Here is a 54,338-nt window from a genome sequence, read left to right as displayed (position 1 = left end):
CAACCAACTGGGCTGACTCACGTCTGAATTCAGGACTAAAATTTTTTCTTTTCATTGGTGCACCTGTGTTGTTCTGAGGTGAGCATATCACCTCTGTTCAGGTGGCCAAATTCAGTGTGCCACTACATCCGGATAAATGGGTAAATGATACAGGCGATAGAGAGGAAGCTATCTACCGCAGAATTAATAAATGGTCTATACGTGATCTAAAAGTAGAGTTTGATAAAGTTATGAAAAATAACACGAACAATTAATGTTTTTATGGTTTTGATATTTTGATGCCTGTCAGGGGAACTGCTATACGATCAGTCTTGATGAGTTTTGAAATTATATCGCTATGGAAATACCCCACATAACGCTATTGAAAAATAAAACATTATTAATATAACTATTATTATGTTGACTGCAGTGATTGTGTCTACAAGAGAAGCAGAATGATGGAGAAATAGACTCAAATTTATAGGGTTGACGTAGCCTTGGTGGTAGCCGAAAATAATTATGTAAATGGGCCTCCATTTTGCAATAAGGCCCATTTACGTCAAGGGTAAATTATATATCCCATAATCGCGCAGATTAACCGATAATCATTAACGTAGAAGATTTCCGGATTCTCAGTGCTTTGCTCACCGATAAAGAAGACTTGAGCTCTCTCTTTAGATTTTTTATTTACTGCTTCTTTTGCTTCTTCCTGTACAGTTTCGAGCTCATTAAAAAGCATAGTTCTTTTAGCTTTTGACCAGTCTCCCCACTCAATGTGTAGTTTATAGCTACGCGAGGGCTTAAACTTACCAGATTCGTCTTTTGTCCATTCTCCCGAGAGCGGAATGACAATCCGGTTTTCGTCTTGCTCAAATTTCTGCCACAACAACTGCGAATAAAAAACTCGGCGCTCAGGGTAGGGTTGAACCGGATCTTTTAGTTTTTTAAACACGGTCATGTAAGTATCGGCATCAATACCTGGGATATTTAGTGACATACCACGGTCATACGGGAAGCGAATAAATGCCCTACAAATCTGGCGAATAGCGTTAACCGGGCGGCGGGATTGCCGCGCTGGAGCATTTCCTTCGCTGGATGCTGACGATGTAGAACGTGTTGGATTGGGTTTGTTCTCGCGACCAGTAGTGCCAGGATCAACAACGGGTCGTTTTTCAATCAGTTTTAACCCTGCGGGCATCAAACCCGGTGCGCTGTCCAGCATGTGGCGGACGCTTTTCTTCTGTCCTAGTTTAACCACTGTGCTTTCAGCATCAGCATCACAGTTAATATGCACTTTGCCCGGCATTTTATTAAACGACGGTCTTTTCTTGCTACCTTTTTGCCAGGCGGAAGGATACATCTCAATTCCGCATCCCCAACATACGTAACCGTTCGTATCTACAACATCAAGTAACCAAAGATCTTCTGCCTCAATAATCTCACTGGTATATTTATCACGTGCAGATTCCATGATTTCTCCTTTAAACAGAATTCCTCTGAAGGCGGCTACTAGCCTTCATTCAAACCGTTGTTCCAATGCCTCATCTTCCAATCGCTCACGTTCTTTTTCCTTTTCAACCCAGTTAGTCAGTTTTTCATACACAGCTCTAGCCGACTTAGAAATGTCTGCACGCTCGTGCGTGACCAACAGGCCTATCGCTTCAACCCTGGGTTGCATCACGTTCGCACGACTACCGGACCATGATGAAGGTGCTACGTGTTCGGCAAAGATCTCAAGGACGGCTCTTGGCTCGGGTGAGGCTTCTAGAAATCTCAGTGCATCATCCTGCAAGCAAATAGGACTTTGCTCACCGTCTTTTGACCATAGATTAATACCTGAAGCGACTGAAGCCCAAACATGAGGATCTTTAGTGGTACCGCACCATTCAATCAAAATATCTACATCGATTTTCGCAATAGGAGACAGATGTGAATCATCATGATTGATGAAATGCAGCCGCCTCTGTTGTTGATCTTCCGTACCATCAAAAATGCGACTGAGAAATTCTTTTGGCATCCATGCAGCGGTGATACCGATAGCGTCTTCGAAAGAATAAATGTAGCCATAATGCTCATCGACAACAGCGAAGATTGAATTTAGCCATTCTAACTTTTCAGCCTCGTTGCCATCGAAGTGCAATGTGGCATCGATAACACGTTCCATTGCATAATCTATATACCCGCCGGAATCGTTGTGATCTCTTCGGAACCTCTGGATTGCAGCGGATAGTCCGATCGTTCGTAGCGCAAGACCTAGTGTATCCGCAGCATCTCCTTTATCAGCTAGTTTCATACTCAGGGCTTCCAATACTACGTCATCACCATTCGGTTTACTCAGCAGCTTTTGAGCAAGCTCGAGAACCCTGCTTTCTGGCAAATTAGAGAATTGCTCACCCCACAGAATTGCCCCATACATATGGGGCCGTATGTCAGAGTCATCCAGAAGCGACATGCAGCGATCCAGATCGATTTCAGTAAACTCCTGCCAAGGATGCAGGTTGACTAATTCGAATCGAAGTTCGGAATGTTGTGCGCACTGATCGAGCAGTTCCTGCGCTAAAGCTGAATCGATAGAATTAGTCTCTTCAATGAAACCTCGAATGACCGAAACATCACTTTGAGATTTGTGTTGTAGATCCAATTGAATGACTAGTTGCTGCCAATAAATTCGTAGGTCAGGAGCCCCGTTAGCTAAGCCTTTACCAAATTCGACGCGATAGGGCATTCCATCCTGCAAAAAAAGATTAGGGCACAACTCATCAAGTCCATGGGGAGATACTGCAAATTCGTGTCCCAACTTGAAAGCTTTGGCACCAAGTATTTTCCTGATTTCACTGAATTTGTTAGGTCCTTGGTGCTCATAATCAGCATCTAGCGCCCAAAAATCGCGCCCCTTACTGAGTACATAAGCCATGACTGCCGGAACCAAGTCATTAGGCTCTAATTCTCGTTCCAATGTCACAAGTATTTCCGGCAATGGTTCTACGTCTTCGTTATCTTTTCTTTTTGTATGGAAAAAGTAAATTGTTGAGCGGACAGCTTTCCACCCTTCACCCCAAGGGCGATGGGCATGTAACTTGCGAGCCGCATCAATTAATTTTGACCTTATTCCTCCATGACGCCAAATCCAGCGAAATTTATCAGCCAAGATCCGCCTAGCATCGTCTTCAAGCCCGGGAACTCCTGAGGTTCCTAACCTCACCAAAATATCGATGAAGGTGATTAGCCACGCAACAAGTTCATCGTTACCGGGCCGAAATCCATAATCTCTTGGCCGAGCACCAAACTCATTAATCCCGAATCCTGTCCACGGTGGTCCGCCGAGAGCAGTTTCAAGCATTTCGAGCCCCAGCACTCTACGTCCGGCCATACTTGAACCAATGCATTCATTAATGATCGCAACACGTTGATCTAAAGAGGCATGAGTACCGGATAGATACGGTTGGAAAAACCTCTTTATCTTATTTCGAGCCGAATCATAATTATTGCTCGCGCTTTCCTGGTCTGCGATACAGATTAAGAGCTTAATGCATCGTTCAAAGTATTTCGATTCATATGCAAGTAACTGCAACAATTTGATAACTGCTGTTCGTTGTGGGTTGTAGCGTGATTGAATATGCTCAAAATTAGACGTAACAAGCATTTCTTCAATCCGCTCAAGCAAAGCTCCAGGGGCAACTGGAGCGACATAATTAAGTATTCGTGTCGATACATCATCCAAGTTTACTATCTGCCCAAGCAGCCCTTCAGGGTGCAACCAAGCTTTAACGATCTCTTTTGCCACAGCATGGTTGTGTAGCAGTCCCAACCTGTGTGCGAACGACATCAATAAACGTGGCCGCTCCGGAGCTTCAAAGGTCGCCCTAAGTTGATCAACCGGAATACTATTAAGTGCAGATGCTGCCAGCTTGTTAGCAATGGCATGGGGAAGGATGGCTCTCCAGTGGGATCTTTTCTGAACGACGTGACGTTCCATTAACTTCGTAGCAGCTTTGAATAACTGGATTTTGGGATACCCAGAGAGCGCACCCAATATTTCTAGTTCATCGGTAGCGGCATCTGGACTGGATATCGAGAACGAATACACCAGTGACAATATTTCAGCCTGCTCCCGTAAATGGTCGTCGGGATGATTACGTTGTTCAAACAAGCGATTAAACAACTGCGCATCTGAAAGTAGGGCTAAACTCTCACCTTCCTCCACTCTCTCTGCTATAGCCAAAGCAACTCTTGCATTACCATCTGCAAACTCAGCAATCCGACGGGCATTATTCTGACCAATAGAAGGGAAACGACGGATAAGAAGTTGCTCTGCCACTTCCGGACCGTCTGTCTCAATGTGGATAACCTCAGTTGTCTGTGGTTTGTCATCCCTGATGTCGTACTCGATCGTGATGAGACTTACTTCTTTTCCTGCGGCTGATACCTTGCTTGCAAGCGAAGCATGGAGTTCTGATGGGCAATTATCAAGGATCATAATTGCTCGTCGGTCCTCAGCGATCAACTTATCAAGCATTGCTGTAGCAGACGGGACTGGCTCAGAGCCAGTATCAACATAAATAGCTACTGTCCGGTCAAGCGCATCTGTTCCAACTGTTTCATCAAAGAGCGCCTGAACGATCCGAGTCTTCCCGACACCAGACAACCCTGTAATACGAACCGCCTTATTTGTCGAACGGATAAGTGCTCGCATTGGGCTAATTGCTTCATCAATTTTGAGTTTTTGTCCCTTTCCCGACGGTAAAGTAATGGTTACGCCTGGGACTGAGATTAAAGTGTCTGTAACACCTTGTGGCGGATTGCTCCAAGCTCCGTAGGGTTGCCAGCCGGAATACCCTTGCCCAAGCTTCCCTTTTACCCACAGCATGACTGATGGATATTGGCGCAACCATTGAATGAGTTTGGAACGGTCGTAGAAATCAAGATGAAGACTGCTTTCGTTAGGATCGTCTTTTACTGCGTCCCTCATGGCTTTGAGACGATCCGCTTTTCCTGACGGCGAGCAATCATCACTCAAGCTGACAATGATGTAGCTGCCTTGCTTTTTGGCTTGTTCAGAGATGATGGGAGAAAGTGCTTTGCCGGTACCCATTTCCTTCTCAATCAGAGCCTTTGGCATTCTATGTTTCTTTGCCTGAAAAACCGTATCAGGCCTTACAAGAAAGCCTGCCTTCAGTTGATCAACTGGAACTTTAACTTGGATATCAATTCCACCGTCAGGCGCTGTAATTGAACCAGACCAATTTACACATGCTGGGCTATGGCCGTGCATTGCCACTTCAGCTTCTGCTAGCCGAGCGATCAGCTCTTCTAGCTGAGTATCGGAAAGCCGAAGTAATTCGTCCTTTTCAATGTCAAAGATTGCCACATCCTAACCCTATTAAAGATACTGCGACTATATAAAAAGTTACCCTTATTCTAACCAATGACAGAAGGAATGTCCCTTAAACCGTTGCAGTTACAACCATTCTCATCAGATAGTTGACCCTGGTCCAAAATCAGTACCAGTGCTAAATCAGAGATCTTCATCTTTCTGGAGACTTCGGATAAATTCCGCCGGAGTCATGTCATTTAATGATGAATGGGTTCTCTCATGATTATATTCCCTGCGCCAGTTGTCGAGTTTGTCCTGTGCATCTTCCAGTGACAAAAACCAGTGAATATTCAGGCATTCGTCTCGCAGACTACCGTTAAATGACTCAATAAACGGGTTATCTGTCGGCTTGCCGGGTCGGGAGAAGTCCATCGTGACACCGTGTTCATACGCCCATTTATCCAGACTTTTCGAGATAAACTCACTGCCGTTATCCGTCTGAATACGTACCGGCAGGCGCTTATCCAGCACCCGCAGCGCTTCCATTACACTGACCACATCCTCACCCTTCAGTGATTTTGCGGCATGGATCGCCAGACATTCCCGACTAAAATTATCCACTACAGTCAGCGCCCGGAAGCGCCGTCCGTTAGACAGACTATCCGACACGAAATCCATACTCCAGCACTGATCGATGTGTGTCAGGGGCGGACGCTGCTGACGGTGTGCCGCACTGATATGTCTGCGGGGACGTTTCCTGCGCAGATTCAGGCCTTCCAGACAGTAAATCCGGTGTGTTTTCTTATAGTTTATCAGCCAGCCTTCCCGTTGCAGCAGGACATGAATGCGCGGACAGCCGTAACGTATTCGTGTTTCCGCAATTTCCCTGATGCGCAGGGTTATTGCCCGATCATCACGCCGACTCTGCCAGTGGTAGACAGTTCTGCTCAGTATCAGCAACCCGCATCCCCGACGGACGCTGATGCGATAAGCCTCACGCAGAAAATGTACTGCCTGGCGCTTCTGAGCCGGCCTCAGAACTTTTGCTTCAGCCCTCCTGCAGCATCTCCTTGTCCAGACTCAGATCGGCCACCAGTTTCTTCAGCCGCTGATTTTCATCTTCCAGTTGCCGCAGACGCCGCAATTCTGTCACACCCAGACCGGAAAATTTCTTCTTCCAGTTGTAAAAGGTGGCCTCAGAAATGCCCATCTTTCTGCAGACTTCTCCGACACGAGTGCCGGTTTCGGCCTGTTTCAGCGCAAATGCGATCTGTTCTTCGGTATAACGGGTCTTTTTCATGGCGATGTGCCTCTCTGTGAGATGGAAGAAAGACCGGAGACTTCAGTTTAGACTGGTACTATTTTCAGGGAGAAGATCATAGTTAAGATTTTCTGACTCAGCACTGTGATGTTGATCATACCCACTTTGCGTCAAACTATTAGTATGTAAGAAGCACATTGCTGGCCTGATTAAGAAATGGATTGATATGTGAGGTAATGTCATTTAGGAGCTTAAAACTATTTTTAATCCCCTTTGCTTTACAACTCTATTTATTATTTCATTTTCTTATACCAATGTTTATTGGTATGGTGGTTTAATTTAATTCATTATTGTTTTTTTGTTTGAAGTATATTGAAATGATATGATTAATTTCTACTTCATGCTGAGAATAATTTAATTGGGCGGGTTTGGTTCGATATAATGAATATCTTTTTCAAAGAAATAATTCATATGGTATAATGCAGTAAAATTATATTGAGGTAAGAGGGTGCTATGAGTGGAACTTTTGATTTCTTAGCTGGTTCTTTGGCTCTTGAGAATAAACCTTTCCATATGCAGGTTGCAGAGCTAATAAAAAATAAGTTTCGTCATTGTGAGGGATATATTGGCTATAAGCTTGCAACTTTGGGACGGGCATCGGACTCCGATGTTCCAGATTTTATCATTATTACAAAAGAACATGGCATAATTTTAGTTGACATGGTTGAAAGTAAGGTTTCTCGTGCGGATGAGGTGCAGGGGAATGAGGTTTGGCATTATGAGCATGGAGGTTCGAGTGTAGCAAGGAATTTTATTGTCGAGTTGTATGAGGAGGAGGTAAAAAGTAGATTAAAAAACGATGCAAATTTTTACAACAGAAGAAAAAAAACATGCACAGTTCCGATCACTAGCGCTGTTATTTTTTGTAAAAATAATAATAGTGAGATAGACAATTTCTATCAAGAGTATGCTGATTATGAAAGTTCAGCTATTGAATATGGCGAGATTGATAATTGGTTAGATAGCGTTGAAGAAGGGTTCAATTGCGATTCTAAAGTTCTGGGGCGAATTTTTTCATTGTTAGAGGGGACGTTTATATATGAAAATAAAAAGATTCTCGATGAAGAACCGCCCCTTAACACTGTGAATGATTATATCAAAAAATCTCTAAATATAACATTTAATCAAGATCACTCTCAACGTATTGCTTCAATGCAACTAACCCCGGGCCCTCAGAGAATTCGTGGCTTGGCCGGAACAGGTAAGACGATAGTTCTTTCATTAAAAGCTGCGATAACGCACAAAAAATTTCCAGATTATAAAATATTATATTTATTTAATACACAAAGTTTATATCAAAATGTGCAGAGTTCAATCGCCAGATACTATACTTTAGAAGCCAAAAAAGCGCCAGATTTTGAATCGAATCTAAATGTCTTCCATGCATGGGGTGGTAGGCAGAAACCGGGACTGTATTCACATATTTGCCAACAGTATGGATTAACTCCACTAACATTAGGAGATGTGCGTGGAGCAAGTGATGCTTTAGCTGTCATATATGCAGAACTTCTCAAAAAAATTGGTAGTGATATAAAGCCTGAATATGATCTTATTTTAATAGATGAAGCCCAAGATTTTCCTAAAGAGTTGTTTGAAGTGGTATTTAAACTAGCAAAGGGCAAACCTCATGAAAAAAGGATCGTGTGGGCGTATGATGAATTCCAGTCATTGAAAGACACTCAGATTAAAGGTCCATCTGAGCTATTTGGTTTGGCCAAAGATGGCACCCCAAATATGAGTGATGATATTTTAGACGGATTCTATCCTGGTGACATAAAAAAAGATATTGTTTTATCCAATTGCTATAGGACTCCTCGTCCTGCTCTTATGACTGCTCACGGAGTAGCATTAGGACTTTATACTAATAAGCCGAATGAAATGTTTTATAACCATGATGAATGGAAAGCTATTGGCTATAAAGTTTTAAATCCTCAGACAAAAATCATTGCAAAAGGCAATGATGTTCAAATCGAGAGACCTAATGAAAATAGTCTAAATCTGTTGGAAGGAATTATGACAGAGCAGGGTAAGAGGGCCCTTAATCTTATCCAGACTAAGGTGGAAAATGATAGGGAAAGTCAATATGAATATATTGCAAGTAACATCAAGCGTTTAATTGATGAAGAAAATGTCTCGCCTGAAGAAATAGTCATAATTAATTTGAAGTCCTCTAGTAACAAAGATGAGATGCTACGTATTCAATTCATCTTAAATAATTACGGTATTCATTCTGTAATTCCCGGCTACGTTGAAAGCTCAGATGTCTTTAAGCCCAAGGGGTTCGTTACAATCACGACCCCTTTCAGGGCTAAAGGGAATGAAGCTAATATTGTATTTATTTTAAATAGCCAGTTAGTTGTTAATGATTTTTCATTAAGGATGCGTAATGCATTTTTTGTGGCAGTAACTCGAACAAGAGGATGGTGTTATATTGTTGGTTATGGAGAAAAAATGCAAATGCTTGTGGACGAAATTTCAGGAATCAAAAGAGATTTCCCTATATTCAATTTCATTTGCCCAGACCCAGATGATGTCAAAGCACGAAAAAGTTATCTCCACAAATCAGACTCTGAGATCAATGAGATGCAAAGAGTACTGGATTTAGTTAATAATAACGAAGAGTTAAGACGACTGCTACAGGAGCAGCTCATTGATAAGAAAGGAGATTAAAATTGAATTTCTCATTAGTGCAGCAAAGCTTAAACCATGTCGAAGCACTTTTAAAACCTGTAACTCAACAAAAATTAATAGAGCTCAAAGAAAGAGAGAAGGTCATAAGTTGGACAAATAGGAAGCCAGGAATTTACAATGAAGTCTATTACCCTATTGAATATCAATGTGTAATTGATGCAAGGCAGTACTCATTATTGCTTAGAGATGGCGATTTTTTTCAATTTTTTTATGAGTTTGATGCGAAAACTGGCAATCTGAAAAAAGCTAAGTTGGCTTTCTATCCCTCACCAATTGATTGTAGAAATTCGTTGGATGATCTCAATGAAGCCGCTGATTTTGCTTTTGACCATAATGAAGAACTCTATAATCATCTTGATAATTGGATTGCGCTATTGGAAATAAAAAACTATTTTCCAGCAAATACGTCTCAAGTTAGATTTGATTATGATAGTGCGGTTACTACACATGAGAAAGCACATCTGCAGTTTAGTAGTGTAAATAAACTTAGACTTCCGGCTGACTTTTTTCCTTTGCCATATGCATTTGTATTAATGGTTTCTGATCTTATTAATGGATGCTCAAAGATAGACGCTAGACATATAAGCTTTACTAAGAGAAACAGCCTAAAATCGAACGTTTCTAATAGAATTATAACCTTGAAATCACAGTGAAATAACAAGCCTCTTTTATAAAGATATAAGAGGCTTGTTATTATTTGGCTGAATCTGATCACTGTCGAGAATTGATTGATTTTTGTGATTATTTATTTCATTCTGAGTTCATTGCCGATTTCATATGTATGTATTTTGTATCGTCTTATCTTGGCTCATTAAGTCTAGCATCACACAATGCTTTTCATGAAATCATCTTACCTATTAACCATATTATCACCGGTTAAACATTTTTCGCATTTTCAGCTGGTAGCTCTATGTGTATAAACGCTATTAATCTCATACTCGTTGGTTTAATATTAACTTTGAACTTCTGGAGTTCAGAATCACCAATCCTAATATTACTACTAAATGGCTTCGCCTAATAACGCGACACCCGCCGTTTACTGACTGGTGGCTTAACCTGCAAGGGCTGGCTGAAAGTGGAGCACTATTCCACGCAGCTATTTAGTCACCCAACTAGCTTCATTCCTTTCATCCCACCTTCAATCATGCTTCCACGATCCGCAGCCATCACAAAATCAGCCCACCACTGCATCATTGGCCGTCGCTGCTCAAGGTAATCGCTGCGGTTATAAGCGCGGCGAACCTCATTCTTATCCACGTGGGCCAATGCCGCTTCAATAACGTCAGGTGGAAAACCCTGTTCGTTAAGGGCTGTACTGGCGATAGAACGCAAACCGTGTGAAACGAGCACACCTCCAAAACCTGCACGTTTTAGCGACGCGTTAACGGTCTGGCTATTCATTGGCTGGTTGGGTTTGATACGGCTAGGGAATATAAATTCTCGGTTGCCGCTTAACGGCTTCATCATTTCCAGAACAGCCATTGCCTCATCTGATAAAGGAACGGTATGGTCACGGTTCATTTTCATTCGTGATGCGGGAATTTTCCATTCTCGCGCTTCCAGATCAACTTCATCCCAGTGAGCTTCAGCCGCTTCGGCAGGACGGGTGATAGTAAGAAGTTGCCACATGAATAGGCATCGTGTTGGTAGGATAATGTTGGCAGTACGCATGGTTTGCATGAGTTGCGGTAGCTGGTCTGGACGGATACTTGGCATGTTCTTTTTCTGAGGCTTCTCAAAGGCTTTGCCAATATTGACGCTAGGAACCGCATCAATTAGGCCAGTATTTTGAGCATAAACCATGACCTCATTGATTCGTTGGCACAGGCGACGGACGGTTTCCAGCGCTCCTCTGGCCTGAACCGGTTGAACGGCCTGAACCAGTGTATGAGCTTTAATATCTGTAATACTGATATCGCCAATCGCCGGTAAAACATCTCTCTCCAGCGAGCGCCAGATATCTTCTGCATAGTCCTCGGTCACACTGGCTTTCTTCACATTCCACCAACGTTCAGCAACGAGCTGGAAAGTATTGGTTTTAGCTTCAAGCGAACTGAGCAGCTGTTCTTGTTGATGCTCCTGAGGATCGATCTGTTTCGCCAGAAGAGAACGAGACTCTGCGCGATAGTTTCGGGCATCGGCAAGGGTAACTGAGGGGTAGGGGCCAATACTCTTCTTTGCACGTTTCTTGGTGACAGGGCGAATGTAGCGAAACTGCCAGATTTTACTGCCGCTTGATTTGATGAGTAGCTCAAGGCCATCGCCATCATAGAGAACGTAGTCCGCTTCCTTGGGCTTGGCGGATTCGATTTCTTTGACGGATAAAGGTTTGGTTTGTCTTGCCATTGCAGGGTTTCCATAGTTTTAGGCACCTCAAAAACAATAATGCTTTATGAGGTGCCTAACAAGGTGCCTAAAAGGTTCGGATTTAATTAGTTTACTTCAGACTTCCCGGGACAAATTGCAGGCACAAAAAAGCCCGCAGGGCTTGCGCCATGCGGGCTATTTAGACTTTATCGGATGACTCTGGTAATCATCGATTGAAGATTTTGGTGGAGCTGGGGGGATTTGAACCCCCGTCCGAAATTCCTACATCCTCGGTACTACATGCTTAGTCAGTCTTTACATTCGCCGGGCAGCTGCGGACAGACACGCCACTACCAGACTAGCCTGATTAGTTTTAGCGATTTCACCCCAGGCAGGATGTCCACGCGATCTCTTTTGGTTTTGACCTCTCTTGATCCCCGTCTTAAGAGCGGAAGCTAGGGAGAGAGGGCTCTTAGCAGGTTATTAAGCTGCTAAAGCGTAGTTTTCGTCGTTTGCGACTATTTTTTTGCGGCTTTTTACGAGGCAAACCGCCCCTCGGCATGCACCTTGGGTTTCGCAAATCCCGTCGAATCCAGAATCAGCCCCAATGTGTTCCAGTCAGTATAACAGACCTGCCAGGCTAAATACCACCGCTATAACCCGCGTAAACGCTCACTTATCGCTCACGCAGCGCCTCTTTCGCGCGGTTGAACGGTTTAATCAGGTAATCCATGACGGTTTTCTCGCCGGTTTTGATGTCGACGCTGGCGACCATCCCCGGTGATATCGAAAATTTGTGGCCGCGTTTGTTTACCAGATAGTCCTGATGGGTGCGGATAAATACCCGGTAATACACGATTTCTGGTTTTACTTTGTCCTGGATGGTGTCCGGCGAGATGGTCTCCACTGTGCCTTCGATGCCGCCGTAAATGGCGTAATCGTAGGCGGTGATTTTGACCAGCGCCCGCTGTCCGGGGTGGATAAACGCGATGTCGCGCGGCGAAAGTCGGGCTTCGATCAGCAGGTGATCGTCTACGGGGACTATCTCCATCATTTCACCGTTCGGCGGGATAACGCCGCCGATCGTCGTCACCTGGATATTTTTTACGATCCCACGCATCGGCGATCGCACCGTCATGCGGGTCACAGAATCTTCGCGCCCTTTGATGATCGACGAGAGCATATCCACTTCGGCATTGGCTTTCGACAACGCCTCGCGCGCCTGCACGTAATACTGCGAGCGCAGGTCGGTGATTTTCAGGCCGAGATCGCTTTTTTCCCGCTGCAACCGCAGCACTTCCACATGGCTTGCGGCACCGCTCCGTTCAAGGCGCTGGGTGATCGCCAGTTCTTTGTTGACGGAATTTAAGGCGTCCTGCAAATCCGCCTGAGAATCGGTGAGCTGCGCGCGGCGGGATTTATACAGCCGCGTTTCGGAGGCGATAAGGTCCGGCCAGGCTTTCAGTGAGTCGGGAAACTTGAGCGGCAGGTCATTCACTTCCGCATTCAGACGCACGCTGGAGGCCAGCGATGCGCGGTAGCGGGCGGCACTTTCGCCAACGTTAGATTCCGATCGCGTCGGGTCCAGCCGCGCCACCACCTGGCCCGCCTGTACTTTGTCGCCTTCGTGAACCATCAGTTCGGTGAGGATCCCGCCGTCGAGCGACTGTAAAACCTGTTCACGCGAGCTGGGGATCACCTTCCCGGTGCCGGTAGAGACTTCATCCAGTTGGCCAAACCACGCCCATACGGCGAGGATCAGAAACAGTACGGCGGAGAGCAGGACGATTTTACTGGCGCCGGAAAACTCGTTCTCCCGACGAATATCCAGATCGTCCATGGCGATGTCACGCTGATTGGTTTTCATTGTTCCACCCCCGTCCGCTGGCCGCCGCCGGAACCGGCGAACGGTTGTTGTTCATCGCCTGCGCTTTTGGCGCGTCCATCACCAGCTGGCCTTCTTTAAGCACCACTACGCGTTCCACCAGTTCCAGCATCGGCACGCGGTGAGTTGCGACAATCAGCGTCCGGTTGCCAAGCCAGTTACCCAGCCGCTGGATAAACTCGCGTTCGGTGTGTTCATCCAGCGACGCGCTTGGCTCGTCGAGCAGGACGATATTCGGCGAGCGCAGCAGCATACGCGCCAGCAAAATCGCCTGACGCTGACCGCCGGAAAGTCCGTTGCCGCCTTCCATTATCGGATGGTCCAGCCCCTTCGGCAGACGCTTAACGAAGCTGTCGGCGCCGCAAATTTCCAGCACTTCAAACACCGCTTCATCGCTGGCGTGCGGTGCGCCGAGGGTCAGGTTTTCGCGCAGCGTGCCGAAAAAAAGCCGCGCGTTCTGGCTGAGAAAACCGATGTTGCGCCGCAGGTCGGCCATGTCGATTTGCGAGATGCTGAGATTGTCAAGCCGCAGATCGCCGTTGACGATATCGACGCCGCCCGCCAGCGCTTGCAGCAGCGTGGATTTGCCCGCGCCGTTGCGCCCAAGCAGGGCCACGCGCTCGCCCGGCAGAATTTCGAGGCGTGAAATGCGCAGCGGCACGCGCTGATCTTCGTGGTGATAGCGGAAATGCGCGTTCTCAAACACGTAGTGACCGTGGAAAATCTCCTGATGCACCAGCGTTTCGTCGCGCTGCGTTTCAGTCGGCAGCTGCATGATGCTGTCGAGCCCGGTTTTCGCGGCTTTTACCTGCTGCCAGCGGGCCAGCACGCCGCACAGCCCGGCCATGGGCGCAATCATGCGCGAGGCCAGCATCGATGCGGCAACCACCGAACCGGTGGTCAGCGTGCCTTCAATCACCAGCGGCGCGCCGAATAAAATCACCGCCGCGTAGACCAGGCTTTGCACCGACATTCCCCAGCCAATCAGCCCCTGGGTCACTTTACGGGTGCGCAGCCCGGATTCACCGGTGATGCGGATGTAGCTGTTCCACTGCTGCAAAAAACGGTTCTCCGCCTGCATCAGTTTGATGTCTTCCAGCCCTTGCACGCTTTCCACCAGAACCGCGTTGCGCAGGGTCGATTCGTGCGCTGACTGGTTGGCGAGAACGGCGAGTTTTTTCTGTAGCAGCAGGCCGGGCAGCACCATCAATACCGCGGCAATCGGAGCAATCCATGACAGCTGCGGGGCGATTATCCCGAGCACAATGACGAACAGGAAAAAGAACGGCAGATCGACCAGTGTCGAGAGCGTGGATGAGGTGATCATTTCGCGGATCTGCTCCAGCTCGCGCAGCTGGGAAATGAAACTGCCGGTGGAGCGGGGCACCGCGCTGTTACGCAGCCGCAGAGCGTGGCTGAATACCCGGTCGGAAATTCGCATGTCGGCGCGTTTGCCGAGCACGTCCATGATGTGCGTGCGCGCTTCACGCAGCAGAAAACCAAAGATCACGGAAATCAGTACCCCGGTCGCCAGCACGTACAGCGTCGGGTAAGACTGCGCCGGGATCACCCGGTCATACACCTGCATCGAAAAGACGATCCCGGCGAGTGACAGCACGTTAACCAGAAACGCGGCGATCATCACCGGGATGTACGGGCGAAGATCCTGCAACACTAACCCTTTCATCCAGTCGGGGCTGAAGCGGGATACGTAGGCGTCGACGCGGCTGTCCTTGAGCGCCGACAGCGGGCGCAGGGCGGCGACGTATTTCACCGAGGATAACAATTTGCTGGCGACCACGCGGTTGCTTTCCCCGTCGTGGTCAATCATGAACACGTCGACCGCATCCTCGCCGTTGAAGTGCTCTATTACCGCCAGTTGACCGTCTTCAAGTTCCGCCACCACCGGCAGTCGCCATTGGCTGAACGCGTGTTCGTTGAGGGTGAGCTGATGGAACGACAGCCCAGCCTGACGCGAGAGCTGCGTCAGGGCAGGGGTGTGCGTTTTGCCTTTAAACCACGGGGCGTTGGACTGAATCGCACCAGGCGAACAAACCACCCGATAGTGGGCCGCTACGTGACCGATAGCCAGCGCCCAGTTGCTGAGGGCGCGGTCGCTTATGAGTTCTTCAACAGGAGGAGCGGCACGGGTCATGGCTGGATCTCCACGGACTGGATGCTGCGATTATTTAAGCCAAAAGCCTGGCGTATCGTGCCGGTGTTGTAGAGGCAGTCAAGCTGAAGCTGATGGAGTTGGCTTTGCGTTTGCAGCTCTGCAAAGCGTGCCTGATAAACTTCCTGTTCGGCGTTGAGCACATCCAATAATGGGCGAGAACCGAGGTCGAGATACTGCTGCTGATAGAGTTCGCGGGTGCGTTCGCTGAGCTGCTGTTGGCGGCCCAGAATTTGTAATGCGCTGGCAAGATTGAGCGACTGGCTGCGCGCTTCCAGCAGTTTCTGGCGCACGTCGAGCCGCGTGCGCTGAATGGTTGATTGCGCAGACTGGACCGCATGGCTGGCGGCATCACGTCGCGCCGTGAGGCCTCCGCCCTGATAAATCGGCATTTCGACTTTGACCCACGTCGAATACTGCGTTTTATCGAGCACTTCACTGCTGGGGTATTTGTCGTTGAGGTAATGCTGGACGGACGGCTCCAGCGAAATGGTCGGTGTCATTTGCGCATTGGCGTAATCCAGGTTTGCCTGCGCCGCGCTGGCCTGTGCCCAGGCCGCCAGCACCGACGGCACCAGGCGGTCTTCCGGTTTGGCCATCATGCAGCTTTGTTTAAGCTTGACCGGAAATTCCGTGCTGATCCCGTTAAGCGTATTCCAGCCGAGCATGGTCATTAACGTGGCCTGCGCACTGTCGAGATTGGCCTGATACTGCACCATTTGCGAACGCGCCGATTCGATACGGGCGTTGGTTTGCACCACGTCCGAAAGGGAGGTGGCCCCTTCGTCGTTGCGCTGTTGCGTAAGTTTGCCGATGCTGTTGAGCGCATCGAGTTGTTCTTTGGCGGCGTCGACCATTTGCTGCCAGGACTGCACCTGCACCATCGCTAACGCGGTATCGTGCGCCACGGTATCAATGCTCACCAGCACGTTGGCCTGTTCCTGCGCGGCCCCGGCCGTTTCGGCCCGGACCTGGCTCGAGACTTTGCCAAAGTCGTACAGCATCTGCGACAGAGACAGCACCAGCGACGGGCTGTAGCCGTTGTTGGTGTAGGTGTTGCTGTAACCATTGTTCATGCCCGCGGTCACCTGCGGGTAATATTTCGATTTGGCGACGTTAATCTGCTCGTTTTGCGTCAGCAGTTTCCCGATAGCCTCCCGAATAGCCGGGTGCCAGTTTACGGCGCGACTCACGGCGTGGCCCAACGTCAGCGTGCCGGGTGCGGCGGTACTCAGGGGAAGTTCAGCGGCGGAGCCATCGAGCGAAGGCAAACCCTGCTCGTTGGCCAGTCCTTCAGAACTGATGGATTGTGGCTCATCCTCGGCATACACCTGAATGGAACAGAGGTGGAATGCCAGCAATAATGCGACAGGCGCTCTTCTTCCCATATTGTATCCCTTTCAAAAATCACAGCATGTTTCTGTTATTGCCCCGGAAGCCGTGACCGCCGGGGCTGTTGTCGTCTAGCCGGTAATAATGTGGTTCTGCTGCATTAGCTCCGCGAGTGTGGTGTGAACACCGTCCAGGGTAATTAATGGGGTGGAGTTATAGGTGGAACCTGTGCCGTCACGGTCGACAGAAATCACCGTGTTAGCGCCGTTGGTGTTGACCTGCACGTAGTTCCCGAGCGTAGACGCCTGGTGATCCCAGCCGGTCAACAGTTCGCGCAGATCGATTTTGTCGCCCTGAGCGAGGTTGAAGTTGGTCCATTCGTCGCTACCGTTGCCCCCGGTCGCGCTGGCGCCGTTCAGCAGGTGGTAAATCAACGTATCGCCGTAGGCCGAGCCGGTCAGGACGTCATGCTGATCGGTGCTGGCCATCTGCGGATTCATGTTGATGGTCAGGGTTGCGGTATCGGTGTGACCATTTTTATCATTCAGGGTGTAAGTGAAGGTCTCCTTGCTGGTCATCGACGACAGCGCCACGCCGTTGTTCAGGGTGTAGGTGTAGGAACCATCAAGATTAAATTGCAATGCGCCGTACTTACCCAACACCGTAGCCGTGCTGGCACTGGCCGCCGGATCCAGCGTGGCGGTGCTACTGCCCGCGCCGGTAATACTCAGGGTGGTATGCACGCTCGCCAACTGATCGGCGGCCCCGGCGGCCTCGCTGCCGTCAAAGATATTGCCGTGCACCGAACTGCTGCCGCTGGTTTCAAAGATATCCAGATGTGAGGTGGTGCCGGTCAGGGTCGGGGTGATGGTGACGTTCCCGACCGCCAGCCCGCCGAGGTTACCGGTGAAGGAGATGGTGTAATGTCCTGCATCCAGCTCCAGCCCGGTGAGCGGCACGGTCACGCTCGCGGCGAGCAGGCCGAGCGAGTTGATCGGGGTAGTGCCGGATGCCAGCGTATTGCCGTTCTCAACGATCGACCAGGTGACGCTCAGCGCCCCGAGTGAGACCAGCGACGTAACATTGAAGGTCAGCGAGGCGTTCAGTAGCGCGTCATGGCCGGTGATATCAAAGCTGCCGCTGCCGGATCCTTTATTACCCAGGGTGGTGATGGTTGCCGACCCGAGCGATCCGTTGCTGTAGCCAATCGAATCCTGCACCGCAGTCACCGCCATCACGGCGCTGGAATCGTTCACTGCATCCAGCGCGTGCGGCGTTGGCGTGATGTTCAGCGACGCGCGGTCGGTATCGCCATTCGCCGCTTTCACGGTGTAGACGAAGCTGTCCGGCGTTTTGATGCTATCGGCCCCGACGCCGCTTTTCAGCGCGTAGCTGTAATTCCCTTTGGCATCAATGGTCAGCGTGCCGTACTGCCCGTTGATGGTGGTGGTGCCGGTGGCCGACACCGCCACGCCATTGACTTCGGTCAGCAGCGCCCCGGCAGGCAGCACATCGTTGCTCAGCACGTTCCCGGAGGTGCTGGCGGCGAGGCTGTCCACGGCATAGGTATGATCCTGCAATATGTTGAGGGTGTAACCGGTTAGCGCCGTGACGCCGCTGGCGGTATTCAACAAGAACACGTATTCGCCGCCCGGCAGCGTCAGGGTCAGCTGGCTCGACTGCCCGCCCAGCAGCGGCGCGTTCAGCCAGCCTCGTTGCACCTGATACTGTTCGTACTGCTGCGTCAGGTCGTTGAAGCGGTAGATGTACAGGTCAAAGGTCGATGCCAGCGCCACGCCGCCGACCGACGATTGCAGCGTCATGGTGCGGGTGCTGCCGTCTTCCACATCAAATCGGATCGGGTTGCTCATGTTGGCGAGCACGTCGAGGTTCAGCACGTTGCCCAAACCGACGCCCACTACCGTAAAGCCCGACTGCGACGACGCACCGTTGTTGATCGCTTCCACGTTGGTGTTGAACACCAGCGCGGCGCTGTCATCGGCAGTGACCACCGAACTGGCTGCCGGAACCGGGCCGAGCGTCACGACCAACTGTGCCGAATCGCTGACGCCGTTGTGGGTGATGGTGTAGGTGAAACTCTCCTTGTGCCCTAACACTGCCGCAGAGGTGTTCGTCAGGGTGTAGGTGTAACTCCCGTCCTGGTTGATGTGCAGCGTGCCGTACAGCCCGACGATATTCGCCCCGCCCGCGCCGACCGTGGTTACGACACCGTTGGCGTCGGTAACCTGCGTGACCATGGTACCGGTTGGGGCGACATCCAGCCCACCGGTGGTATCGCGGTCGGTGATGACATTGCCCGACTCTGTGGTTGGGCCGCTAACCGATCCGGCGCTGGTTTTATGCACGTCCACATCAAGACTGGTGTAAGACCCGGTCGCAAGCAGGCTCGAGTTGTAGGTCAGGACGCGATATTGCCCGCCAGTAAGGCCAGTCAGACTCAGCGTTACACCGCTGCCGGTGAGGGTCAGCAGGTTGGCGAAGTCTGGATTACTGGTGTTGATGAAGGTGGTCCACGAGCCGCTGGCGGTATCGAACCGCTGCACCACGATTTGCTGGGTGGAGAGCAGCGACAGCACGATCCCGGTGGCGGCGGCATCGATGATGACATCGCCGGAACCGCCGTCGGCGATGTTGAAGGTCACTTGCGCGGTGTCATTCCCCAATACCGATGCCACGTTCCCCAACGCGCCGACCAGCAGCAGGCCGTAGTCGGTCAGGTGCTCATTGGTGGTGGTTGCCGTGGAGGTCAGCGCCAGGTTAGTGATGTTATCCCCCGCCGACAGCGGCAGGTTTGGCGCGTTGACTGAGCTCTGACCGGAGGTGTTCCCCGCGACATCGGTGGCGGTGGCGGTTAGATGCTGGCCTTCAATCTGGCGAACCGGCAGGTTGAGGGTCCAGTTGCCATCGCTGCCCGCGGTGGCGGTCAGCGTGCCTGCATTATTCGGCAGGGTGATGGTGATGGTGCTGTTGGCTTCCGCCGTCCCGCTGAGGGTGCTGCCGTCTGCGCTGATGTTGATGCCCGGCGCCGATGGCGCAGTGGTATCAATGTTAATGCTGGTGGTTGACGAGGCCCCCCCCGTGCCGTTGGCGTTGGTTGCCGTGGCTGTAAAGGCGTGGCTGCCCTCGGTCATGTTGGCGGTTGGCGTGAAGCTCCAGGCGCCGCTGCCATTGGCGGTGGTGGTGCCGAGCAGGGTGCCGTTGTTGTAGATATTGACCGTCGCATTGGCCTGCGCCGTCCCGTTGAGGGTTGGCCGTGCGTCATTAGTCAATTGACCGTTGGCAATCACACCGGTGTAGCTGGCGACATCGTCCACCACGCTGGTGATGGTCGGCGCATCCGGCACGCGGGTATCTGGTGCGGTGAATGGCGTGGAGATCCCCACGTTACCCGCTCTATCCTGCGCAAAAGCCAGTAGCGCTTGACCACTGGTTTGAGCAGGCGAAATCGTGACGGTAAACGCGCCGGTACCGTCAGCGGTGGCCGTTCCTAAAACCGTGCCGGTGCTGCTGGTGATGGTCACGGTGCTGTTGGCTTCGGCGGTGCCGGTGATGCGCGTCCCGGTGCTGTTCGCAGCCAGGTTCGACGGTGCGCCAGGGGCGACGGTATCCACCACAATAGCCGCCGCCGTAGAGGTCCCGCTAAGGTTGCCCGCCGCATCGGTGGAAGTCACGGTGTAGCTGTGATTTCCCTGCGCGAGAGCCGCTGGTGGCGTCCAGGTCCAGGCCCCTGATGCATTGGCCGTCACGGTGGTGACCAGCGTGCCGTTGTCGTAAATCCTTACCGTGCTGTTAGCCTCCGCCGAACCGTTCAGCGTTGGCTGCGCATCGTTGGTTGGCTGGTTATTCCCCACCGCGCCCACGATATTCGGCACATCGTCCATGATGGTGGTGATAACCGGCGTTACAGGCGCAGTGGCATCGACCACTATCACAAAGCCGCTGGTGGCCGGGCTGATGTTGCCGCCCGCATCGGTGGCGGTGACGATCAGCGTGTGCGAGCCATCGGAAAGAGCTGTACCCGGCGTGAAACTCCAGGCGCCGCCGGTGGCGACGGTGGTGCCGAGCAGGGTTGTGCCGTCATAAATACTGACCGTGCTACCCGTTTCGGCAGTGCCAGCCAGCGTCGGTTTGTTGTCATTGGTGAGCTGGCCGTTGGTCAGTGTGCCCACCGCGCCGCCGGTGACGTCGTCGGTCACCGACTGCAAGATCGGTGCGACCGGAGCCGCTGTATCAATGGTTATAGCGAAGCCTGCCGATGATGGGCTGACGTTGCCTGCCGCGTCGGTGGATTTAGCGGTCAGCGTGTGTGGCCCATCGCCCAGCACTAAGGTGGTGACAATCCAGTTGCCGAGCGCATCCGCCGTGGTGGTCCCGACCAGCGTAGTGCCATCATAGATGTTGACCGTGGCACCGATTTCCGCCGTGCCACTCACGGTTGGCGTGTTGTCGTTGGTGGTCTGGCCGACCACAATAGGGCCAATTCCCGGGGTAACGTCATCGGCCAGAGAGGTGATGACTGGCGCCAGCGGCGCCAGTGAATCGACCACAAAGGTCACGCTGTTGGAGGCCAGGCTGATGTTGCCCGCTGCATCAGTGGCGGTGACCGTAAAGGTGTGGCTACCCTGCGCCAGCGCGCTGCCTGGGGTCCAGCTCCATGCGCCGTTACCGTCGGCGGTGACGGTGGTCACCAGATTACCGCCGTCATAAATTTTGACGGAGGCATTGGCTTCACTGGTGCCGCTGATCGCCGGACGGGTATCGTCGGTTACTGCCCCGGCAGCCAGGTTTCCGGTGACCGGGCCCTGATCGTCAAACACCGTGGTAATGATTGGTGTGCCCGGTGCGGCGACATCGATGGTAAAACTGCGCGCGTCTGATGCCGGCCCGGTATTCCCCGCCGCATCGGTCGCGGTAGCGGTGATGTTCCAGGTGCCGCTGGTCAGCGCGGTGGTTGGGGTAAAGGTCCAATTCCCCCCTGCATTAACGGTCGTGGTGCCGAGCACCGTTGTGCCGTTGTAGAGCGTAATGGTCGAGCCTGCTTCCCCGGTCCCACTGATGGCCGGATGGGTTTCGTTGGTGCTGCCGCCGTTCGGGACGACGCCAATCACTGGGGCAGTGTTATCCGCCACCGAAGTGATAACCGGGGCGCCAGGTGCGCTGGCATCAACGTTAACGGTGAAGCCCCCGGTACTGGCGCTGATGTTACCCGCCGGATCGGTCTGGCTGACGGTCAGTTGATGTATTCCATTGGTCAGCGGCGTGGTTGGCGTCACGCTCCACGCCCCCGTGCCATCCACCGTGCCGCTGCCGACCAGCACGCCGTCGGAGAAGACTTTGATCGTCGCGCCGACTTCACCACGCCCGTTGAGGGTTGGGGTGGTGTCGTTGGTCAGCTGGCCGTTAACCAGCGCCCCGGTGAGGCCCGGCTGATCGTCGGTGACGGTCAGTAACGTCGGGATGGCCGGTGGTGCGGTGTCGATAACAATGGGGTACGCGGCAGAAGGTACGCTGGTGTTGCCCGCCGGATCGGTGGCGGTGACGGTCAGGTTGTGATTGCCTTCGGTCAGCACGGTCGGCGATGGTAGGTTCCAGTTGCCTGACTCGTCGACTACGGCGGTGCCCAGCACATTGCCGTTGTCGTATACGGTAATGGTGCTGCCGATTTCGCCGGTGCCGCTCAACAACGGCTGCGTATCGTTGGTCGGCTGACCCGGATTGATTGCCACTGGTAGCGTGCCATTGTCGTTCGTCACCGAGCCGATCGTCGGGATGTTCGGGGCAATCGCATCAATATTGAGCGTGAAGATCCCGGAAGCTGGCCCGGTGTTTCCGGCGGCATCCGTCGCGGTGACCGTGAAGTCATGCGAAATGCTCGTGAGATCGCTCGTTGGCGTAAAGCTCCAGGTACCGGTGCCGTTCACAGTAGCGGTGCCAATTTCCACGCCGTTATCGTAAACGGTGATGGTGGCGTTCGGTTCACCGCTCCCGTTCAGCGTTGGGCGCGCATCGTTGGTCAACTGACCGCTGCCAATGGTGCCCACGGTGGCCGCAACGTCGTCCGTCGCGTTGCTGATGGTCGGTGCCAGCGGCTCGGTTAAATCGACGGTAATGGTCGTTGGCGCAGAAAGCCCGCCGGTGCCCTGGCCGTTAGTGGCCGAGACCGTAAAGCTGTACGACCCCTCCAGCAAGTCGGCAGGGAGGGTGAAGCTCCAGTTACCGCTGCCGTTCGCGACAACGCTGCCTGCTTCAATCGGATTGCCGTCGATGTAAATGTGCACGGTGGCGTTGGCATCGGCGGTGCCGTTCAGGGTTGGCGTGGTGTCGTCGGTGCTGCCGCCAGCGGCGATCGCACCGATTACAGGATCGACGTTATCGAGGATCTCGGTGATCACCGGCACATCCGGCAGGCCGGAGTTGGAGGCGGTGAAATCAATCCCATCACTCTGATTACCCGCCCGGTCCTGATCGATGGCGGTCAGCGTTTGTCCCGCAGTTTGTGCCGGAGAGAGGGTAACGCTGAAGTTACCGCCTGCATCCGCTGCACCTTGACCAATCACCTCTCCTGCTGCGTTCTCGATGATGACCGTCGAGTTGGCTTCTGCCGTGCCGGTCACGGTGGTACCGTCGGGTGAAACCAGATCAACGATAGGATCGGCAGGGGGAGCAATATCCACCGTGATCACAATCGGTGCGGTGGGGGCCGTTTCCTCGGCCCCGTCTCGGGTAGTAAAGGTAAAGCTGTGCTGCGTCTCCGTCAGCGGATCGACCGTCAGCGTCGGGGTCGGGAACGACCATTGCCCGTTGCTGACAACTGCCGTACCCAATTCGACGCCGTTATCGTAGATCACCACCGTGGTGTCATTCTGACCGGTTCCGGATATCACCAGCGTCTGGTCGTTAGTGAACATTCCGTTGGTGAGATCGCCCTGGATCGGGTCAAAATCATCGATAATGCGCTCCACGACTGGCGGCAGCAGCACCGCCGTGTCGACGGTCAAAGTGAACGAGTTTGATGTACCGCTCGGGTTGCCCGCTTTGTCGGTCGCCACCGCCGTGAAGGTGTAGGTGTTGTCCGTCAGCGTGCCGAGCGCCACAGACCAGTTGCCGGTGCCATCCGTCACGGCGGTCCCCACGAGGGTGGTGCCATTAAAGATGTTTACTGTGCTGCCGATCTCGGCGGTGCCGTGCAGCACCGGCGTGTTGTCATCCGTAACACCGCCGGTCGTGACCTGGACAGGCAGGCCGACGTCATCCTCGGCATAGCTGATAACCGGTGCGGCCGGTGCCTCGGTATCAATGGTGAAGCTGACCGACGGAGAATGCGCACTGGTATTACCCGCAATATCGGTGGCGGTGGTGCTAATGGAGTAACTTGGGAGCGGTAGAGGGGAACCAGGCGTCCAACTCCAGTTGCCGCTCTCGTTGACAAGAGCAGTACCCATGATATCCGTGCCGTTGTATATCGTGATGGTGCTGCCCACTTCACCCGTTCCGCTGAAAGTGGGGGTCGTGTCGTTGGTTGAACCGTTATCGGCAATGTTTCCGACCACCGGCAAGACATTATCCGTGACCAATGGGGCGGAGGGGATACCGGGGGCGGTGAGATCAATTTGCACCGAGAAGCCGTTGGAGATAGGGCTGATGTTTCCCGCCGCGTCGGTGGCGGTGGCGGTGATGACATGCAGCCCTTCGGTCAGGGCGGTGCCCGGTAAATAGCTCCACGCGCCGTTGCCGTCGGTCGGCACCGTCGCCAGGAACGCGCCGTTGTTGTAAAGCGTGACGGAAGAATTCGGTTCGGCGTTACCGCTCAGCAACGGTTCCGTCTCCTTGGTCACGCTGCCGTTCGCCAGCACAATATTGCCGTTGCTGCCTTCAATGGTGGCCGACACGATAACCGGTGCGTCCGGAGCCGTGGCATCGATATCCAGCGTAAAGCTGGCAGGGGTGCTCTCATTTCCTGCGTCATCGGTGGCGGTGGCGGTCAGAAGATGCGATTTATTGTCCGCCAGCGGCAGCGTTGGCGTGAATTCCCATTTGCCGTCACCGCCCACCGTGGTCTGTCCGATGGCGGTGCCATTGTCGTAAATCGTGATGATGGAATCCACGTCGCCAGTACCGGTGATATGCGGTTGAGTTTCGTTGGTCAGCGCTCCCGGATCGATTGGCGCGCCACCTGCAGTGGTCAGGCCGGTAAAGCCGGGCTCGGCGGGTGCCTCGGTATCAAGTTTGAAGGTCCAGGCTGCCGAATCGTCGGAGGTATTGCCGTAGTCGTCGCTGGCGTTGACGGTCAGTGAATGATCGGTGCCCGTCAGCGGTGTCGTATCCGGTACGGTGTAGCTCCAGGTGCCGGATGGGGTCACGGTGACACTGGCGAGCAAAAGACCATTATCGAACAGATGGATAATCGATCCTGGCTGGCCGGTGCCGCTGATGGTTGGGGTGTTGTCGTTGGTCAGGCCGGTGTTTGCAATAGGGCCGAGAATACCGGGTGCATCGTCATTCACCAGCGTGATAGTCGGAACCTGTGGCGCGACGGTATCGACCAGAATGTTGAACGGCGCTGAACTGCTGGCGTTACCGGCTGCGTCGGTGGATGTAACGATAAACTGATGGCTGCCTTCAGACAGCGGGCTGTCAGGGGTAAAGCTCCAGTTGCCGCTACCGTCGATGATGGCCCTGCCAAGCAGATTGCCGTTCTCATAGACGCTGACCGTCGAGCCTGCTTCGGCTTTACCCGAGAGTGTTGGCTGCGAATCGTTGGTGGTGTCTCCGCTATTGAGTGCGCCGACTATCCCCGGCGCGTCGTCCATCACTTGCAGAATGGTTGGTGTCTCCGGGGCGGTGATGTCTGGCGCATGAGCAATACCCGGCAGGCTGGTATTGTTCGACATATCGGTAGCCGTCACCGACAGGGTTTCGCCGTTATCTTGCGCCGGGGAGAGCGGCAGGGTGAAGTGGCCCGTCGGGTCCGCTTTCACGGTGCCCACCACGTTGCCATCCGGATCTTTCACAATCACCGTGCTACCCGCTTCGGCTTTCCCTGTTAACTGGGTCCCGGTCTCGTTCACCACCAGGGCAGATGGCGCATCCGGCGCGGTGGTATCCGGGGCCACTACGCTCGCAGGCAGGCTTGGGTTATTCGCCGCGTCGGTGGCGATGGCCAGCAAACCCTCACCGTTGAGCTGTGGCGTGTCCAGCGTCGCGACAAAGTTTCCTGCGTCGTTGGTGGTTCCGGTGCCGATAACGTTGTTATTCCCATCGGTAATGGTGATGGTGCTTTTCGGCTCGGCCTGGCCGGTTACATGCAGGCCGTCCGGCGTGACCAGCAGACCGGTCGGCGGATTCGGCGCGGTGGTATCCGGCGCCTTGAATGTTTCAGACGCGCCGATGTTAGCGGCTTTGTCGGTCACGCTAACCGTCAGCGATTCACCGTTAGTTTTTGGCGTGCTCAGCGTGATGGAGAATTTACCGTCCTGATCGGCGGTGGCGGTCCCGAGCGGGTTGCCTAAGCTGTCTTTCACCACCACTGTGCTGCCCGCTTCGGTCATGCCAGTCAGCATCTGGCCCTGATTGATTACCGCCAGATCGCTCAACGTTGGCAGCACGGTATCGATATCAACCGTGAATGAGGTCGACGGACCGCTGGTGCCCTCGTTGTTGGTGGCGGTGGCGGTAAAGACGTGATCGCCATCCGTCAGCGGCAGCAGGGGGGTAAAGGTCCAGTTGCCATTACCATCGGCAGTCACGGATGGAATTAGCAGAATGCCGTTATCGCTGATGTTGATGGTAGTGTTCGGTTCGGCTGTGCCGGTCAGCGTTGGCGTATTGTCGTTGGTGTCTCCGCCGCTGGCGACATTGCCAGTGGACGGCGCGAAATCATCGGTGACGCTGACGATAATCGGCTGAACCGGGAAGCCGGAATCTGAGGCGGTGAAGTCGGTTGGCTGTCCGACGTTCCCGGCCGCATCCTGAATGCGCGCTTCCAGCGACTGGCCTTGCGTTTGTGCCGGGTTGAGCGTGACGGTGAATTCACCGTTGCCACTCACCACAACCGATCCCAGCAGCACGTTATTATCGTCATAAATCGATACCGTACTGCCCGCTTCTGCGGTACCGGTAACGGTCGCACCGTTTTCCGCCACGTCGGTAATCTGGGCAGGGGCCGGCGGTGTCGTATCTACAGTAAACGTGGGTGAAGTCGTATTCTCGCTGACGTTCCCGGCTAAATCGGTTTGGGTAATGGTGAGGGTGTGCGGCCCATCAGCCAGCGGCTGCGAGGGCGTAAAGCTCCAGTTGCCGCTGGAATCCACGGTGGTGGTGCCCAGTTTGGTTTGTCCATCGTAGACCGTGATGGTGTCGCCCACTTCACCCCTACCGTTGAGCGTAGGTCTGGCGTCATCGGTCACGGATTTGTCTTGCAACGGACCGACAATCGTCTGGACATCGTCGGTGACGGCAGAAAGTTGTGGCGCATCCGGTGCCTGGGTATCGATGGTCAACGTAAAGTGTGTGGACTCCAGGCTGTGACCCTTCAGATTGAAGGCAATTGCGGTGAAGGAATGGGCGCCTTCAGCTAATGGGGAATTGATGGAGAAGCTCCATGTGCCATCGCTGCCTACCACGGCGGTGCCAATCTGGTGGGCGTCCTGGAAAATATGGATTACGCTTCCTGCGGTACCGATGCCTTTCAGTATCGGAGTACTGTCATTCGTGTACTGATTGTTGCTGAGGGTAGTTGGCAATAAGCCATGATCGTCAACCGCGCTGAGGATCACCGGCGTTTCGGGCAGATCGACGTTAGGGGCCGTGACGACCGCCCCCGGACCCGCGTTGCCTGCCTTATCGGTGGCGTTAACGGTCAGCTGTTCACCGCTGATCTGCGGATTGTCGAGCGTAATGCTGAAATGCCCGTCGCTGTCAGCAGTGCCTTTGCCGATGACCTTCCCATTCGCATCTTTAACTTCAACGGCGCTGCCCGGCTCGGCGTTACCGGTTAATGTTGTGCCGTCTGGCGATACGCCCAGATTGGTTGGCGCTGCAGGTGGCGTGGTATCTGGATTGCCGTTCCCGTTTCCATTGTCGTTGTTTCCGTTCCCGCTTCCATCTCCACTTCCACTTCCACTTCCACTTCCACTTCCACTTCCACTTCCACTTCCATTTCCATTTCCATTTCCATTTCCATTTCCATTTCCGTTATTGCCATTGCCGCCATTACCACTGCCAGAATTGTCGTCGGAACCACCGCCACCACCACCACCGCCACCTGCTGCGATACCAATCCCTGCAGCAACGGCGACGCCGCCCAGAACCCAGGGCCAAATGGCACCGCCGTCGGAATCGCCCTCGGCCACCATAAAGGCGTCAAAATTATCGATTTGCTGGAAATGCAGATCGGCACCGGTGTCCTGAACCCACCAGAGGGCACCGTGGTTGTCTTCAAGAACAAGGTGGTTTGCGCCCTGCGCGTTCTCAACATAAAAATTGCGGACGGTGAAGGTCTCGCCCGTGTTGAGCTTGATGACCATATCCTGGCCAGAGCGAGTGATAGAGGCGATATCCGAGCGCTCGAGCTGAAGCTTCACAATGGATGGCGCCGTGAGGGTTACTTCAGAGGCTTGAACAGTGCTGGAGACGCCAGTCAATTCGGAAATAATAGTAACAGGACGCATGGTTATCACTCCATTCAACGATAGTGGTGGTACCGTTTTTACAAACAAGGTTTCGACGCCGCACGATAAAACGTATTCCCGCAGTTAATGCCTTAAATGAATTACTCCTTATCCTAAATTTTTAGCGAGCAAGTCCATTGCTATTAAAAGCAGTGAATAATTAAATTGTGCGGCAGGTCTGACGTGAATTGTCCTGAGACGAAAGCCCCTGTTTTTTATCGGCTTAATATTGCTGTGTGTACTGATCATGATATAGACAGAAACGAAAGAATGCGCAAATTAAGCAACGGTTAACTTTGCTTTAGTAAAAATGAACTTTTAGTACCTGAGATGTCGAGTTGGCGGGTCTATTTGAGGAGGGTGAATGCGTGCGGCGTGGGGTGGTTTTGTTTTAACTTGTTGAAATGTTGATGGTGTTACTGCATAAAAGGAAGTTGTTTCTGAGAGGCGGTCAGGGGTAATGGTTATCAGTTCTTATGTGTTGAACGAAGGTTTTGCGAGAGAAATGCCCCATTATTGTTTTAAATATTCCCTTCATATGCGATCCCGGTCCCTTTACACGAGACCGTGAATAATAGCGTTAATTAAGCTACCATAAGGACTACATGATATATCATGAAGATTCTAATGATATTAATGATCGGGTTAATTATTTTTTGATGAGTAATTGTATTTCGGCTTTAATTAATTGTTAGCGAGGGAATGAATGGTGGTGCCAGACGTAAAAAAGTCCCGTTAGCGTTATTCCACGCTTTCGGGACCGTTTCAGATGAAAGGAATTAGCGCCCAGCGTGTTTCATAATGCGCGCTTTATCACGCGCCCATTCCTGATCTTTCAGGTCGGAGCGTTTGTCGTGCTGTTTCTTACCTTTCGCTACACCGATTTTGACTTTACACCAGGCATTCTTCCAGTAGAGGGAGAGTGCAAGCACGGTGTAACCGTCGCGGTTAATCTGGCCGATGAGGGAATCCAGCTCGCGCTGATTCAGCAGCAGTTTACGGGTACGGGTAGGATCGCAGACGTAGTGGCTTGACGCGACGGCCAGCGGCGTGAAGTTGGCACCAAACAGATAGGCTTCACCGTCACGCAGGATAACGTAGCTGTCGCTAATGTTGGCTTTACCTGCACGCAGAGATTTGACTTCCCAGCCCTGTAGGGCCAGTCCCGCTTCATACTCATCTTCGATAAAATATTCGTGGCGGGCGCGTTTATTCAGCGCGATAGTGGCTGATCCAGGTTTGTTAGATTTTTTCTTAGTCATAGTGTCCTGAAGTCATCTTTTCTGTACATTGCCTCAATCCTCCCGCGAGGCGCAATGGCGTATCTTAGCACGAGTTACGGCACAGCGTTTTTTTTAACAGGGGATAAATGATATTATTTGCGCGATGACAGTGAGTGGAAATAGCCATGCCCCAGATTAGTCGTACTGCGCTCGTGCCTTACAGCGCGGAACAGATGTACCAACTTGTGAACGATGTAGATGCGTATCCTGACTTTATCCCTGGTTGCACCGGGAGTCGTGTGCTGGAGGCCGGGCCGTCGCAGATGACGGCGGCTGTTGACGTATCGAAAGCGGGTATCAGTAAAACCTTCACCACCCGAAATACGCTGACCGATAACCAAAGCATTTTGATGCATCTGGTTGACGGCCCGTTCAAGAAATTGATCGGGGGCTGGAAGTTCACGCCGCTCAGCCAGGATGCGTGCAAAATCGAGTTTCACCTGGATTTTGAGTTCACCAATATGCTGATTGAAATGGCGTTTGGCCGCATCTTTAAAGAGCTGGCCTCCAATATGGTGCAGGCTTTCACGCTGCGCGCCAAAGAGGTTTACAGTGTCGGCTAAACTCACGGTAGAAGTGGTTTACGCTCTGCCGGAAAAACAGTACCTGCATAAGGTCTCGCTGGAAGAGGGCGCGACCGTTGAACAGGCAATTGTTGCCAGCGGCTTAATGCGGCTGCGTCCGGAAATCGACCTCACCAGCAACAAAGTGGGGATCTGGAGTCGGGCGGTTAAATTGCAAGACGCGGTACACGATGGCGACCGGGTAGAAATTTATCGCCCGTTGATTGCCGACCCGAAAGCACTGCGGCGTCAGCGCGCCGAGAAATCTGTAAAATAAAAAAGCGCTCAATGAGCGCTTTTTTTTTCGTCTACGACAGGCTTAGTTGCCTGATGTCAGAGCCGGTTTGTTGTCGATGTTGGTCAGTACACCGCTGGTGTTGAAAGTCAGGGTCAGCGTCTGCTGAGTCACTTTCTCGTGCCCAGGTTCCTGACGGAACACGTAGAACCAGGTATTTGTTCCGAACGGATCGGACATCATTGGGGTACCCAGAGCGTAGGCGACCTGCTGTTGTGTCATGCCGACACGAATTTTTGCGACGTCGTTAGGTGCCAGATAGTTACCCTGGTTGATGTCAGGACGGTAAACCACTCGCTCCAGAGTGGAACAGCCTGCGGTCAACATCAGAGCAACCGCTGCGGCAGCAGTCAGCATTTTACAGCGCATAGTGATTTGATTCCTTTTCGGGCCCGAGCAGTTCACGGCTCAATTGTCATATGCCGATGATAATAGACCTTGCCTTACATTGAAACTGGTCTTACGGCGTTTTGTTGTTGTCTATGACCCTGAGTTACCGAAAAAGTTTATGCCGCCAGCAACTCTTTGGCGTTCGCCAGCGTGTTGCGAGTCACCTCGCTGCCACCGAGTAGACGGGCCAGCTCCTGCAAACGCGCGCGTTTATCGAGCGGCTGCATATGCGTTTCGGTCATTGCGCCGTCGGTTTCTTTGCTGACGTAGAAATGGTGGTGACCACAGCCCGCCACTTGCGGCAGGTGCGTGACGCACATTACCTGAGTCGATTCACCCAGCTGGCGCAGCAGTTTGCCGACGACCGCAGCGGTTGGGCCGCTGATACCCACATCGACTTCATCGAAAATCAGCGCCGGAGTTTCCATTTTACGGGCGGTGATCACCTGGATGGAGAGTGCGATACGGGAAAGCTCTCCGCCGGACGCGACTTTCGCAATCGGCTGTAATGGCTGGCCTGGGTTGGTTGTGACGCGAAACTCAATGCGGTCGGCCCCTTCGGCGGTCAGGTGGTTTGCTTCGAAACTGACATCAATCGCGAACAGCCCGTGCGGCATTGAAAGGGAGTGCATGCTGTCGGTAATCAGCCCGGCTAATTCCGTCGCGCTGGCCTGGCGTAATGCATGAAGCTGTTCTGCGGTTTCCAGCGCCTGCTGGTGGTGTTTGCTCACCGCAAGGCTCAGGGTTTCCGCAGAATCGGCCTGATCGTCCAGCTGCTGCTGTTCATCGAGCAGAGACTGATAAAACGCCGGGAGCTCTTCCGGGGTCACATTGTGTTTACGTGCCAGCGCAATCTGGCGTGAAATGCGCTGCTCAAGTTCAAACAGGCGGTTCGGATCGAGGTCGAGACGGTCACAGTAATGACGCAGTTCATCGCTGGCCTCGCTGAGCTGAATGGCCGCTTCTTCCAGCATGTCGAGCACGCCGGAAACTTTGCTGTCCATGGAGACCAGTTCGGTCACCAGCTGGCGCGCGCTGTACAGCTGGCTTAACAGGTTCGCGTCTTCGCCATCGGCCAGAATCGACATGGCATGCTGGCTGGTGCTGATCAGCTGCCCGCTGTTGGCGAGGCGCTTGTACTCTTCATCAATTTGCTCAAATTCACCCGCCAGCGGCTGGAACTCGTTCAGCTCTTTCAATTGATACTGAAGTAATTCCGCACGCGCGATGCGTTCGTGGCTAAGCTGCTGATGCTGCGCGAGGTCACGACAGCTCTGATGCCACTGACGGTATTGTTCCGCCATACGCAAGGTGAGCACTGACTCACCGGCGTAGCCGTCGAGCAGGGATTTTTGATGTTCGGGTTTCACCAGAAGCTGGTGCGCGTGCTGGCCATGAATTTGAATCAGCAACTGGCCGAGTTCGCGGAGCTGAGAAAGAGGGACGGCGGTGCCATTAATAAAACCGCGCGAACGGCCGTCGCTGCTGATTACCCGACGAAGTAAACACTCACGTCCGTCTTCTAGCTGGTTTTGCTCCAGCCAGCGTTGAGCCGCAGGCGTATCTTTCAGGACGAAGCGGGCACAGAGATCGGCGCGGGTAGCACCCGTGCGGACGATGTCGCCCTCGGCGCGGCCACCCAGGCACAACCCAAGGGCATCAATCGCAATAGATTTACCGGCACCGGTTTCGCCGGTGATGGCCGTCATTCCGCTGTGAAAATCGATTTCAAGCTCACGTACGATTGCAAAATTGCTGATGGTCAGTTGTGCCAGCATAGTCGTCTTCCTGTATGAAAAACCATAACTGTGTTTTCATACAGTATAAACTGGTTTTTTATACAGTAAAGGGCCGAAAAGCAAAATCAGAACAATTTTTTTGACCAGCCGAGTTTTGAGCTCAATGTGTTGAAATAGTTGTAATCTTTAGGGTGAATCAGGTTGAGATGGTAATCGCAGCGGCGGATCAGCACGTCTTCGCCTTCCTGAATCGGCAGCGCAATCTGGCTATCACAGCTGATTTCCAGGTCACTGCGGGGATGGGCGAACCTCAGGCGAATGGTGCTACTGCTGTTGATGACCAGCGGGCGCGCGGACAGCGTGTGTGGGAACATCGGCACCAGCGTGATGGCATCCAGTGAAGGGGTCAGAATTGGGCCGCCTGCTGAAAGTGAGTAGGCGGTGGAACCGGTCGGCGTCGAGATAATCAGGCCGTCTGAGCGCTGGGAAAAGGCAAACACTTCATCGATATACACTTCGAATTCAATCATGTGCGCCACTTTGCCAGGGTGCAGCACCACTTCGTTGATGGCGGTACTGATGCGTTTCTGACACGCCTTCTGGCACACCTGTGCCTCAAGCAGAAAGCGTTTCTCGGTGATATAGTGGCCTTCGAGCACGTCAGCCAGCTGCTGATGCGCGTTATCGGGGTCGAGATCGGTCAGGAAGCCCAGGTTGCCACGGTTAATGCCGATAACTTTAATGTCGTAGCGAGCCAGCGTTCGCGCGGCGCCGAGCATATTACCATCACCGCCGACAACTACCGCCAGGTCGGCCTGTTGGCCAATCTCAGCCAGGGTGCCGGTGGCAACGTTCTTTAATTGCAGCTCGCGGGCAATCTGTTGTTCAACAATGACATTGTAGCCCTTGGTACACAGCCAGCGGTACAGCATTTCATGTGTGGTCAGCGCGGTAGGATGGCGGGGATGACCGACAATACCGATACACTTGAAATGATTGTTCATTTTCTGGAGGTCCTTGTGGCGAATGAATGATGACAATGTGCCTGCTTCCCTTGAAACCCGCAGCACGATCCCCATAATAAGCGAAGTCAGCGAGATGAATACGAAAAAACGCGGAGAAATTCATGAGTAGTAAAGAACAGAAAACGCCTGAGGGGCAAGCCCCGGAAGAAATTATCAAGGACCAGCACGATGAGGTAGAGGCCGTGGAGCCTGAGACTTCGGCTGAGCAGGTGGATCCGCGCGATGAGCAAATTGCGAATCTGGAAGCACAGCTTAACGAAGCTCAGACCCGCGAACGCGATGGTGTTCTGCGTGTGAAAGCCGAGATGGAAAACCTGCGTCGTCGTACCGAACTGGACGTCGAAAAGGCGCATAAATTTGCGCTGGAGAAGTTCGTGAACGATCTTCTACCGGTTATCGACAGCCTGGATCGTGCTCTGGAAGTGGCTGATAAAGCCAATCCGGACATGGCACCGATGATTGAAGGGATTGAACTGACCCTGAAATCCATGCTCGACGTTGTACGCAAGTACGGCGTGGAAGTCGTGGGTGATACCAACGTACCGATGGACCCGAACGTGCATCAGGCTATTGCGATGGTTGAGTCAGAAGAAGTGGCTGCAGGCAACGTGCTGATGGTGATGCAGAAGGGTTATACCCTGAACGGTCGTACCATTCGCGCGGCAATGGTCTCAGTCGCTAAAGCGAAGGCGTAACTCCAACGCTTTTCCTCTCCCCACCCGGGGAGAGGATCTTAATTCTTCTGCCGTTTTATTCCCCGACGCTTTCCCGCAACGATTTTACCGGCACGACTTTCACCTGCTTAATCATATTGTCCTGCACGTCGAGAATATCGATGTCGTAATGGTTGATGCGCACCCGGGTGCCAATCGCCGGGATCTCTTCCAGTGCTTCCAGAATCACACCATTAATAGTACGGGCTTCGTCTTCCGGAAAATGCCAGTTGAAGGCTTTATTCAGTTCGCGCACGTTGGCGGTGCCGTCGATGATTACCGAGCCGTCATTCTGCGGGGTGACTTCTTCCGCCAGCGAAGGCGACATCGACGTCGTGAAATCGCCGACGATCTCTTCCAGAATATCTTCCACTGTCACCAGGCCCTGAATATCGCCGTATTCGTCGACCACCAGGCCCGCTTTTTTCTTGTTCCGCTGAAACTTCACCAACTGAGTGCTGAGCGGCGTACCTTCCGGCACGTAGTAGATTTCATCGGAGGCGCGCAGCAGCACTTCTTTGGTGAACTCTTGTTTCTCCGTCATCAGGCGATAGGCTTCGCGCACGCGCAGCATGCTGATGGCGTCATCCAGCGACTCGCGGTAAAGCACAATGCGCCCGTGCGGAGAGTGCGTGAGCTGGCGGACGATAGATTTCCAGTCGTCGTTGATATCGATCCCAACGATTTCGTTTCGCGGCACCATGATGTCGTCGACGCTGACCTTTTCCAGATCAAGCACCGACAGAAGCATGTCCTGATTGCGACGGGAAATTTGCGAGTGTGATTCGTTCACGATGGTGCGCAGTTCTTCTTTGCTGACTGCGCCGCTGATGGTGGTATCGGTTTTGATGCCCATCATGCGCATCAGAATGCGGGTGATGGTGTTCAGCAGCCACACCAGCGGCATCATCAGAATTTGCAGCGGGGCCAGCAGGAAGCTGCTCGGATAGGCGACTTTTTCGGGGTACAAGGCGGCGATGGTTTTCGGCAGCACTTCGGCGAAAATCAGCACCACGAAGGTTAAGATACCGGTGGCAATCGCCACGCCCGCATCGCCGTACAGGCGCATACCGACGATGGTGCCCAATGCAGAGGCGAGAATATTGACGAGGTTGTTGCCGATCAGCACCAGGCTAATCAGGCGGTCAGGTTTACGCAGCAGCTTTTCAACACGTTTTGCGGCCTTGTTGCCCTGTTTTGCCATATGACGTAATCGGTAGCGATTAAGGGTCATCATCCCGGTTTCTGAACCGGAGAAGTAGGCAGAGATAATAACCATGACGACAAGCGTAATGATAAGCGTCGTGGTTGAGATATGTTCCAAACCGGGTTTCCTTTAAGTCTTAGCTCACAAACTGTTGCAGCACACGGCTGCCAAAATAGGCCAGCGTCAGAAGACCTGCGCCCGCCACGTTAAACCAGACCACGCGACGTCCGCGCCAGCCTTCATGATAGTGACCCCATAACAACACGATATAGACAAACCACGCGATAATAGACAGTACCGCTTTGTCGATATTTTCAACGCTGAACAGGTTGTGCAGATAAAACAAACCGGTGCACAGGGTCAGAGTAAGCAACACAACACCCACCTGGGTGATGTGAAACATTTTACGTTCGATGCTCATTAGCGGCGGCATTTCGCTGCTGAAGGCGAGTTTTTTATTCTTGAGCTGATAGTCGATCCACGCCAGCTGGAAGGCGTACAGCGCAGCGATAATCAGCGTTGCGTAGGCAAACAGCGACAAGCCAATGTGCACCATCATTCCCGGCGTCGTTTCCAGATGCGTAATAAACTCATTAGGCATGAAGGTGGCGAAGGCGAGGTTGATCAAGGCAAACGCATACACAATCGGCAGCAACAGCCAGCCGCGGTTGCGTGAAGCGACGATGGTCATCACCGTACAAATCATCAGGCTGACCAGCGAACCGACGTTCAACAGGCTCAGGTTTTGTCCGCTATCGCCGCCGGGCAAAATTCGCGCTTCGAGCGCAAATGCGTGACAGATGAGGGCAATGACCGCAGAAAGAATTGCCATGCGCCGCCAGCCGCTGTTTTTTTGCAGCAGGCCAGGAATGATCAGCGCAAGGCTGATGGAGTAGGCAACAAGCGCGAGCAGGGCAAAAACAGGCATAGAGATGTCGACATTGGCGTGTGATGAAAGAGAAGCAGTATAACGTTACGGGGCTCAGGCTCCAACCGTTGCATCACAACTCGTGCGGTGTCGTGTTATACTGCGGCAAAATTCTGTGAATGTGTCGCTGTGGCGACCGTACGTTTCCACCTCAGGCGAGAGACAATGTTTGATAATTTAACCGATCGTTTGTCGAGTACGCTGCGCAACATCAGCGGTCGCGGACGCCTTACTGAAGACAACATCAAAGACACGCTGCGCGAAGTGCGCATGGCGCTGCTGGAAGCTGACGTCGCGCTGCCTGTCGTTCGTGATTTCATCAACCGCGTAAAAGAAAGCGCGGTTGGGCATGAAGTTAACAAGAGCCTGACACCAGGCCAGGAATTCGTCAAAATCGTTCGTAAAGAACTGGTTGCGGCGATGGGCGAAGAAAACCAGGTTCTGAATCTGGCCGCTCAGCCACCGGCTGTCGTACTAATGGCGGGCCTGCAGGGGGCCGGTAAAACAACCAGCGTCGGTAAGCTCGGTAAGTTCCTGCGCGAGAAGCACAAGAAGAAAGTGCTGGTCGTGTCGGCGGACGTTTATCGCCCGGCGGCGATTAAACAGCTGGAAACCCTGGCCGAGCAGGTGGGTGTCGATTTCTTCCCGTCAGATGTGGCTCAAAAGCCTGTCGATATCGTTAATGCGGCGCTGAAAGAAGCGAAGCTGAAATTCTACGACGTGCTGCTGGTGGATACCGCTGGCCGTTTGCACGTCGACGAAGCGATGATGGACGAAATTAAGCAGGTTCATGCCGCGATTAATCCGGTAGAAACGCTGTTTGTGGTCGATGCAATGACCGGTCAGGATGCCGCGAATACGGCGAAGGCGTTTAACGAAGCGCTGCCGCTGACCGGTATTATTCTGACCAAAGTCGATGGTGATGCTCGCGGCGGTGCGGCGCTCTCGATTCGCCACATTACCGGTAAGCCGGTTAAATTCCTCGGCGTCGGCGAGAAAACTGAAGCGCTGGAGCCGTTCCATCCGGATCGTATCGCGTCTCGTATTCTTGGCATGGGCGACGTGCTGTCGCTTATCGAAGATATCGAAAGCAAAGTTGACCGCGCGCAGGCTGAAAAGCTGGCGAATAAACTCAAGAAAGGCGACGGTTTTGACCTCACCGATTTCCTTGAGCAACTGCGCCAGATGAAAAATATGGGCGGCATGGCAAGCCTTATGGGCAAACTGCCGGGCATGGGCCAGATTCCTGACAACGTGAAAGCGCAGATGGATGACAAAGTGCTGGTGCGTATGGAGGCGATTATCAACTCGATGACCTTCAAAGAACGCGCCCACCCGGAAATCATCAAAGGTTCCCGTAAACGCCGTATCGCAGCGGGCTGCGGTATGCAGGTACAGGACGTTAACCGTCTTCTGAAACAGTTCGACGACATGCAGCGCATGATGAAGAAAATGAAGAAAGGCGGTATGGCGAAGATGATGCGCGGTATGAAAGGGATGATGCCGCCAGGATTCCCGGGCCGCTAAAAACAAGGGTATAACAAGGGTATAAGGCTATCTTGTTTGTCATTTTAGCCCCGGGGTGTGCTCGAAATGCTCACGTACTACGTGTACGCTCCGCTTTCTGCGCGCACGCCGGAACTAAACTGGCTGCACCGATATACGCCTTCTATCCCTTGTTTAAGGCTCTGTACCAAGATGCTGATTGCAATTTCCCCAGAAATCAGTAAAATTTTCGGGCTTTTAATATGACACTGGGCTCCGTTCCTCGATGGGGCCCTGTGTTTTATTCACACAAGAGGATGTTATGGTAACTATTCGTTTAGCACGTCACGGCGCAAAAAAGCGTCCGTTCTACCAGGTTGTCGTTGCTGACAGCCGTAATGCACGCAACGGCCGCTTCATTGAGCGCGTTGGTTTCTTCAACCCAATCGCTTCCGCTTCAGAAGAAGGCACTCGCCTGGATCTGGATCGTATCGCTCACTGGGTTGGCCAGGGCGCAACTGTTTCTGATCGCGTAGCTACGCTGATCAAAGCAGCAAACAAAGCAGCTTAATCTGTCACGGTGGTCATGATGAGCAAGCAACTCGCCGCGAAAGTCCCTGCTGAACCTATCGTGGTCGGCAAATTGGGCTCTTCCTACGGTATTCGTGGTTGGCTCAGAGTGTTTTCTTCCACCGAAGACACCGAAAGCATTTTTGACTATCAGCCCTGGTATATCCAGAAGGCGGGTCAGTGGCAAATCGTCGAGCTGGAAAGCTGGCGTCACCACAATCAGGATCTGGTTATCAAGCTGAAAGGCGTTGAAGACCGGGATGCTGCGAATCTCATGACGAATTGCGAAATTTTCGTGGATTCCTCGCAGTTGCCTCAGCTCGGAGAGGGTGACTACTACTGGAAAGACCTTATGGGTTGCCAGGTAGTGACCACTGAAGGCTATGACCTCGGTAAAGTCATCGACATGATGGAAACCGGGTCCAATGACGTTCTCGTCATTAAGGCAAACCTGAAAGATGCGTTTGGTATCAAGGAGCGGTTGGTTCCGTTCCTCGATGGGCAGGTTATCAAGAAAGTCGATCTCACTACTCAAACCATTGAAGTAGATTGGGATCCTGGTTTTTAAAACCTCCGGATTAACGGTAAAAGACGGCACTATGGGGATTGGCTTGTGTTTATTGGTGTAGTTAGCCTGTTTCCAGAGATGTTTCGTGCGATTACCGACTACGGGGTAACTGGCCGGGCAGTAAAAAATGGCCTGCTGAGCATCCGGAGCTGGAGTCCTCGTGATTTCGCTCATGACCGGCACCGTACCGTGGACGAACGTCCTTACGGCGGCGGACCGGGGATGCTAATGATGGTGCAACCTTTGCGGGATGCTATTCATGCAGCAAAAGCCGCGGCAGGTGAAGGCGCGAAGGTGATTTATCTTTCACCTCAGGGACGCAAGCTTGATCAAGCAGGCGTCAGCGAACTGGCAGCGAGTCAGAAATTGATTCTGGTGTGCGGTCGCTATGAAGGGGTAGATGAGCGCGTAATCCAAACCGAGATTGACGAAGAATGGTCTATCGGCGATTACGTTCTCAGCGGTGGTGAGTTACCAGCAATGACGCTGATTGACTCAGTCTCCCGGTTTATTCCGGGCGTTCTGGGCCATGAAGCATCAGCAACGGAAGATTCCTTTGCTGACGGTTTGCTGGACTGCCCACATTATACTCGCCCTGAAGTGTTGGAAGGAATGGAAGTCCCGGCAGTTTTACTGTCAGGCAACCATGCCGAGATACGTCGCTGGCGTCTGAAGCAGTCGCTGGGCCGGACCTGGCTTAGAAGACCTGAACTTCTGGAAAACCTGGCTCTGACTGAAGAGCAAGCAAGGTTGCTGGCGGAGTTCCAACGGGAACACGCACAACAGCAACATAAACATGATGGTGAGGCGTAAGCCCCCAAATATCAGTTTACCCAGGATAAGAGATTAAATTATGAGCAACATTATTAAGCAAATTGAACAAGAGCAGATGAAGCAGGACGTACCTTCTTTCCGTCCGGGTGACTCCGTGGAAGTGAAAGTATGGGTTGTTGAAGGTTCCAAAAAACGTCTGCAGGCATTCGAGGGCGTGGTTATCGCTATCCGTAACCGCGGTCTGCACTCTGCATTCACTGTTCGCAAAATTTCCAACGGCGAAGGCGTTGAGCGTGTCTTCCAGACTCACTCTCCAGTCATTGACAGCATTACTGTTAAACGTCGTGGTGCCGTTCGTAAAGCTAAACTGTACTACCTGCGTGAGCGTACTGGTAAGTCTGCTCGTATCAAAGAGCGTCTTAACTAAGATTCGCTTAAGCGACATCCAAGTTAAAAAGGGCTGGCCGCAAGGCTGGCCCTTTTTTATTGTCATTCCTCTCGAATGTTAACCTTCCCGCTGCAAATCATTTACAATGTCCCCGCTTCGGAGGACAGATGGCAGAGAACACATTTCATCGTAGTAACGATAAACGCGTCGCGGTCTGGTTCGCGCTGTTTGCTATTGCGTTGATTATTGTGGCACCACGGATTTCCGTTTCATTGCAAAAAGACCCGATGAGTGCGATGCCCGGTATGCATCACGATATGTCGATGATGAGCGGGCATCATGATGGACACCATTCGGGCACGACGCCGGTCGATCACGCTGTGGCCTGTGGCTACTGTGTGCTGTTGGCGCATGTGCCGGGGCTCATCCTGGCCCTGGTGCTGCTGGTCTGCGCGTTACTGTTACGCCTGCGTTTACGACCTCCGCGATTACGCGTGCAGGTCTGGCATTTTTCCCCCTGGCTTTATCCTCATACCCGCGCGCCGCCGCGTCTGTCTGCTTTTACCTGTTAACAACATAAGAATGGGCGCCAAGCGCCACACTCCTTGTTTGCTTTTTAAAAGGAAAAGTATGACAACCTGCACCCCGCGCGCGGCATGGGTCAACCTGCTGCGTCGTCTTCATTTTGCTATCGGTCTGTTTGTCGGACCGTTCATCTTCGTGGCGGCACTGACCGGCACGCTATACGTTGCGACACCGCAGCTGGAAAATCTGCTGTATCGTGACGCTCTGACCGCAGAAAAAGGTGGAGAGCCACACTCTCTGGCCGAACAAATCGCCGTGGCAGAAAACGCGACGGGCCAGAACCTGGCGCTGTATGCCGTGCGGCCGTCACTGACGCCCGGTGAAACCACTCGCGTGATGTTTAGCTCCCCATCTTTGGGTGAGTCTGAAAGCCGGGCGCTGTTTATCGACCCCGTAACGCTGGCGGTGAAAGATGATATAACGGTTTACGGCACCAGCGGCATTTTGCCCCTGCGTCAGTGGATTGATTACGCTCACCGCTCGCTGCTGCTGGGTGACGTCGGACGGCTTTACAGCGAACTGGCAGCATCGTGGATGTGGCTGGCGGCCTGCGGCGGAATTGCGCTGTGGTTCTTTACCCGTCCGAAACGGCGCATCCGTAACCGCGTGCAGAATAACCGTCGGGTGCATGTCATGCTGGGCTGGATCCTGCTGGGCGGTATGTTGCTGTTCTCGGCGACAGGCTTAACCTGGTCGCAGTGGGCCGGCGGTAACGTCGATAAGCTGCGCTCAGCGTTTAACTGGCTGACGCCGCAGGTGAATACCCAGTTGAATGGCCAAATGATGATGTCAGACCCGCACGCTGAGCACCATGGCGGTCACAGCGGAATGACGATGGCAATGATGGCTCCGGATGTAGTGTTGTTTGATGACGTACTCCATCTGGCACAGCAGGCGGGGATTGATGCCAGCAAAGTTGAAATCCGTCCGGCGAAAAGCGAAGACAAAGCGTGGACGGTGACGGAGATCGATCGTGGCTGGCCGACTCAGGTTGACGCTGTGGCGATCGACGCTGCAAAAATGCAGATCGTCGATCGCACGCGTTTTGCTGATTTTCCGCTGATGGCAAAGCTGACGCGCTGGGGCGTGGATTTCCACATGGGGCTGCTGTTTGGCACACTGAATCAGATCCTGCTGGTAGCCTTTGGCACGGCGCTGTGCGTGATGATCGTGGTGGGTTATCGGCTGTGGTGGTGTCGGCGTCCAACGCCTGCGAAATACAATCCACTGACCACACTTACCCAAAGCTGGTTTGATTTGCCGCGAGTGGGGCAGTGGACGGTATCTGCGCTGGCCGTGTTGTTGGGCGTGGCGATGCCCGTATTAGGCGTCAGTTTACTGCTGTTTGTTGTCGTGGATGTGCTGCGTTGGCGCATGGCCAGCACAGCCGCAACGGTTCAGTCAGCAGACTAACCGTCAGAGCGCGCTGATGACGACCGTTACGCGGCGTTTTTCAGCGCGGCTCTGCGCCGTTTTATTGCTGGCAACGGGGTATTTTTTCCCAAACCCGCGCCTCGTGAGATTGGTGCGCGGAATGGTGCCAAAGAGATCGGGCACAATACAAGTCGCGACGGGTGCTCACTCATGTTCCACGCATCCAGGATTAATGCATTGATGTAGGATATATAAACTCAGCCAGTCATTAGCACCCGTAATCAATACCCTGTGCGCTAAGTTTGATTGTTCCAACATTAATTACGGGTTTATTAAGACCCATTAATTTAGCCTGTTGGATTGCATTCCTTCGTTCATTCCTTTTTGCCAGGCGTCCCGTAGCGCCACGGCGTTATCCAGGCTATCGCATCCTTCAGGGTAAATCTTGCCGGAAACACCCCAGCCAAAAAGCAGATGTGATGTGCAGATATCTTTCAGACCCAGGGCATAACCCTTCAGGTACGCTTTACGATCGACTTTGGGATCATCCTGGTCGCTCGCCAGCTGACTATCACTTCGGGCAGTCACGCCGCTTCGGCCATCATCAATACCTTCGCCGTACCAATCGGTGCTGGTCCATTGAGGGGAATGGGTGTAGGGATCAATCTGGCATCCGTTCAATAATAAAAGCAAAAGCGCACACAGGACTGGCTTCATAGGCTCCTCCATATCAGAGCTTTCAGCATAGCGGAGTCACTGTATATCGCGAGTGGAATGATTTATTTACAGAAAAAGGCAAAATAAATGCGCCAAAAACGCTTGTTGTAAACTAAAATTTACGGATTGTGGATTGAAATCTTTACCGTGTGTGATATCGTAAGCTCAACCTCGCTGAGGAAACCCTTTTATCGCAAACGAGCTATACAGGATCACCATCATGCAAAAAGACGCGCTGAACAACGTACATATCGCCGACGAACACGTTCTGATCACTCCTGAAGTCCTGAAAGCGGAATTCCCACTGACCGTTGAACAGGAAGGCCAGATTGCCCAGTCCCGTCAGACCATTTCCGATATCATTGCCGGGCGCGATCCGCGTCTGCTGGTGGTTTGTGGGCCATGCTCTATCCACGATCCGGAAGCTGCGATTGAATACGCTCGTCGATTTAAAGCCCTTGCCGCAGAGGTCAGCGATAGCCTCTACCTGGTGATGCGCGTCTACTTTGAAAAACCTCGTACCACCGTTGGCTGGAAAGGGTTGATCAACGATCCACACATGGATGGCTCGTTTGATGTTGAAGGCGGCCTGAAAATTGCGCGACGTCTGCTGGTGGAACTGGTCAGCATGGGTCTGCCGCTGGCGACTGAAGCACTCGATCCGAACAGCCCGCAGTACCTTGGCGATCTGTTCAGCTGGTCCGCTATCGGCGCGCGTACTACAGAATCTCAGACTCACCGCGAAATGGCATCCGGTCTGTCAATGCCAGTTGGCTTTAAAAATGGCACCGACGGTAGCCTCGCGACGGCAATCAACGCCATGCGTGCGGCGGCGATGCCACACCGTTTTGTCGGTATCAACCAGGCTGGCCAGGTTTGCCTGCTGCAAACTCAGGGCAACCCGGATGGACATGTGATCCTGCGCGGTGGCAAAGCGCCAAACTACAGCCCGGCAGACGTCGCTCAGTGCGAAAAAGAGATGGAACAGGCGGGACTGAAGCCCGCGCTGATGGTAGATTGCAGTCATGGTAACTCCAACAAAGACTACCGCCGTCAGCCTGCCGTGGCAGAATCCGTGGTTGCACAGATTAAAGATGGTAACCGTTCCATTATCGGTCTGATGATTGAAAGTAATATTCATGAAGGTAATCAGTCTTCCGAGCAGCCGCGTTGCGATATGAAATACGGCGTGTCGGTGACCGATGCCTGCATCAGCTGGGAAGCGACGGATGCGCTGTTGCGCGAGCTTGATAAAGATTTGCGTGGCCAGCTGGCGGCTCGTCTGGCGTAAGAGGAATTTATGGTTGCTGAACTGACCGCGCTACGCGATCAAATAGATGAAGTAGATAAGGCGCTGCTGGAATTACTGGCCCGCCGTCTGGATCTGGTGGCTGAAGTCGGCGAAGTCAAAAGTAAGTATGGCTTGCCGATTTACGTTCCTGAGCGCGAGGCGTCGATGCTGGCGTCGCGCCGTCAGGAGGCTGTTGCGTTAGGGGTTCCGCCCGATCTTATCGAAGACGTTCTGCGTAGAGTGATGCGCGAATCCTACTCCAGCGAAAATGACAAAGGCTTTAAAACGCTTTGTCCTCAACTGCGTCCGGTGGTTATCGTTGGCGGTGGCGGCCAGATGGGGCGTTTGTTTGAGAAAATGCTGACCCTGTCAGGTTATCAGGTGCGGATCCTCGAAAAGGACGACTGGGCGCATGCGGAAGAGATGCTCTCCGATGCGGGAATGGTTATCGTCAGTGTACCGATTCACTCCACGGCGGAGATAATCGAGAAGCTGCCAGCCCTGCCCACGGACTGTATTCTGGTCGATCTGGCATCGGTGAAAGCCGTTCCGCTGCAGGCAATGTTGGCGGCACACAATGGTCCAGTACTGGGATTACACCCAATGTTCGGCCCGGACAGCGGCAGCCTGGCGAAACAGGTTGTGGTGTACTGCGATGGTCGTCAGCCGGAAGCGTACCAATGGTTCCTAGAGCAGATTCAGGTCTGGGGCGCACGTTTGCACCGCATCAGCGCGGTGGAACACGATCAGAATATGGCGTTCATTCAGGCACTGCGCCACTTCGCGACCTTTGCGTACGGGCTGCATCTGGCGGAAGAGAATGTTCAGCTGGAACAGCTGCTGGCGCTGTCGTCACCGATTTACCGCCTGGAACTGGCGATGGTCGGGCGTCTGTTTGCGCAGGATCCTCAGCTGTATGCGGACATCATCATGTCTTCGCAGAGCAATATTGCGCTGATCAAACGTTACTACAAACGATTTGGCGAGGCGATTGAACTGCTGGATCAGGGCAACAAACAAGCCTTTATCGACAGCTTCCGTAAGGTCGAACACTGGTTCGGCGATTACGCTCAGCGCTTCCAGAGCGAAAGTCGGACGCTGTTACGGCAGGCGAACGACAGTCGGCAATAAGAAAACTGTTTATACTCAAAAGCCAGAGGGGAAACCCGCTGGCTTTTTTTATAGGGAAACGAACATGGCTCAACCTGAGGTGCTGTTTGATTATGCCGGCCATTTGCCGGAATGCCCAACCTGGAGCGAGACCGAGCAAGCGCTTTATTGGGCCGATATCCTGGAGTATGAAATTCATCGCTACGACATCAACAGTGGCGAACATCGGGTCCTGCAATTTCCGGAAGAAGTGGGGTGTTTCTCGCTTAGGGAAAAAGGCGGGTTTATCGTCGCCTTGCGCAGCGCTATCTGGTTAAGCGACAGCCGCGGGCTACTGGTGAGTAAAATTTGCGATAACCCGAGCAATCCGCAGCTGGCTCGTTTTAACGACGGTGGAACCGATCGTGACGGCCGTTTTTACGCAGGCACGTTCTGGGGACCGGGCGACTACAACGGCGCGCTGCTGGTGCGGATAGACAATAAACTCAAACCGAAAGTTATTCAGTGTGATATTCACGGTGCCAACGGGTTGGCCTTTAGCGCTGATAAAAAATGGATGTACACGTCGGATACCCCAAATAGCGTTATTTATCGCACGCCGTTAGATGAGCAAGGTGAGCCTGGAAAGCGTGAACCGTTCCGCCATTTCAGTGCGGGCGAGGGCATTCCGGATGGCGCCGCGATAGATGAAGAAGGCTGCTACTGGAGTGCGATGTTCGATGGCTGGCGGGTGGCGCGTTTTTCACCCGAGGGACAGCAACTGGATGAGTATCGTTTGCCGGTTCGTTGCCCGACGATGGTGTGCTTTGGTGGTCCGGAGATGAAAACGTTGTTTATCACCACCACCCGAGAAAACATGAGCGCCGAAGAGGTTCGTCAATATCCGCTCTCCGGCGCAATCTTCACCCTGCCTGTTGCCGTCGCAGGGATGAAGAAACTACCGTTTATCGGCGGTTAAGCCGGGTCAACCGGTACCACCGTTTCGCTCGGATAGCAGCCCAGCACTTTCATGGAGCGGGTGATTTCACCCAGCTCCTTCAACGCGCTTTGCATTGCATCGGCTTCCAGATTGGCCTGCACATCCAGATAAAACATCTCTTCCCACGGATTACCGTGAATCGGACGCGACTCCAGCTTGGTCATGATCACATTGTGATTACGTAATACCAGCAGTGCTTCTACCAGCGCACCGGCTTGTTGCCCGGTGGCCATCAGCAGGGTCGTTTTCGCAGGAACCTGATCGGAGACATTAATCGCTTTACGGGCCAGGACCACGAAGCGGGTGATGTTTTGCGTCTGGTTTGCCAGATTGCGTTCCAGAACCTGTAAGCCATACAGCCCGCCGCCCGCTTCGCTACCGAGTGCTGCCACGTGGGGAGAATTCGCTTCGGCGACCTTTTCCATTGCCGCTGACGTGCTTTCGGTATACTCAATTTTCCAGTGCGGATAGCGATTCAGGAACTGGCTACACTGCTGGAAAGGCTGTGGATGGCTGTATACGGTTTCGATTTTGTCGAGACTGGTTGTGCCGGACACCAGCACACAGTGATCGATAGGAATGGTCATCTCACCCACAATCGACAGGCTGGTGTGCTGCAACAGGTCGTAGACGTCGTTGATGGCGCCGGAGCTGGTGTTTTCAATCGGGACGACGGCGTAGTCAGCTTGTCCGGTTTCGACCTGATTGAATATGTCGGCGAATTTCGCGCAGCCGCTTTCGATAAACTCCTCAAAATGACGGGCAGCGTACTGACGTGCAGCGAGGTGGGAATACGATCCTTTCGGCCCAAGGAATGCGATGCGCGCTGAGTGCGGGTTAATTTTGTTCAGATGCTGCTGAAGCAAAGCTTGCTGAGTCAGCACGGAATCTTCAATAATCAGCTGAAACAGACGGGTGATGTAGTGCGCATCGAGATGATGAGTCTGGCCTAGAGTAATAAGGCGTTCGAGCAGATCGCGCTCGCGGTCGATATCGCGCACAGGGCGATGGGATAACAGTTTCGCTTTACCCACTTCAACAGCTAGCCCTCGACGCTCGGCCAGCAGCGAGAGCAACTTTTCATCCAGTGCGCTTATCTTATCGCGCAGAGCCAGTAACGGGTTTTCCGCAGTCATAATGTCGCCTTTCTTGTTATCAATAAAAAAGGCCCCCCGATGTGGGAGGCCTTATTGTTCGTCTTCGCATTCTTTATCACACGACGAAACGCCTCCCAATCAGGGGAAGGTAAAAAAGAATGCGAAGAAGAACGGGATAATTTTCATCAGGGTTTCCTTAGAGGCACGCAGTTAAAGTAACCGTACTGTTTTCATGCTGTCAACCGCTAAAACAGTCGGGCACAAAAAACGCGCCCGGAGGCGCGTTGGATTAACACAGTTGATAAGGATTACTCTTGTTCAACGAAGTTGACGTCTTTCACCGATGCATTGGCGCGACGTGCTTCCCCTTTGTGTTGCACTTTATTGAGCTGCCTTTCCAGCTTGTTGATCAATTCATTAATGGCAGTGTACATATCTTCGTGACGTGCGCTGGCAACCAGATGGCCATTTGGCGTGTTCATGGTTGCATCGGCAACAAAGCCCTGCGGTTCCTTAGACAGAACAATATGGGGGTTTATCAGATGAGTTTGCCATTTTTCAAGTTTGGTGAGACGGTCTGCGACATGCTGGCGGATGGCCGGAGTAATATCCATTTGTTTACTGGTAATGTTCATTGTCATAAATTTTACCTCTTGTCTTTCCCGTCTTGGTGATTCCAGCATACCGTTCTCAATGTCAAAATGTGTGATATAGATCGCGTTATTTTGTCACTTTTTGTCAGTCAGCGTAATTTGTGAGGCAGGACAGGAACAGGGGATTTAATACTTGAGGAATGGGGAAAAGAGGGCCATAGTTGATGGGATGACTATGAGCTAAACCGGTTCAGCGTCCTCACGAATTGCATAAAAAAAGGCAGCCTTTTGGGCTGCCTTTTTTGTTATCAGGAAAATCAGCTGCTGGTCTTGTCGCCATTGGCGGCAATGATTTTAGCCACTTTGTCGGCCTGCACGTTCATCTGCATTTCGCGGTAGGCTTTTTCCATCTTAGGCAGCGCATCGCGAGTAGCCTGCGTGTCTGGGAAATCGCGGAGCATGCCTTCAACGCGGTTCACAACGGCGACCCATGCACCACGATCGGTGTAGTAATCCACAACCGACAGTTCATACTTAGCCAGACGGTCTTTCAGGAATACCATGCGCTTGTAGCCATCGGACGCGTACTGGCTCTGCGGGTAACCACGGACCAGCTTGGAGAAGTCATTGAATGCGTCACGGGCGTGCTGCGGATCGCGGTCAGAACGGTCAACGCCAAAGAAGCCCTGTAGGGCGCTGTCATCCAGAGCCATGTTGGTCAGGCCACGCATATAGATGACGTAGTCGATATTCGGATGAGTCGGGTTAAGACGCATGAAGCGGTCGATGGCAGCCTGAGCCAACGGCAGATCGGCGTTTTTGTAGTACGCATAAATCAGGTCGAGCTGAACCTGCTGAGAATACGGGCCGAATGGATAGCGGTTATCCAACGCTTCCAGTTGCGTTATCGCCTGTTTCCAGTTACCGTCCTGCAACTTTTGTTGAGCAGTCGCGTAGATTTCATTTGGCGGGCTATCAGGCACCTCTTCCTTTGAACCGGAACAACCCGCCAAAGCCAGGCTGAGTGTGGCAAGGGCCACCAGGTATTTCATGCGCGTCATGACGTTTTGACTTTCCTCAGAATGTTTATGCGGGAGATTATCATTCCTGCTCCCGATTAAGACCAGCTACAATAGCACACTATATTATACGGCGAAGCCGTAAAACCCAACGTTAAACGAAGAAGCTGTTTATGGCACAACAAGTACAACTCACCGCAACGGTATCCGAAAAACAACTCGGTCAACGCTTAGATCAGGCTTTGGCCGAAATGTTCCCGGATTATTCACGTTCACGCATAAAAGAATGGATTCTTGACCAGCGAGTGCTGGTTAATGGCGTCATTTGTAGCACGCCGAAGGAGAAAGTGTTGGGGGGAGAACATGTCGCCATCAACGCTGAAATCGAAGAAGAAGCGCGGTTCGAGCCACAGGATATCCCGCTGACCATCGTCTATGAAGATGACGACATTCTTGTTATCAACAAACCGCGCGGTCTAGTCGTGCACCCGGGCGCGGGTAACCCAGACGGGACTATTCTTAATGCGCTGCTGCACTATTATCCGCCGATTGTCGATGTTCCACGTGCGGGTATTGTCCATCGTCTGGATAAAGACACCACCGGTCTGATGGTTGTTGCTAAAACCGTTCCAGCGCAAACGCGTCTGGTGGAATCGCTGCAGCTGCGTGAAATTACCCGTGAATATGAGGCCGTCGCAATTGGTCACATGACGTCGGGCGGAACGGTGGAAGAACCGATAAGTCGCCATCCGACTAAGCGTACCCACATGTCCGTTCATCCAATGGGGAAGCCGGCGGTGACGCATTACCGCATTATGGAGCATTTCCGTATTCACACGCGTCTGCGTCTGCGTCTGGAAACGGGGCGCACGCACCAGATTCGTGTGCACATGTCGCACATCACCCATCCGCTGGTGGGCGATCAGCTTTACGGTGGTCGTCCTCGTCCACCGAAAGGGGCGTCAGAAGCCTTCATCACCGAACTGCGTAAATTCGATCGTCAAGCGCTGCATGCAACCATGCTCCGTCTCTACCATCCGATTACTGGCATCGAGATGGAATGGCATGCGCCAATTCCACAGGATATGGTTGATCTCATTGCCGCTATGCGCGCTGATTTTGAAGAACACAAGGACGACGTCGCCTGGTTATGACCAAGATTATTGTTCCACAGTGGCCGATGCCTTTGGGCGTCGGAGCATGTAGCTCAACGCGAGTGGGTGGTGTGAGTACGTCTCCCTGGGATTCTCTTAATCTCGGTGCCCACTGTGGCGATAATCCGGAGCACGTTGAAGAGAACCGTCGTCGCTTTTACGAAGCGGCCGCGTTTCCTTCGCGACCGGTCTGGCTTGAGCAGGTCCACGGTAATGCAGTACTAACGCTGACCGGTGGTGAGTACGATTCCAAACGTGCCGACGCGTCTTACAGCAACAAACCGGGTCTGGTCTGTGCGGTGATGACTGCCGACTGTCTTCCGGTGCTGTTTTGTAATCAGGTGGGCACTGAAGTGGCTGCCGCCCATGCGGGTTGGCGTGGCTTATGTGATGGCGTGCTTGAGCAAACTGTCGCACAATTTCAGGATAAGCCGGAAAACATTCTCGCCTGGCTTGGGCCTGCAATTGGTCCGCAGGCATTTGAAGTGGGTCCGGAAGTCCGTGAAGCATTCATGGATAAAGATGCGAAAGCTGATAACGCTTTCCGCCCTGATGGCGAGAAATATTTCGCCGATATCTATCAGTTAGCCCGTCAGCGCCTGGCAAATCTCGGCGTGACTCAGGTGTTCGGCGGTGAACGCTGTACGCTAAGCGAAAAGGATGATTTTTTCTCTTATCGACGCGATCGGACCACCGGTCGTATGGCAAGTTTCATTTGGCTGATATAACCTAAAGAATCAAGACGATCCAGAAGGCTGACATATTTTTCACATTGTCCAGGTCTCTAACCTTGAATAATTGAGGGATGACCTCATTTAATCTCCAGTAGCAAAATTGACCTGTTATGGGAGGAATTATGCGTCTGGATCGTCTTACCAATAAATTCCAGCTTGCACTCGCCGATGCCCAATCTCTTGCATTAGGGCACGATAACCAATTCATCGAACCTCTTCATCTCATGAGCGCACTTCTGAATCAGGAAGGCGGTTCGGTACGACCTTTATTAACTTCAGCTGGCATTAATGCCGGGCAGTTACGCACGGCTATCGATCAGGCATTGAGCCGTTTACCGCAAGTGGAAGGCACCGGCGGTGACGTTCAGCCGTCTCAGGATCTGGTCCGTGTACTGAATCTTTGCGACAAGCTGGCGCAAAAACGAAATGACAACTTTATCTCGTCAGAGCTGTTTGTTCTGGCGGCGCTTGAATCACGTGGCACGCTTGCCGACCTGCTAAAAACCGCCGGAGCAACAACCGCCAATGTGACGCAGGCGATTGAACAAATGCGTGGAGGTGAAAACGTGAATGACCAGGGTGCTGAAGATCAGCGTCAGGCATTAAAGAAATATACCCTTGATCTCACCGAGCGAGCCGAACAGGGCAAACTTGATCCGGTCATTGGCCGTGACGAAGAGATCCGCCGTACCATTCAGGTCTTGCAGCGTCGAACCAAAAATAACCCGGTTCTGATCGGTGAGCCTGGGGTGGGTAAAACCGCGATCGTCGAAGGGTTGGCTCAGCGTATTGTTAACGGCGAAGTACCGGAAGGGCTGAAAGGCCGTCGGGTACTGGCGCTGGATATGGGCGCGCTGGTGGCCGGGGCGAAATACCGCGGTGAGTTCGAAGAGCGTCTGAAAGGCGTACTGAACGATCTCTCAAAACAGGAAGGCAACGTCATCCTGTTTATTGATGAGCTGCACACCATGGTTGGTGCCGGTAAAGCTGACGGTGCAATGGATGCCGGCAACATGCTGAAACCCGCATTGGCGCGTGGTGAACTGCACTGCGTCGGGGCCACAACGCTTGATGAATATCGTCAATATATAGAGAAGGACGCTGCGCTTGAGCGTCGATTCCAAAAAGTGTTCGTGGCTGAGCCGACAGTAGAAGACACCATCGCGATTTTACGTGGTCTGAAAGAGCGTTATGAATTGCACCACCATGTGCAAATTACGGACCCGGCGATTGTGGCGGCCGCAACTTTGTCGCACCGCTATATTGCCGACCGACAGTTGCCGGATAAAGCCATCGACCTTATCGATGAAGCGGCATCCAGTATCCGGATGGAGATTGACTCTAAACCGGAAGAGCTCGACCGACTTGAACGCCGCATCATCCAGCTCAAGCTGGAACAGCAGGCTTTGAAGAAAGAGTCTGACGAAGCCAGCCTGAAACGTCTGGATATGCTCAACGAAGAGCTGGACGATAAAGAACGCCAATATTCAGAACTGGAAGAAGAATGGAAAGCGGAAAAAGCGTCTCTGTCCGGGACGCAGACCATCAAGTCTGAACTCGAGCAGGCGAAGATTGCGATTGAACAGGCTCGCCGCGTCGGTGATTTAGCGCGGATGTCTGAATTGCAGTACGGCAAAATTCCGGAGCTGGAAAAACAGCTGGCGATTGCCGAGCAGTCTGAAGGCAAAACAATGCGTCTGCTGCGTAACCGCGTTACCGACGTAGAGATTGCCGATGTGCTGGCGCGTTGGACCGGGATCCCGGTGGCGAGAATGCTGGAAGGCGAGCGTGACAAGCTGCTGCGTATGGAGCAGGAGTTGCACAGCCGGGTGATTGGTCAGAACGAAGCGGTGGAAGCCGTTTCCAATGCTATTCGTCGTAGTCGGGCTGGCTTGTCTGATCCGAATCGCCCGATTGGTTCGTTCCTGTTCCTTGGGCCGACCGGTGTGGGTAAAACCGAGCTCTGCAAAGCGCTGGCTAACTTTATGTTCGACAGCGACGATGCGATGGTGCGTATCGATATGTCCGAGTTTATGGAGAAACACTCCGTCTCGCGTCTGGTCGGTGCGCCTCCAGGATATGTTGGCTATGAAGAAGGTGGCTATCTGACCGAAGCGGTTCGCCGTCGTCCTTATTCTGTCATCCTGCTGGATGAAGTCGAGAAAGCGCATCCTGATGTGTTCAATATTCTCCTTCAGGTGCTGGATGATGGACGACTGACGGACGGGCAGGGGAGAACGGTTGATTTCCGCAATACCGTGGTCATCATGACGTCGAACCTGGGCTCCGACTTGATTCAGGAACGTTTCGGCGAGCTGGATTACAGTCACATGAAAGATCTGGTGTTGGATGTGGTTAGCCACAATTTCCGTCCGGAATTCATCAACCGTATTGATGAAGTGGTGGTTTTCCATCCACTGGGTGAGAAACACATTGCATCGATTGCGAAGATCCAGTTGCAGCGTCTTTACCATCGTCTCGAAGAGCGCGGGTACGACGTACATATAGAAGATGATGCGCTGGCGCTGCTGAGTGCCAACGGCTATGACCCGGTTTATGGTGCACGGCCATTGAAACGCGCTATCCAGCAGCAGATTGAAAACCCCCTGGCGCAGCAAATCCTATCTGGAGAGCTGATTCCTGGGAAAACTATCCTGCTGAAAGTCAAAGACGGCCATATTGTGGCAGTGCAGTAAGTCACATAAATGCAAAAACGGGCCCTCAGGGGCTCGTTTTTGTTTAAAAACCAGGCGAATATTACCGTCTGACACATTGTTTGTATGAATATCGAGCGGTTGAAGGTTTTTTTCAAATTTATACTTGCCGTCTCGTCAGAACTCCCTATAATGCGCCTCCACTGACACGGGACAACGGCACGCTAGCCGCCGGGTCAGAAAGGTTTCTCAGGAAATCCTGGCAGAGAAAAGCGAAAATAAACGCTTGACTCTGAATGAGGAAAACGTATTATACGGGACCTCGAGTTAGCAAGCGAAAGCGCGTAACTCACTGCTCTTTAACAATTTATCAGACAATCTGTGTGGGCACTCAAAGTGACATGGATTCTT

General features: G+C 52.7%; 37 protein-coding genes, 1 other RNA gene, 1 pseudogene and 1 other annotated feature. Of the genes and pseudogenes, 18 read left to right on the top strand and 21 right to left on the bottom strand.

Annotated elements, in window-relative coordinates; genetic code table 11:
- Nucleotides 1-538: 538 nt before the first annotated feature.
- From MUU51_RS00915 to MUU51_RS00905, 3 genes are all read right to left on the bottom strand, one after another.
- Nucleotides 539-1,450, bottom strand: a complete 912-nt coding sequence (locus MUU51_RS00915; protein WP_050291503.1) for a hypothetical protein — start codon at nt 1,448-1,450, stop codon at nt 539-541.
- Between the two features lie 45 nt (nt 1,451-1,495).
- Entirely contained in the window at nt 1,496-5,347 is a 3,852-nt protein-coding gene (locus tag MUU51_RS00910) for a hypothetical protein (RefSeq protein WP_258966904.1), read from the bottom strand.
- Between the two features lie 147 nt (nt 5,348-5,494).
- A protein-coding gene (locus MUU51_RS00905) for an IS3 family transposase (protein WP_258966903.1) occupies nt 5,495-6,593 on the bottom strand; the annotation gives its coding sequence in 2 pieces (ribosomal slippage) (nt 5,495-6,347 and nt 6,346-6,593; 1,101 coding nt in all).
- 474 nt (nt 6,594-7,067) lie between these two features.
- On the opposite strand from MUU51_RS00905, the gene MUU51_RS00900 reads away from it, so the two are divergent.
- Both MUU51_RS00900 and MUU51_RS00895 read left to right on the top strand, forming a co-directional pair.
- Nucleotides 7,068-9,284: a DEAD/DEAH box helicase gene (locus MUU51_RS00900; protein ID WP_258966902.1), complete on the top strand. Its 2,217-nt coding sequence runs from the start codon at nt 7,068-7,070 to the stop codon at nt 9,282-9,284.
- Between the two features lie 2 nt (nt 9,285-9,286).
- Nucleotides 9,287-9,958, top strand: a complete 672-nt coding sequence (locus tag MUU51_RS00895) for a DUF2290 domain-containing protein (protein WP_050291500.1) — start codon at nt 9,287-9,289, stop codon at nt 9,956-9,958.
- A gap of 451 nt (nt 9,959-10,409) precedes the next feature.
- Here MUU51_RS00895 and MUU51_RS00890 read toward each other — a convergent pair whose 3' ends face one another.
- From MUU51_RS00890 to smpB, 7 genes are all read right to left on the bottom strand, one after another.
- Nucleotides 10,410-11,651, bottom strand: coding sequence for an integrase (locus MUU51_RS00890; protein WP_258966901.1), 1,242 nt, complete (start codon nt 11,649-11,651; stop codon nt 10,410-10,412).
- 204 nt (nt 11,652-11,855) lie between these two features.
- Nucleotides 11,856-12,218, bottom strand: a transfer-messenger RNA (tmRNA) gene (gene ssrA / locus MUU51_RS00885).
- A gap of 70 nt (nt 12,219-12,288) precedes the next feature.
- The gene (locus tag MUU51_RS00880) at nt 12,289-13,452 is read right to left on the bottom strand and encodes an HlyD family type I secretion periplasmic adaptor subunit (RefSeq protein ID WP_159775852.1); all 1,164 of its coding nucleotides are present in this window, start codon (nt 13,450-13,452) and stop codon (nt 12,289-12,291) included.
- A gap of 7 nt (nt 13,453-13,459) precedes the next feature.
- Complete coding sequence (locus MUU51_RS00875; protein WP_258966900.1) at nt 13,460-15,652, bottom strand: type I secretion system permease/ATPase; 2,193 nt, start codon at nt 15,650-15,652, stop codon at nt 13,460-13,462.
- Nucleotides 15,649-17,058: a TolC family outer membrane protein gene (locus MUU51_RS00870; RefSeq protein WP_258966899.1), complete on the bottom strand. Its 1,410-nt coding sequence runs from the start codon at nt 17,056-17,058 to the stop codon at nt 15,649-15,651. Before MUU51_RS00870 ends, MUU51_RS00875 begins: the two co-directional genes overlap by 4 nt.
- Before the next feature lie 75 nt (nt 17,059-17,133).
- Nucleotides 17,134-28,692 carry a BapA/Bap/LapF family large adhesin gene (locus MUU51_RS00865; protein ID WP_258966898.1) on the bottom strand — a complete coding sequence of 3,853 codons (11,559 nt, stop codon included), beginning with the start codon at nt 28,690-28,692 and terminating at the stop codon, nt 17,134-17,136.
- A 779-nt stretch (nt 28,693-29,471) separates the two neighbouring features.
- Entirely contained in the window at nt 29,472-29,954 is a 483-nt protein-coding gene (smpB, locus tag MUU51_RS00860; protein WP_110512046.1) for an SsrA-binding protein SmpB, read from the bottom strand.
- Nucleotides 29,955-30,100: 146 nt separating this feature from the next.
- On the opposite strand from smpB, the gene MUU51_RS00855 reads away from it, so the two are divergent.
- On the top strand, nt 30,101-30,538 hold the full coding sequence (locus tag MUU51_RS00855) for a type II toxin-antitoxin system RatA family toxin (protein ID WP_110512047.1): 438 nt from the start codon (nt 30,101-30,103) through the stop codon (nt 30,536-30,538).
- On the top strand, nt 30,528-30,815 hold the full coding sequence (locus MUU51_RS00850) for an RnfH family protein (protein WP_159776941.1): 288 nt from the start codon (nt 30,528-30,530) through the stop codon (nt 30,813-30,815). The genes MUU51_RS00855 and MUU51_RS00850 overlap by 11 nt, the downstream gene beginning before the upstream one ends.
- A gap of 42 nt (nt 30,816-30,857) precedes the next feature.
- Here the strand turns inward: MUU51_RS00850 and bamE are convergent, their stop codons facing one another.
- The 3 genes from bamE to nadK form a co-directional block, all read right to left on the bottom strand.
- Nucleotides 30,858-31,202: an outer membrane protein assembly factor BamE gene (bamE, locus tag MUU51_RS00845; protein ID WP_125352754.1), complete on the bottom strand. Its 345-nt coding sequence runs from the start codon at nt 31,200-31,202 to the stop codon at nt 30,858-30,860.
- A gap of 137 nt (nt 31,203-31,339) precedes the next feature.
- A complete protein-coding gene (gene recN, locus MUU51_RS00840) occupies nt 31,340-33,001 on the bottom strand; it encodes a DNA repair protein RecN (protein WP_159776940.1) in 1,662 nt (553 codons plus the stop codon).
- An 86-nt stretch (nt 33,002-33,087) separates the two neighbouring features.
- The gene (gene nadK / locus MUU51_RS00835; protein WP_159776939.1) at nt 33,088-33,966 is read right to left on the bottom strand and encodes an NAD(+) kinase; all 879 of its coding nucleotides are present in this window, start codon (nt 33,964-33,966) and stop codon (nt 33,088-33,090) included.
- 122 nt (nt 33,967-34,088) lie between these two features.
- Between nadK and grpE the strand changes: the two genes are divergently transcribed.
- Entirely contained in the window at nt 34,089-34,682 is a 594-nt protein-coding gene (gene grpE, locus MUU51_RS00830) for a nucleotide exchange factor GrpE (RefSeq protein WP_159776938.1), read from the top strand.
- Between the two features lie 55 nt (nt 34,683-34,737).
- Here the strand turns inward: grpE and MUU51_RS00825 are convergent, their stop codons facing one another.
- The gene (locus MUU51_RS00825; protein WP_159776937.1) at nt 34,738-36,024 is read right to left on the bottom strand and encodes an HlyC/CorC family transporter; all 1,287 of its coding nucleotides are present in this window, start codon (nt 36,022-36,024) and stop codon (nt 34,738-34,740) included.
- Nucleotides 36,025-36,043: 19 nt separating this feature from the next.
- Nucleotides 36,044-36,835 (bottom strand): cytochrome C assembly family protein, encoded by a 792-nt coding sequence (locus MUU51_RS00820; RefSeq protein ID WP_110512053.1) that lies wholly within the window; start codon nt 36,833-36,835, stop codon nt 36,044-36,046.
- A gap of 165 nt (nt 36,836-37,000) precedes the next feature.
- Between MUU51_RS00820 and ffh the strand changes: the two genes are divergently transcribed.
- The 7 genes from ffh to MUU51_RS00785 all read left to right on the top strand — a co-directional run bounded on the left by ffh (nt 37,001) and on the right by MUU51_RS00785 (nt 42,618).
- On the top strand, nt 37,001-38,362 hold the full coding sequence (ffh, locus tag MUU51_RS00815; protein WP_159776936.1) for a signal recognition particle protein: 1,362 nt from the start codon (nt 37,001-37,003) through the stop codon (nt 38,360-38,362).
- A 280-nt stretch (nt 38,363-38,642) separates the two neighbouring features.
- On the top strand, nt 38,643-38,891 hold the full coding sequence (gene rpsP, locus MUU51_RS00810; RefSeq protein WP_159757921.1) for a 30S ribosomal protein S16: 249 nt from the start codon (nt 38,643-38,645) through the stop codon (nt 38,889-38,891).
- A gap of 18 nt (nt 38,892-38,909) precedes the next feature.
- Nucleotides 38,910-39,458, top strand: a complete 549-nt coding sequence (rimM, locus tag MUU51_RS00805; RefSeq protein ID WP_159776935.1) for a ribosome maturation factor RimM — start codon at nt 38,910-38,912, stop codon at nt 39,456-39,458.
- A gap of 45 nt (nt 39,459-39,503) precedes the next feature.
- A complete protein-coding gene (gene trmD, locus MUU51_RS00800; protein WP_159776934.1) occupies nt 39,504-40,271 on the top strand; it encodes a tRNA (guanosine(37)-N1)-methyltransferase TrmD in 768 nt (255 codons plus the stop codon).
- A gap of 40 nt (nt 40,272-40,311) precedes the next feature.
- Nucleotides 40,312-40,659, top strand: a complete 348-nt coding sequence (gene rplS / locus MUU51_RS00795; RefSeq protein WP_031374778.1) for a 50S ribosomal protein L19 — start codon at nt 40,312-40,314, stop codon at nt 40,657-40,659.
- A gap of 128 nt (nt 40,660-40,787) precedes the next feature.
- Nucleotides 40,788-41,192 carry a DUF2946 domain-containing protein gene (locus tag MUU51_RS00790; RefSeq protein ID WP_159776933.1) on the top strand — a complete coding sequence of 135 codons (405 nt, stop codon included), beginning with the start codon at nt 40,788-40,790 and terminating at the stop codon, nt 41,190-41,192.
- A gap of 58 nt (nt 41,193-41,250) precedes the next feature.
- Nucleotides 41,251-42,618 carry a PepSY-associated TM helix domain-containing protein gene (locus MUU51_RS00785; RefSeq protein WP_258966897.1) on the top strand — a complete coding sequence of 456 codons (1,368 nt, stop codon included), beginning with the start codon at nt 41,251-41,253 and terminating at the stop codon, nt 42,616-42,618.
- Nucleotides 42,619-42,621: 3 nt separating this feature from the next.
- On the opposite strand, the pseudogene MUU51_RS00780 reads toward MUU51_RS00785, so the two are convergent.
- Nucleotides 42,622-42,747 (bottom strand): annotated as a pseudogene (locus MUU51_RS00780) (OmpA family protein); the annotation flags it as partial.
- Nucleotides 42,748-42,921: 174 nt separating this feature from the next.
- A complete protein-coding gene (locus tag MUU51_RS00775; RefSeq protein ID WP_159776930.1) occupies nt 42,922-43,296 on the bottom strand; it encodes a DUF2799 domain-containing protein in 375 nt (124 codons plus the stop codon).
- Between the two features lie 220 nt (nt 43,297-43,516).
- On the opposite strand from MUU51_RS00775, the gene aroF reads away from it, so the two are divergent.
- From aroF to MUU51_RS00760, 3 genes are all read left to right on the top strand, one after another.
- Nucleotides 43,517-44,587, top strand: coding sequence for a 3-deoxy-7-phosphoheptulonate synthase AroF (gene aroF / locus MUU51_RS00770; protein ID WP_159776929.1), 1,071 nt, complete (start codon nt 43,517-43,519; stop codon nt 44,585-44,587).
- A gap of 9 nt (nt 44,588-44,596) precedes the next feature.
- Nucleotides 44,597-45,718, top strand: a complete 1,122-nt coding sequence (tyrA, locus tag MUU51_RS00765) for a bifunctional chorismate mutase/prephenate dehydrogenase (RefSeq protein WP_159776928.1) — start codon at nt 44,597-44,599, stop codon at nt 45,716-45,718.
- A gap of 64 nt (nt 45,719-45,782) precedes the next feature.
- Entirely contained in the window at nt 45,783-46,655 is an 873-nt protein-coding gene (locus MUU51_RS00760) for an SMP-30/gluconolactonase/LRE family protein (protein WP_159776927.1), read from the top strand.
- Here MUU51_RS00760 and pheA read toward each other — a convergent pair.
- The 4 genes from pheA to bamD all read right to left on the bottom strand — a co-directional run bounded on the left by pheA (nt 46,652) and on the right by bamD (nt 49,427).
- Nucleotides 46,652-47,812 (bottom strand): bifunctional chorismate mutase/prephenate dehydratase, encoded by a 1,161-nt coding sequence (gene pheA / locus MUU51_RS00755; protein WP_258966896.1) that lies wholly within the window; start codon nt 47,810-47,812, stop codon nt 46,652-46,654. The two genes, MUU51_RS00760 and pheA, sit on opposite strands and share 4 nt — an antisense overlap.
- 22 nt (nt 47,813-47,834) lie before the next feature.
- Nucleotides 47,835-47,960, bottom strand: a sequence feature (Phe leader region).
- Complete coding sequence (gene pheL, locus MUU51_RS00750; protein ID WP_103678196.1) at nt 47,912-47,959, bottom strand: pheA operon leader peptide PheL; 48 nt, start codon at nt 47,957-47,959, stop codon at nt 47,912-47,914. It overlaps the preceding feature by 48 nt.
- Nucleotides 47,961-48,081: 121 nt before the next feature.
- Complete coding sequence (gene raiA / locus MUU51_RS00745; protein WP_159757793.1) at nt 48,082-48,414, bottom strand: ribosome-associated translation inhibitor RaiA; 333 nt, start codon at nt 48,412-48,414, stop codon at nt 48,082-48,084.
- Nucleotides 48,415-48,683: 269 nt separating this feature from the next.
- Complete coding sequence (gene bamD, locus MUU51_RS00740) at nt 48,684-49,427, bottom strand: outer membrane protein assembly factor BamD (protein ID WP_258966895.1); 744 nt, start codon at nt 49,425-49,427, stop codon at nt 48,684-48,686.
- A gap of 131 nt (nt 49,428-49,558) precedes the next feature.
- On the opposite strand from bamD, the gene rluD reads away from it, so the two are divergent.
- The 3 genes from rluD to clpB all read left to right on the top strand — a co-directional run bounded on the left by rluD (nt 49,559) and on the right by clpB (nt 53,969).
- Nucleotides 49,559-50,539, top strand: coding sequence for a 23S rRNA pseudouridine(1911/1915/1917) synthase RluD (rluD, locus tag MUU51_RS00735; RefSeq protein WP_110512070.1), 981 nt, complete (start codon nt 49,559-49,561; stop codon nt 50,537-50,539).
- A complete protein-coding gene (gene yfiH / locus MUU51_RS00730) occupies nt 50,536-51,267 on the top strand; it encodes a purine nucleoside phosphorylase YfiH (RefSeq protein ID WP_258966894.1) in 732 nt (243 codons plus the stop codon). The genes rluD and yfiH overlap by 4 nt, the downstream gene beginning before the upstream one ends.
- Nucleotides 51,268-51,395: 128 nt before the next feature.
- Entirely contained in the window at nt 51,396-53,969 is a 2,574-nt protein-coding gene (clpB, locus tag MUU51_RS00725) for an ATP-dependent chaperone ClpB (RefSeq protein WP_159776923.1), read from the top strand.
- The last annotated feature ends 369 nt before the right edge of the window (nt 53,970-54,338 follow it).

The sequence above is a fragment of the Scandinavium manionii genome (assembly GCF_024764775.1).
GTDB lineage: Bacteria > Pseudomonadota > Gammaproteobacteria > Enterobacterales > Enterobacteriaceae > Scandinavium > Scandinavium manionii.
The sequence above is the reverse complement of the archived record's forward strand: the minus strand, read 5'-3'. Positions and strand labels throughout refer to the sequence as shown.

Bases quoted from the DNA above. Each gene is read 5' to 3' on its own strand.
- MUU51_RS00915 (WP_050291503.1), bottom strand. From the start codon at position 1,450: ATGGAATCTGCACGTGATAAATATACCAGTGAGATTATTGAGGCAGAA.
- MUU51_RS00900 (WP_258966902.1), top strand. From the start codon at position 7,068: ATGAGTGGAACTTTTGATTTCTTAGCTGGTTCTTTGGCTCTTGAGAAT.
- MUU51_RS00890 (WP_258966901.1), bottom strand. From the start codon at position 11,651: ATGGCAAGACAAACCAAACCTTTATCCGTCAAAGAAATCGAATCCGCC.
- MUU51_RS00880 (WP_159775852.1), bottom strand. From the start codon at position 13,452: ATGGACGATCTGGATATTCGTCGGGAGAACGAGTTTTCCGGCGCCAGT.
- MUU51_RS00875 (WP_258966900.1), bottom strand. From the start codon at position 15,652: ATGACCCGTGCCGCTCCTCCTGTTGAAGAACTCATAAGCGACCGCGCC.
- MUU51_RS00870 (WP_258966899.1), bottom strand. From the start codon at position 17,058: ATGGGAAGAAGAGCGCCTGTCGCATTATTGCTGGCATTCCACCTCTGT.
- MUU51_RS00865 (WP_258966898.1), bottom strand. From the start codon at position 28,692: ATGCGTCCTGTTACTATTATTTCCGAATTGACTGGCGTCTCCAGCACT.
- smpB (WP_110512046.1), bottom strand. From the start codon at position 29,954: ATGACTAAGAAAAAATCTAACAAACCTGGATCAGCCACTATCGCGCTG.
- MUU51_RS00855 (WP_110512047.1), top strand. From the start codon at position 30,101: ATGCCCCAGATTAGTCGTACTGCGCTCGTGCCTTACAGCGCGGAACAG.
- bamE (WP_125352754.1), bottom strand. From the start codon at position 31,202: ATGCGCTGTAAAATGCTGACTGCTGCCGCAGCGGTTGCTCTGATGTTG.
- recN (WP_159776940.1), bottom strand. From the start codon at position 33,001: ATGCTGGCACAACTGACCATCAGCAATTTTGCAATCGTACGTGAGCTT.
- nadK (WP_159776939.1), bottom strand. From the start codon at position 33,966: ATGAACAATCATTTCAAGTGTATCGGTATTGTCGGTCATCCCCGCCAT.
- grpE (WP_159776938.1), top strand. From the start codon at position 34,089: ATGAGTAGTAAAGAACAGAAAACGCCTGAGGGGCAAGCCCCGGAAGAA.
- MUU51_RS00820 (WP_110512053.1), bottom strand. From the start codon at position 36,835: ATGCCTGTTTTTGCCCTGCTCGCGCTTGTTGCCTACTCCATCAGCCTT.
- ffh (WP_159776936.1), top strand. From the start codon at position 37,001: ATGTTTGATAATTTAACCGATCGTTTGTCGAGTACGCTGCGCAACATC.
- rpsP (WP_159757921.1), top strand. From the start codon at position 38,643: ATGGTAACTATTCGTTTAGCACGTCACGGCGCAAAAAAGCGTCCGTTC.
- rimM (WP_159776935.1), top strand. From the start codon at position 38,910: ATGAGCAAGCAACTCGCCGCGAAAGTCCCTGCTGAACCTATCGTGGTC.
- rplS (WP_031374778.1), top strand. From the start codon at position 40,312: ATGAGCAACATTATTAAGCAAATTGAACAAGAGCAGATGAAGCAGGAC.
- MUU51_RS00790 (WP_159776933.1), top strand. From the start codon at position 40,788: ATGGCAGAGAACACATTTCATCGTAGTAACGATAAACGCGTCGCGGTC.
- MUU51_RS00785 (WP_258966897.1), top strand. From the start codon at position 41,251: ATGACAACCTGCACCCCGCGCGCGGCATGGGTCAACCTGCTGCGTCGT.
- MUU51_RS00775 (WP_159776930.1), bottom strand. From the start codon at position 43,296: ATGAAGCCAGTCCTGTGTGCGCTTTTGCTTTTATTATTGAACGGATGC.
- aroF (WP_159776929.1), top strand. From the start codon at position 43,517: ATGCAAAAAGACGCGCTGAACAACGTACATATCGCCGACGAACACGTT.
- tyrA (WP_159776928.1), top strand. From the start codon at position 44,597: ATGGTTGCTGAACTGACCGCGCTACGCGATCAAATAGATGAAGTAGAT.
- MUU51_RS00760 (WP_159776927.1), top strand. From the start codon at position 45,783: ATGGCTCAACCTGAGGTGCTGTTTGATTATGCCGGCCATTTGCCGGAA.
- pheA (WP_258966896.1), bottom strand. From the start codon at position 47,812: ATGACTGCGGAAAACCCGTTACTGGCTCTGCGCGATAAGATAAGCGCA.
- raiA (WP_159757793.1), bottom strand. From the start codon at position 48,414: ATGACAATGAACATTACCAGTAAACAAATGGATATTACTCCGGCCATC.
- bamD (WP_258966895.1), bottom strand. From the start codon at position 49,427: ATGACGCGCATGAAATACCTGGTGGCCCTTGCCACACTCAGCCTGGCT.
- rluD (WP_110512070.1), top strand. From the start codon at position 49,559: ATGGCACAACAAGTACAACTCACCGCAACGGTATCCGAAAAACAACTC.
- yfiH (WP_258966894.1), top strand. From the start codon at position 50,536: ATGACCAAGATTATTGTTCCACAGTGGCCGATGCCTTTGGGCGTCGGA.
- clpB (WP_159776923.1), top strand. From the start codon at position 51,396: ATGCGTCTGGATCGTCTTACCAATAAATTCCAGCTTGCACTCGCCGAT.